37 protein-coding genes and 1 pseudogene (1 of these 38 only partly in view) are annotated in these 57,671 nt (G+C 72.5%); 18 read left to right on the forward strand and 20 right to left on the reverse strand.

Features of this window, described 5'->3' with window-relative positions; translation table 11 throughout:
* Both ABH941_RS27830 and ABH941_RS27835 read right to left on the reverse strand, forming a co-directional pair.
* Positions 1-186, reverse strand: a pseudogene (locus ABH941_RS27830) (amino acid adenylation domain-containing protein) (its annotated part extends 8,640 nt beyond the left edge of the window); the annotation flags it as partial.
* 83 nt (positions 187-269) lie between these two features.
* Complete coding sequence (locus ABH941_RS27835; RefSeq protein WP_370132283.1) at positions 270-5,927, reverse strand: SDR family NAD(P)-dependent oxidoreductase; 5,658 nt, start codon at positions 5,925-5,927, stop codon at positions 270-272.
* 258 nt (positions 5,928-6,185) lie between these two features.
* Here ABH941_RS27835 and ABH941_RS27840 point away from each other — a divergent pair, with 258 nt between their 5' ends.
* The 6 genes from ABH941_RS27840 (at position 6,186) to ABH941_RS27865 (ending at position 14,892) form a co-directional block, all read left to right on the forward strand.
* Entirely contained in the window at positions 6,186-7,475 is a 1,290-nt protein-coding gene (locus ABH941_RS27840; RefSeq protein ID WP_370132284.1) for a cysteine desulfurase-like protein, read from the forward strand.
* Between the two features lie 33 nt (positions 7,476-7,508).
* Positions 7,509-8,270 (forward strand): thioesterase II family protein, encoded by a 762-nt coding sequence (locus ABH941_RS27845; RefSeq protein ID WP_370132285.1) that lies wholly within the window; start codon positions 7,509-7,511, stop codon positions 8,268-8,270.
* Between the two features lie 62 nt (positions 8,271-8,332).
* Positions 8,333-11,431, forward strand: coding sequence for an amino acid adenylation domain-containing protein (locus tag ABH941_RS27850; RefSeq protein ID WP_370132286.1), 3,099 nt, complete (start codon positions 8,333-8,335; stop codon positions 11,429-11,431).
* 129 nt (positions 11,432-11,560) lie between these two features.
* Complete coding sequence (gene ccrA, locus ABH941_RS27855; RefSeq protein WP_370132417.1) at positions 11,561-12,910, forward strand: crotonyl-CoA carboxylase/reductase; 1,350 nt, start codon at positions 11,561-11,563, stop codon at positions 12,908-12,910.
* The gene (locus tag ABH941_RS27860; protein WP_370132287.1) at positions 12,907-13,818 is read left to right on the forward strand and encodes a 3-hydroxybutyryl-CoA dehydrogenase; all 912 of its coding nucleotides are present in this window, start codon (positions 12,907-12,909) and stop codon (positions 13,816-13,818) included. The genes ccrA and ABH941_RS27860 overlap by 4 nt, the downstream gene beginning before the upstream one ends.
* Positions 13,819-13,890: 72 nt before the next feature.
* On the forward strand, positions 13,891-14,892 hold the full coding sequence (locus ABH941_RS27865; RefSeq protein WP_370132289.1) for a 3-oxoacyl-ACP synthase III family protein: 1,002 nt from the start codon (positions 13,891-13,893) through the stop codon (positions 14,890-14,892).
* Positions 14,893-14,958: 66 nt separating this feature from the next.
* On the opposite strand, the gene ABH941_RS27870 is transcribed toward ABH941_RS27865, so the two are convergent.
* From ABH941_RS27870 to ABH941_RS27890, 5 genes are all read right to left on the reverse strand, one after another.
* Positions 14,959-17,769: a glycoside hydrolase family 48 protein gene (locus ABH941_RS27870; RefSeq protein ID WP_370132290.1), complete on the reverse strand. Its 2,811-nt coding sequence runs from the start codon at positions 17,767-17,769 to the stop codon at positions 14,959-14,961.
* 362 nt (positions 17,770-18,131) lie between these two features.
* A complete protein-coding gene (gene mmuM / locus ABH941_RS27875; protein WP_370132291.1) occupies positions 18,132-19,052 on the reverse strand; it encodes a homocysteine S-methyltransferase in 921 nt (306 codons plus the stop codon).
* A 45-nt stretch (positions 19,053-19,097) separates the two neighbouring features.
* On the reverse strand, positions 19,098-20,057 hold the full coding sequence (locus ABH941_RS27880) for a D-2-hydroxyacid dehydrogenase family protein (protein ID WP_370132292.1): 960 nt from the start codon (positions 20,055-20,057) through the stop codon (positions 19,098-19,100).
* Positions 20,058-20,226: 169 nt separating this feature from the next.
* Entirely contained in the window at positions 20,227-21,231 is a 1,005-nt protein-coding gene (locus tag ABH941_RS27885) for a hypothetical protein (RefSeq protein WP_370132293.1), read from the reverse strand.
* A complete protein-coding gene (locus tag ABH941_RS27890; protein ID WP_370132294.1) occupies positions 21,228-24,929 on the reverse strand; it encodes a DNA polymerase III subunit alpha in 3,702 nt (1,233 codons plus the stop codon). Before ABH941_RS27890 ends, ABH941_RS27885 begins: the two co-directional genes overlap by 4 nt.
* Positions 24,930-25,145: 216 nt before the next feature.
* On the opposite strand from ABH941_RS27890, the gene ABH941_RS27895 reads away from it, so the two are divergent.
* From ABH941_RS27895 to ABH941_RS27905, 3 genes are all read left to right on the forward strand, one after another.
* Positions 25,146-25,502 carry a hypothetical protein gene (locus ABH941_RS27895; protein WP_370132295.1) on the forward strand — a complete coding sequence of 119 codons (357 nt, stop codon included), beginning with the start codon at positions 25,146-25,148 and terminating at the stop codon, positions 25,500-25,502.
* A gap of 130 nt (positions 25,503-25,632) precedes the next feature.
* Positions 25,633-25,854: a hypothetical protein gene (locus tag ABH941_RS27900; RefSeq protein WP_370132296.1), complete on the forward strand. Its 222-nt coding sequence runs from the start codon at positions 25,633-25,635 to the stop codon at positions 25,852-25,854.
* A gap of 388 nt (positions 25,855-26,242) precedes the next feature.
* On the forward strand, positions 26,243-27,985 hold the full coding sequence (locus tag ABH941_RS27905) for a hypothetical protein (RefSeq protein ID WP_370132297.1): 1,743 nt from the start codon (positions 26,243-26,245) through the stop codon (positions 27,983-27,985).
* Here the strand turns inward: ABH941_RS27905 and ABH941_RS27910 are convergent.
* From ABH941_RS27910 to ABH941_RS27920, 3 genes are all read right to left on the reverse strand, one after another.
* Entirely contained in the window at positions 27,969-30,137 is a 2,169-nt protein-coding gene (locus ABH941_RS27910) for a tetratricopeptide repeat protein (RefSeq protein WP_370132298.1), read from the reverse strand. The genes ABH941_RS27905 and ABH941_RS27910 overlap by 17 nt on opposite strands.
* A 91-nt stretch (positions 30,138-30,228) precedes the next feature.
* Positions 30,229-30,900: a response regulator gene (locus ABH941_RS27915; RefSeq protein ID WP_370132299.1), complete on the reverse strand. Its 672-nt coding sequence runs from the start codon at positions 30,898-30,900 to the stop codon at positions 30,229-30,231.
* Complete coding sequence (locus ABH941_RS27920; protein WP_370132418.1) at positions 30,897-33,404, reverse strand: DUF4118 domain-containing protein; 2,508 nt, start codon at positions 33,402-33,404, stop codon at positions 30,897-30,899. The genes ABH941_RS27915 and ABH941_RS27920 overlap by 4 nt, the downstream gene beginning before the upstream one ends.
* A 316-nt stretch (positions 33,405-33,720) precedes the next feature.
* Here ABH941_RS27920 and ABH941_RS27925 point away from each other — a divergent pair, with 316 nt between their 5' ends.
* On the forward strand, positions 33,721-34,962 hold the full coding sequence (locus tag ABH941_RS27925; protein WP_370132300.1) for a hypothetical protein: 1,242 nt from the start codon (positions 33,721-33,723) through the stop codon (positions 34,960-34,962).
* Positions 34,962-36,065: a phosphotransferase family protein gene (locus tag ABH941_RS27930; RefSeq protein WP_370132301.1), complete on the forward strand. Its 1,104-nt coding sequence runs from the start codon at positions 34,962-34,964 to the stop codon at positions 36,063-36,065. The genes ABH941_RS27925 and ABH941_RS27930 overlap by 1 nt, the downstream gene beginning before the upstream one ends.
* A gap of 9 nt (positions 36,066-36,074) precedes the next feature.
* On the opposite strand, the gene ABH941_RS27935 is transcribed toward ABH941_RS27930, so the two are convergent.
* From ABH941_RS27935 to ABH941_RS27950, 4 genes are all read right to left on the reverse strand, one after another.
* Positions 36,075-37,727 carry a DUF4139 domain-containing protein gene (locus ABH941_RS27935; RefSeq protein ID WP_370132302.1) on the reverse strand — a complete coding sequence of 551 codons (1,653 nt, stop codon included), beginning with the start codon at positions 37,725-37,727 and terminating at the stop codon, positions 36,075-36,077.
* Between the two features lie 26 nt (positions 37,728-37,753).
* On the reverse strand, positions 37,754-39,835 hold the full coding sequence (locus ABH941_RS27940; protein WP_370132303.1) for a DUF4139 domain-containing protein: 2,082 nt from the start codon (positions 39,833-39,835) through the stop codon (positions 37,754-37,756).
* Positions 39,836-39,926: 91 nt separating this feature from the next.
* Positions 39,927-41,630, reverse strand: a complete 1,704-nt coding sequence (locus tag ABH941_RS27945) for a DUF885 domain-containing protein (RefSeq protein WP_370132304.1) — start codon at positions 41,628-41,630, stop codon at positions 39,927-39,929.
* Between the two features lie 4 nt (positions 41,631-41,634).
* Positions 41,635-42,357, reverse strand: coding sequence for a rhomboid-like protein (locus ABH941_RS27950; protein ID WP_370132305.1), 723 nt, complete (start codon positions 42,355-42,357; stop codon positions 41,635-41,637).
* Between the two features lie 122 nt (positions 42,358-42,479).
* Here ABH941_RS27950 and ABH941_RS27955 point away from each other — a divergent pair, with 122 nt between their 5' ends.
* Positions 42,480-43,391 carry a diiron oxygenase gene (locus ABH941_RS27955; RefSeq protein ID WP_370132306.1) on the forward strand — a complete coding sequence of 304 codons (912 nt, stop codon included), beginning with the start codon at positions 42,480-42,482 and terminating at the stop codon, positions 43,389-43,391.
* 41 nt (positions 43,392-43,432) lie between these two features.
* Positions 43,433-44,170, forward strand: a complete 738-nt coding sequence (locus ABH941_RS27960) for a TetR/AcrR family transcriptional regulator (protein ID WP_370132307.1) — start codon at positions 43,433-43,435, stop codon at positions 44,168-44,170.
* 155 nt (positions 44,171-44,325) lie between these two features.
* Here the strand turns inward: ABH941_RS27960 and ABH941_RS27965 are convergent, their stop codons facing one another.
* From ABH941_RS27965 to ABH941_RS27975, 3 genes are all read right to left on the reverse strand, one after another.
* The gene (locus tag ABH941_RS27965) at positions 44,326-45,189 is read right to left on the reverse strand and encodes a fumarylacetoacetate hydrolase family protein (protein ID WP_370132419.1); all 864 of its coding nucleotides are present in this window, start codon (positions 45,187-45,189) and stop codon (positions 44,326-44,328) included.
* Positions 45,190-45,255: 66 nt separating this feature from the next.
* Entirely contained in the window at positions 45,256-45,870 is a 615-nt protein-coding gene (locus ABH941_RS27970; protein ID WP_370132308.1) for a GNAT family N-acetyltransferase, read from the reverse strand.
* 29 nt (positions 45,871-45,899) lie between these two features.
* Positions 45,900-46,691 carry a DUF1684 domain-containing protein gene (locus ABH941_RS27975; RefSeq protein WP_370132309.1) on the reverse strand — a complete coding sequence of 264 codons (792 nt, stop codon included), beginning with the start codon at positions 46,689-46,691 and terminating at the stop codon, positions 45,900-45,902.
* A gap of 258 nt (positions 46,692-46,949) precedes the next feature.
* On the opposite strand from ABH941_RS27975, the gene ABH941_RS27980 reads away from it, so the two are divergent.
* Together ABH941_RS27980 and ABH941_RS27985 are read left to right on the forward strand one after the other, a co-directional pair.
* The gene (locus ABH941_RS27980) at positions 46,950-47,324 is read left to right on the forward strand and encodes a PASTA domain-containing protein (RefSeq protein WP_370132311.1); all 375 of its coding nucleotides are present in this window, start codon (positions 46,950-46,952) and stop codon (positions 47,322-47,324) included.
* Between the two features lie 120 nt (positions 47,325-47,444).
* A complete protein-coding gene (locus ABH941_RS27985) occupies positions 47,445-49,757 on the forward strand; it encodes an FdhF/YdeP family oxidoreductase (RefSeq protein WP_370132312.1) in 2,313 nt (770 codons plus the stop codon).
* 35 nt (positions 49,758-49,792) lie between these two features.
* Here the strand turns inward: ABH941_RS27985 and ABH941_RS27990 are convergent, their stop codons facing one another.
* Positions 49,793-51,382: an NlpC/P60 family protein gene (locus tag ABH941_RS27990; RefSeq protein WP_370132313.1), complete on the reverse strand. Its 1,590-nt coding sequence runs from the start codon at positions 51,380-51,382 to the stop codon at positions 49,793-49,795.
* Positions 51,383-51,726: 344 nt separating this feature from the next.
* Between ABH941_RS27990 and ABH941_RS27995 the strand changes: the two genes are divergently transcribed.
* Positions 51,727-52,896 (forward strand): anion permease, encoded by a 1,170-nt coding sequence (locus tag ABH941_RS27995; RefSeq protein WP_370132314.1) that lies wholly within the window; start codon positions 51,727-51,729, stop codon positions 52,894-52,896.
* Positions 52,897-52,908: 12 nt separating this feature from the next.
* On the forward strand, positions 52,909-53,148 hold the full coding sequence (locus tag ABH941_RS28000) for a hypothetical protein (RefSeq protein WP_370132315.1): 240 nt from the start codon (positions 52,909-52,911) through the stop codon (positions 53,146-53,148).
* A 143-nt stretch (positions 53,149-53,291) separates the two neighbouring features.
* Here the strand turns inward: ABH941_RS28000 and ABH941_RS28005 are convergent, their stop codons facing one another.
* Both ABH941_RS28005 and xylB read right to left on the reverse strand, forming a co-directional pair.
* Complete coding sequence (locus ABH941_RS28005; protein ID WP_370132316.1) at positions 53,292-54,524, reverse strand: ROK family protein; 1,233 nt, start codon at positions 54,522-54,524, stop codon at positions 53,292-53,294.
* Between the two features lie 38 nt (positions 54,525-54,562).
* Positions 54,563-56,005: a xylulokinase gene (xylB, locus tag ABH941_RS28010; RefSeq protein ID WP_370132317.1), complete on the reverse strand. Its 1,443-nt coding sequence runs from the start codon at positions 56,003-56,005 to the stop codon at positions 54,563-54,565.
* A 110-nt stretch (positions 56,006-56,115) separates the two neighbouring features.
* On the opposite strand from xylB, the gene xylA reads away from it, so the two are divergent.
* Positions 56,116-57,300, forward strand: coding sequence for a xylose isomerase (gene xylA, locus ABH941_RS28015; protein ID WP_370132318.1), 1,185 nt, complete (start codon positions 56,116-56,118; stop codon positions 57,298-57,300).
* The last annotated feature ends 371 nt before the right edge of the window (positions 57,301-57,671 follow it).

Below are 57,671 nucleotides of genomic sequence, written 5' to 3' on the forward strand. Positions count from 1 at the left end.
GGGGAACGGTCCGATGCCGTCGCGCTGGTCCGCGACGAGCCGCCACAGATCGTCCGGGGTGGCGACACCACCCGGAAGCCGGCAGGCCATACCGACCACGGCCAGCGGTTCGTTGCCGGCCGCCGCCTGTTCCTGGTTCTGCCGCCGGAGGCGCTCGTTCTCAATCAGAGATGCCCGAAGCGCCTCGACCAGCGAGTCGGAAGAGGTATCCACTGCGTTGTCACTCCCACCTGAATCGTCGTGCGGCGTGCGGACATGGGGCGGGCGGTTCACCGGCCGCCCAACTGCTGGTCGAGAAGGCTGAAGAGTTCGTCGGCATCCGCGGTCTCCAGCGCGACTGCCGGGTGGATCCGCGGTCCGTTCCCCTCCCTGGTCAGTTCCCGGAGCTCGGCGGCCAACTGGTCATGGGCGGCGGCGTCGAGGGGGTGGGCGGCGAGCACCGCGCGCAGCTGCTCCAGCGCGGTCCGGAGGGCGGGCCCGCCCTCCCCGGCCGGGGAGGGCGCCACCAGCAGGGTGCGCAGGTGGTCGCCGAGGTCCAGAGGTGTAGGACAGTCGAAGACCAGAGTCGCGGGCAGCCGCAGACCGGTGGCAGCGCCCAGCTGGTTGCGCAGTTCGACGGCGGTGAGCGAGTCGAAACCCAGCTCCTTGAAAGCCCGGTCCTGCGCGATGGTGTCGGCGGCGGGTCCGGAGTGTCCCAGCACCAGGGCGGCCCGTTCCTGCACCAGAGCGGTCAGCCTGGCCCTCTGCTCGCTCTCGGGAAGCCCTTCGAGCCGATGCCGCCACGACTCCCCGTCAGCGCTCTGCCCGCTGTGCCCGGCTCCTGGTCCGGACGGCCGGCCCTGTGTCGGCAGCAGTACCCGGAGGACGGCTGGTACGGGACCGTCGCCCTGCGAGGCACGCAGCGCAGGCAGATCCAGGCGCGCGGCGACCAGCGCGGGGCTGCCAACCGCGGGGGCGGCGTCGAGCAGCGCCAGTGCCTCCTCCGCGGCCATGGGGAGGACACCGGGCCCGCCCGCACGGGGATCGACGGCTCCGCCGGGGCCGCCCGCCATACCGCTCGCCTCGGCCCACAGACCCCAGGCCAGGGACAGCCCGGGCAGTCCTCGGGCACGACGGGCCTGGGCAAAGGCGTCGAGGAAGGAGTTGGCTGCGGCGTAGTTCGCCTGGCCGGCCTTGCCGAGCACTCCCGAGAGGGAGGAGAACAGCACAAAATCGGTGAGCTCCAGATCCCGGGTCAGTTCGTGCAGGTTCACCGCAGCGTCCACCTTGGGGCGCAGTACCCGCTCGAGCCGCTCCGGTGTCATCGCGGTGACCACCCCGTCGTCCACGACTCCGGCGGTGTGGACGACCGAGCTGAGCGGCTGGTCCGCGGGCAGTGCGGCCAGCAGGTCCGCCAGCGCCGCACGGTCCGAGACGTCGCACCGGGCCACAGTGACGGTCGCACCGAGTCCGCTGAGCTCCGCGACCAGCTCGGCCGCCCCCGGGGTGTCCGCGCCCCTGCGGCCGACCAGCAGCAGCCGTCCGACTCCGTGCCGGGTGACCAGGTGCCGTGCCACCAGTGCCCCCAGGGCGCCGAGGCCGCCGGTGACCAGCACGGTTCCCGAGCCGGGGCACAGGCCAGGAGCCGGCTCCGCGGGCCTGGGCACCCGGATCAGCCGCCCCACCCTGGTCACGCCCGCGCGCAGCACCAGTTGGGGCTCGTCCCCGGCCGCCACGCGAAGCAGTTGCGCGTCCGAACGGGGCGCGCCGTCCGTGTCGACGAGGACGAACCGGCCCGGGTGCTCGGTCTGCGCCGAGCGGACCAGTCCCCAGACGGCCGCGGCGACGGGGTCCGGGCCCTCCTCCCCGTCCAGAGCCACAGCCCCCCAGGTGAGCAGGACCAGCCGTGCAGCCGCGAGGCGGTCGTCGGCGAGCCAGCGCTGCACCAGCGTCAGTACCCCCGTGGTGGCCTCGCGCACGGCGGCGGCCAGGTGGGCGGCCTCCCGCCCCGGGGCCGGAGCGGAGGCAGAGGCGATCACGTAGTCGGGCACCGCGGCGCCGCTGTCCAGTGCTTCGGCCAGGGCAACCGGGTCGCGGTACACGGCGGGGGCCGGACCACCGCAGGCGGGTATGGGGCCGTCGCCGAGCACTGCCCATCCTGCCCATCCGACCGGCCGCCACGGATCGGCGGAGGGGGCCGGAGCAGGCAGCCAGTCCAGCCGGAAAAGCGGGTCGCGCTGCGGACCCGCCGCGGCGCGCAGTTGCCCGGCCGTCACCGGGCGGGTCACCAGGGACTCGACGGCCAGCACCGGTGCCCCCGAGTCGTCGGCGGCAAGGATCGCGATCTCGCCCTCGGCCCGCGGCGACAGCCGGACCCGCAGTGCGGTGGCGCCGGTGGCCGAGACGGTCACCCCGCGCCAGCTGAACGGCAGCACCATCGGGGCAGAGGCCGAGGCGTCGGACTGCCGTGCTGCGAAGACGGCGTGCAGCGCGGAGTCCAGCAGGGCGGGGTGGACCACGAATCCACCAGGACCGGCGGTCCCCGCCTCGGGAAGTACCACCTCGGCAAACAGGTCGCCGTCGCGTTCCCACAGCCGACGCAGCCCGCGGAAGGCCGGTCCGTACCCGAAGCCGAGCCCCTCCAGGCGGTCGTAGGCACCGTCGAGCTCCAGCTGCCGTGCCTCCGCGGGGGGCCACGCACCGCAGAGGTCCGACCAGTCGGCGGCGGTGTCCTTCAGTGACAGGGACTGCAGCATGCCGTCGGCGTTCCGGGTCCACGGCTCCGCCGGGTCCGCGGCGGGCCGGGAGTGGAGGGCCAGCACCCGTCGCCCGGCGGCGTCCGGTTCGCCGAGGGACAGCTGGACAGCCAGTCCGCCCTCCTCCGGGACGACCAGCGGCGCCTGCAGGGTCAGTTCCTCGATGCCGCCCGAGCCGGACCAGGCTGCCGCCTGCGCCGCGAGCTCGACACAGGCGGTTCCGGGCAGCAGCACCGTGCCGGCGGTCGCGTGGTCCGCGATCCAGGGATGCCGGGCGACATCCACCCGGCCGGTCAGCAGCGCCGCGCCGCCCTCGGCGAGATCCAGTGAGGCGCCGAGGAACGGGTGCGCCACCGGCTCGAGCCCCGCCTGGCTGACGTCCCCGAGCGCGACGGGCGGCCGTTCGAGCCAGAAACGCCGGCGCTGGAAGGCGTACGTCGGCAGCGCCACGCGGCGCGCCCCGCTGCCCGCGAGGAGGGCGGACCAGTCCACCCGGCCGCCCCTGACCTGGAACTCGGCCAGGTTGGTGAGAAAGCGGACCAGGCCACCGTCACCGCGTCGGAGCGATCCGACGACGGTCACTTCGACATCTTGCTCTCTCGCGGTCTCCTCCAGGCCGAGCGCCAGCACCGGATGGGCGCCGACCTCCACGAAGAACCGGTGCCCGTCGGCCAGCAGGGACCTGACCGCCCCGGCGAAGTCCACCCGGTGGCGCAGATTGCCGAACCAGTAGTCGGCGGTCAGCCGCTCGCCGTCGATCGGGCCGGCGGTGACCGTGGAGTGGAACGGCGTGTCGAGCGGCCCCGCGACGATGTCTCCCAGGGTGTCCAGCAGTTCGCTCTCGATGCTGTCGACCTGTGCGGAGTGCGAGGCGTAGTCGATGGGAATCCGATATGCCGGCCTTCCCTCCGCTGCGCACAGTGCTTCCAACTCCCCCAGCGCGTCCGGTTCACCGGAGACTGCCGTCGACGCCGGACCGTTCACCGCCGCCACGGTGAGCCGCCCGCTCCAGCGGTCCTCGATCAGGATCGCGACCTCGTCCGCGGGCCGGGCGACCGAAACCATCCCGCCGCGTCCGGTGAGAGCGGCCCGGATGGGCCCGCCCCGCAGGGCCACGATCCGCGCGGCCTCCGACAGCGGCAGCGCCCCAGCGACGCAGGCTGCGGCGATCTCGCCCTGGCTGTGGCCCACCACCGCAGCAGGGCGGACGCCGCAGGACTGCCAGAGAGCGGCCAGCGAGACCATCATGGTGAACAGTGCGGGCTGGATCACCTCGTCCTGGTCCAGGTCCCGTGCTCCTGGACGGCCCTGGAGCACATCGAGCAGGGACCAGTCCAGATAGGGCTCGAAGGCGGCCGCGCATTCCTGGACCCTGGCCGAGAAGACCTGCGAGGACTCCATCAGTTCCGCGGCCATACCGACCCACTGGGGTCCCTGGCCCGGGAAGACGAAAACGGCCTCAGCCGGGGTCGCGGCCGCGGTTCCCCGCACCAACTGGGCGGCCGGCTCGTCGGCCGCGAGCGCGCGCAGCCCGGCGGCCAGTGACGTCCGGTCCGCGCCGAGGACGACCGCGCGGTGCCGGAGCGTCGCGCGGCCGGATGCGAGGGAACGGGCGACATCCGCGAGCCCGGAGGACGGCTCGGCCTCCAGGTGCCCGAGCAGGCGGGACGCCTGGGCACGCAGCGCCTCCGGGGTCTTGGCCGAGAGCGGCCACGCCACCGCGCCGACCCACGGCGCCGACCCGGCGGCGTCAGCCGTCTCCGCGACGGCCTCCTCGACCAGCACATGGGCATTGGTCCCGCTGAGGCTGAAGGACGAGACACCCGCCCGACGCGGCGCACCGGTGGACGGCCAGGGAGTGGCCCGGGTCAGCAGCCGGACCCCACCTGCGGACCAGTCGACATGCGGTGTCGGCCGGTCGATGCCCAGGCTCTCGGGCAGCACACCGTGGCGCATCGCCAGCACCATCTTGATCACGCCGGCCAGGCCGGCCGCGGCCTGAGTGTGCCCGATGTTGGACTTGACCGAGCCCACCCACAGCGGCCGGTCCGTGGACCGCCCACTGCCGTAGACGGCCAGCAGCGCGCCGGCCTCGACCGGGTCGCCGAGCGTGGTGCCGGTGCCGTGGGCCTCCACGGCGTCGATCTGATCGGGCGTCAGCCGTGCGTCGGCCAGCGCCTGTCGGATCACCTGCTCCTGAGCGGTGCCGTTGGGCGCGGTCAGACCGTTGGACGCGCCGTCCTGGTTCACCGCCGTACCCCGGACCACAGCGAGAACCTGGTGTCCCAGGCGCCGCGCGTCCGAAAGCCGTTCGAGCACCAGCACTCCGACGCCCTCGGAGAAGGCGGTGCCGTCGGCGGCAGCGCCGAACGCCTTGCATCTGCCGTCGGAGGCCAGGCCGCCCTGACGGCTGAACTCGATCAGCGTGGTCGGCGTCGACATCACCGTCGCCGCGCCGACGAGCGCGGTGGTGCAGTCACCCCGGCGCAGGCCGTTGCAGGCGTCATGGAGGGCGACCAGTCCGGAGGAGCAGGCCGTGTCGAAGGTGACCGCGGGGCCGTGCAGGCCGAGGGTGTAGGCGATGCGCCCGGAGGCGAAGGCAGCGCCGGCGCCGTTGATGAAGAAGCCGCCGAAGGAGGAGACGCCGGCCGGTGACGCCGCGACCTGGGACCCGTAGTCACCGCTGATCAGGCCGATGTACGTTCCGGTGAGGCTGCCCCGCAACGAGTCCGGTGCGACACCCGCGTGCTCCAGCGCCTCCCAGGAGGTCTCCAGCAGCAGCCGCTGCTGCGGGTCCATCGCCACCGCCTCGCGCGGTGATATCTCGAAGAAGTCCGCGTCGAACTCCGCCGCGTCGTGGAGGAATCCACCGAGCCGCCGGACTCCGCCAGCCGGCCCCGTCCCGCGTGCCGCCAGGTCTCCGGTGTCCCAGCCGCGGTTCTCCGGGCCGCTCTCGGCCACCGCCCCGCCACGCTCCAACAGCTCCCACAACTCGTCAGGGCTGCTGACCCCACCGGGGAACCGGCAAGCCATGCCGACGATCGCGATGGGCTCGGTACTCTCCGCGGCCGCCAGCAGCCCACGGGTCTCCATCAGTTCGGCCGTCACCCGCTTCAGATAACTGCGGAGCTTCTCCTCAGCGCCCGCCCCAGTGCTCTCTCGTGCCCCATTCGCCTCTGGAGTTCTCGTCACAAACGCAATGTTCGATTCATTGGCCGATCAGGTCCAGGCAGAACCGGTGGCAGAACTGTCATCTGACGATCAGTCACGCAAGTCCTGCCGGTACTTCCGCCTGTTCCCAGCCGTGGACAGCGGCGATTCTCTTACCGGAACTGTCTGCCGTCCGGGGACCAGCAGGAGATCGGCCGTGATGCGGTGAACACGGGAGAGGCGACGGCGAACTCCCGGACTGGGATCCCGCCGCTGGTCCGCACCGATTACGGAGTACTCGTGACTCGTCCACCTGGCTATGACATCAACGCCCTCAGGGCCCGGATACCCGCCCTCAAGGCCGGATCGGCCCACTTCGACGGCCCCGGCGGCACCCAGGTGCCGCAGCCGGTCATCGACGCGATCGCGCAGGCGCTCGCGGGTCCGCTGTGCAACCGCGGCGGCAGCACCGCCGGCGAGCGGAACGCGGAGGCCATCGTCCTCGAAGCCCGCCGCGCCATGGGCGACTTCCTCGGCGCCGACCCGGGAGGTGTGGTCTTCGGGCGCAGCTCGACGCAGCTGGTGTACGACTTCTCCCGGGCGCTGGCCAAGACCTGGCGGCCCGGCGACGAGGTGGTGGTGACCCGGCTCGACCACGAGTGCAATGTGCGGCCCTGGGTGCAGGCTGCGGCGGAGGCCGGGGCGGTCGTCCGCTGGGCCGACTTCGATCCTGCCACTGGGGAGTTGCTCCCGGAGCACATCCGTGAGGTGCTGTCCGAGCGGACCCGCCTGGTCGCCGTCACCGCCGCCTCCAACCTGATCGGGACCCGCCCCGACACTCTGGAGATCTCCCGGGCGGCACACCGGGTCGGCGCCGTGGTCCACGTGGACGCGGCCCAGTTGAGCGCGCACGCGAGTGTGGACCTGGACCGGTTGGGCGCCGACTCCGTCTCCTGCTCCGCGTACAAGTTCCTCGGTCCGCACCTGGGCGTCCTCGCCGCACGCCCGGAACTGCTGTACGACCTCTCACCCGACAAGCTGCAGGCCTCGACCGACAGCGTGCCCGAGCGCTTCGAGCTCGGTATCCTGCCCTACGCGGTCCTTGCCGGGGTCACCGCCACGGTCGAATTCCTGGCCGGCCTGGCCGAACCGACCGGTTCAGCAGTGGCCGCCACCGACCGCCGCAGCCGGCTGGTGTCGTCGATGCGACTGGTCGAAGCCCATGAGGACGCCCTGCGCTCCCGTATCGAGGTGGAACTCCGCGGGTTGAGCGACGTCACCCTGCACGCCCGGGCCCGGCGGCGCACCCCGACCATGCTCATGACGGTGGAGGGCCGGGAACCCCTCGACCTGTTCCAGTACCTTGCCGAACGCGGGGTCGACACCGGAGCCGGCACCTTCTACTCGGTCGCGGCCTCCCACCGACTGGGCCTCGGCGACCACGGCGGCGTCCGCGTGGGACTGGCGCCGTACACCTCCGACGAGGACGCCGACCGGCTCCTCGAAGGCGTCTCCGACTACCTCCGCCTGCGGGTGCGGCCCGCCCGGCGTCTCGCCGCGGCCACGGGGACATCCCGGCCCGGAAACTGACCGCGCACCCCGACCGACCGGAGACACTGCCTCATGACCGATCCCGTACTCGACGACGTCTGGATACGCCGTTTCCACTCGGCCGCCGACCAGGCTCCGACCCTGGTCTGCTTCCCGCACGCCGGCGGGTCCGCGAGCTACTTCCGTCCGTGGTCCGAGGCGCTCGCGCCACGGGTCCAGGCACTCGCGGTGCAGTACCCGGGCAGGCAGGACCGGCTCCACCATCCCCGGCTCACCTCGGTCGCGGACTTCGCCGACGAGGCCTTCATCGCGTTGGAGCCGCTCATGGACCGGCCGCTGGCCCTGTTCGGGCACAGCATGGGCGCGATGATCGCGTTCGAGCTGGGCCTGCGCATGCGGAGCAGGCTCGGCATGGAGCCGTCCGCACTGTTCGTCTCGGCCCGGCGTGCGCCCTCGGCCGGGAAGCCGGACGGCGCCGTGCACCTGCTGCCCGATGACCAACTGGTCACCCATCTCCACCACTTGAGCGGGACCGACAGCCGCATCCTGGATGACGAGTCCGTGCTGCGCATGATCCTTCCACCGATGCGCAGCGACTACCAGGCGATCGAGACCTACCTGTACCGACCTGGACCACCGCTCGGCTGCCCCGTCGTCGTCCTGGTGGGCGACGACGACGGCACCATCACCCCGTCGGAGGCACGGTCCTGGGAGGCCCACACCACCGGCCCGTTCGCGCTGCACGTCTTCTCCGGCGGCCACTTCTACCTGGCGGAGCACCAGCAGGCACTCGCCGACCTGGTCACCCGCGAACTGCTGCCCCAGAGCGTCTGACCAGGCGCTCCTGCTCGGACAGCCATCTGCCCCGACGCACCTCCACGAAAGGGAGCACCCCTATGACGGGCGAGTCCACAGCCGGCTTCGTGAGCGACTGGGCGGTCAGGTTCGGCCCCCTGGACGCTCCCTCCGGTCCCGCACCCCGGCAGACCGGAAACACGGCCGCCGAGCCGGACTACGAGCGGCGGGTGTCCGCGCTGGAATGGGTGTTCCTGGGCCTGGAGCCGAACTGCTCCGTCATCAATTTCGTTGTCGAAGGCCACGGCGGACTGGACCCGGAGGTACTGCGGGAGGCCGTGGCGGTCGCCTCCGCCGCCAATCCCGGCTCCCGGCTGATCCGCCAGGACATGCGGTGGGTGGACAGCGGCGTCACTCCCGAGGTGCGAGCCGTCGAAGGCGGGCCGTTCCTCCGCGCGGACCTCGACTCGCCGGAGCTCAGGCGCCCGCTTCCGGACTCCGGGCCGACCTGCGAGGTACTTCTCGTACCGGACGATCCGGCCACGGTCGTGTTCCGGGCTGCCCATGCCGTCATGGACGGGCGTGGACTGCTGCACTGGGTGCTGGACGTGTTCCGGGTGATGCGTGGCATACCGCCGCTGGGCTCGGACAACACGGTCAACAGCGATGAACTGCTGCGGCAGATCTGCGCGCCGCAGGAGCCCCCCGCCGCGGCGGACCCGCCGACCGGTGACTGTCCGTCACCGGTCGGCCCCCGCGCGGCCGAAGCCTCCGGCCTGCTATGGCGGCGCCGCACCGTCGACGGTGTGCATCCGGCAGCGACCGCGAAGGTGGCCGCCGCGCTGGCAGCTCGCTACGGCTCCGGGCGCTTCGCCGTCCCGGTGGACCTCCGGCGCCATGCGCCCGGTCTCCGGTCCACCGCGCTGCTTTCGCAGCCGCTGCAGTTGGACGTCACCGCCGGAGCGGGCTGGGAGGAGATCCACGGCAGGATGCTCACCGCTCTGGCCGACCGGGAGGAGCTCACCGGCGGAGTCGACCCCGCTGTCCTCTCCCTGCCGCTGACCCTCCTACGTGCCGGCATCGCCGACCTGGACCGGAAGGCCGGACTCGACGACCGTTACAGCGGCCGGGCCATTGTGTCCCACCTGGGCGCAGTGGACCTGGCAGACCTCTCCGCCGACAGCTTCCAGGCCTCCGCCTTCTACCCGCTGGGCGGCGCCAATCCGGGCAGCCCGCCCGAGATCAACCTGGCCGAGACCTCGGGCCTCACCGAGATCACCCTCACCTGGTTCCAGGGACCCGGCGTCGCCGAGCTCGCGGACGAGGTCCTGGATGTGATCGAAGAGGCGCTCTCGCCGCGCTCTCGCCGCGAGTGGGCAGGCAACCGTACCGAGCGCGCACTCCCCAGTGAGCTCTCCGTGGTGGAACTGTTCCGGCACCAGGTCGAGCGCACTCCCGACCGCGTCGCGCTGAGCGGTCCGGAGGGCGACGTCAGCTATGCCGAGCTCAGCCGGCGTGCCGACGCGGTCGCCGCCCGACTCCGTAGCCGGGGCATCGGGCCCGGCAGCGTGGTAGGTCTGCTCGCGGGCAGGACGGTCGCCGCCTTCGCCGGTCTGTGGGGTGTGCTGCGCACCGGCGCCTGCTACCTGCCGCTGGACGTCCGCCACCCCGACCATCGGCTCGCGACACTGCTGGCGACTTCGGGAAGCAGCCACTGCCTGGTCGAACGCCCGCATGAGCAGCGGGACTTCGCTCCGGATGGCTGCACCCCGGTGCTCCTGGACGACCTCGCCGCGGCCGACGCCCCGGCCGACATCGCGGACGCCGTGATCAGCCCGGCCGACCTGGCCTACATCATCTTCACCTCCGGATCCACTGGGCAGCCCAAGGGCGTTCAGATCGAGCACCACAGCATCGCCAACTACGCGCACTGGGGCATCCGCGCCTTCGAGTTCGACCAGAACACCCGTCTGCCGCTGCTGGCCGCCCTCTCCTTCGACCTGTCAAAGACCTCTGTCTTCCTTCCGCTGCTGGTCGGGGGCCGCGTGGTGCTGATGCGGGACGAGCCCGACCATGTCTCGTTGCGGTGGCTGCTGCGGGAATCCGGCGCCAACACCCTGACGCTGACGCCTTCCCATCTCGACCTCATCAGCCGGCTCGATCTGCGGCCCGCCGAGGACTTCCGCAGCGTGGTCGTGGTCGGAGAGCAGCTCAGGACGGACGTGGCGCTGCGGGCCCAGGAGAAGTTCGGCCCCGAGTGCCGGGTCGTCAACCTCTACGGGCCGACGGAGGTCACCGTGGGCTGCACCTCCCACCTCTTCGACGCCGAGCGGGACAGTGCCGCGGCAGCCGTCCCCATCGGCCTCCCTGGCGACAACACCAAGGTGTTCCTGCTGGACGCCGAGCGGCGGTTCGTCACTCCCGGCGAGGTCGGCGAGATGTATCTGGGCGGTGACCAAGTAGCCCGGGGCTATCTGGGCCGGCCGGAGTTCGACCGGGACCGCTTCCCCGTCCTAGCGGACGGTACCCGGGTCTACCGCACGGGCGACCTGGCCCGGCTGCTCCCCTCCGGAGAGCTGGAGTTCATCGGCCGGGCCGATGACCAGGTCAAGGTGCGCGGATTCCGGGTGGAGCCGGCAGAGGTCGCACAGGCCCTGGAGAGCCACGACCGGGTCGACCGAGCCGTCGTCGTGGCCGCATCCCGCCGGAGGCAGACCGGCAAGGCGCTCTACGCCTATGTCGTGACCCCGCATCCTGTCGCCGCCGAGGAGTTGGAGCAGTACCTGGCCGGACTGCTGCCGGTCTACATGCTTCCATCAGCCATCGTGGCGGTACCCGAGCTGCCCTACACCGTCAACGGCAAGGTGGACGCTGCCGCTCTGCCGGACCCTTTCGCCGGCGACGCCCCTGCCCGCCCCGCAGCCAGGGCGGAGACCGCGGTGGACGCGGTGGAGGACGCCATAGCGCAGATCTGGGCGCGTTCCCTCGGTGTGGAACGGTCCCGGCTGGACGGCCAGGCGAACTTCCACCGTCTCGGCGGCGACTCCCTGGCGCTGCTGGCGATGCTGGCCGGCATCAGTCGCGAGGTACTCGTCGAGACGGCCGAAGGGGCTCTCATGGCCCAGCTGCCGAGCATCCTCCGGGAACCCACGCTGGAGCACGTCGCCGCGGTGGCCCGCGAGGCGGGCACCCTGCTGTAGGACCGGCCGGGCCACCGTGGCAGGCGTGCTTCTGCCGTCGGTTCTGCCTGTTCCCGGCCTTCGACGACCAGGATCATTGATGTGAGCGTGGGTACCGGCAGCAGCACCGGGACAAGGAAAGAGGTCACCGTGGATTCGCTGGCTGAGGCCCTCCTCCGAGGAGCGGGCCCGGAGGAGATCGAACGGGAGCCTCTCCCGGAGGAGTACCTCGGCGCATATCTCAGCGCTGCGGACCAGGGGATGTTCCAGGGTGTGGCCGACAAGGACGTCCGGAAGTCACTCCATGTCGGCCGGGTCCCGATGCCTGAACTGGCCCCGGACGAGGTCCTGGTCGCCGTGATGGCCAGTTCCATCAACTACAACACCGTCTGGTCGGCGACGTTCGAGCCGATTCCGACCTTCCGTTTCCTGGAGCGGTACGGACGCCTCGGCGGCCTGGCCGCCCGGCATGACCGGCCGTACCAGGTCGTGGGTTCCGACGCCGCCGGCGTCGTGGTCCGGACCGGGGCCGGGGTCAGCCGCTGGCACCCGGGCGACCACGTCGTCGTCTCCTGCATCCAGACGGACGACCACGAGCCCGCCACCCATGCCGACAGCATGCTCAGCGAGGGACAAAGGGCATGGGGCTACGAGACCAACTTCGGCGGCCTGGCCCACTACGCGGTCGCCAAGGCCAGTCAACTCGTCCGCAAGCCGGCCCACCTCACGTGGGAGGAGGCGGGCAGCAGCATGCTCACCGCCTCCACTTCCTATCGGATGCTCATCAGCGACAAGGGAGCCCGGATCAAGCTCGGCGACATCGTCCTGGTCTGGGGCGCCACCGGCGGCCTCGGCGCCTTCGCCGTGCAGCTGGTGCGCAGTGCGGGCGGTATCCCCGTCGGTGTGGTCGGCTCGGAGGCCAAGGTGGCAGCAGCCCGGGACCTGGGCTGCGAGGTGGTGGTCAACCGGAACGAGATCGGCCTGACCGGCGTGTCGACTCCGGAGCAAGCCGTCCAGCAGGGCAAGCGGCTCGGGAAGCTGATTCGGCAGCACGTGGGCGAGGATCCCCATGTCGCCTTCGACTACGTCGGGCAGGCGACCTTCGGGATCTCCACCTTCGTCGTGCGTCGTGGCGGGACCGTTGTCACCTGCGGCTCCAGTACCGGTTATCAGCACCAGTACGACAACCGCTACCTGTGGATGAACTCGAAGCGCATCCTGGGCTGCCATGCCGCGAACCTGCTCGAACAGGCCGAATGCGCGCGGCTGTTCAGCCTCGGCCGGATCTCCCCGGTCCTCTCCACCAGCTATCCGCTGACCCAGGTCGGCGAGGCCGCCCGGTTGGTCCAGCAGAATCAGCACGTCGGCAAGGTCGGTGTGCTGTGCCTGGCCCCCAAGGAAGGACTGGGCGTCACCGACCCGGAACTGCGCGAGCAGATCGGGGCCGATCGGCTCAACCCGCTCCGGCCGTCCTGCCACGGAGAGCGGGCCCGCTCATGAACACCCCCATCGGGACTCCCGCGATGCCCGAGGCGCCCGTGGTGGCGGCACGCCGCCTGCACAGGATAGGCATCGTCGGCTGCGGCGTGATGGGCGCGGGTCTTGCGGAGATCTGCGCCAGGGCGGGAACCGGGGTTCTCGTCAATGTGTCGAGCGACGAGTCCGAGGCTCGCGGCCGAACACGGATCGAACGCTCTCTGGCCGCGGCGACCCGTCGGGGAAAGCTGACTGCGACCGACGCCGAGGCCGTACGGAGCCGGATCTCCTTCACCACCGACATCGGCGAACTGGCCGACCGGCAACTGGTGTTCGAGGCCGTCCCGGAGAACGAAGCCGCGAAGCTCCAGGTCTTCCGCGCGCTTGACAAGATCGTCTCCGACCCCGGGGCCGTGTTCGCCAGCAACACCTCGTCGCTCCCGGTGATCAAGCTGGCCCGGGCCACCGAGCGCCCCGGCCGGGTTCTTGGCGTGCACTTCTTCAACCCTGCGCCGGTGCTCCCGTTGGTCGAGGTCATCAGTTCGCTGCTGACCGACGCGTCCGCGTCCGCGGTGACCGAGGCCTTCGTCACCGACGTCCTGGGCAAGACGGTCATTCGTTCCGGGGACCGTGCGGGGTTCGTGGTGAACGCCCTGCTGGTCCCCTACCTGCTCGCGGCGATCCGCATGCTGGAGTCCGGGTTCGCCACGGCCGAGGACATCGACACAGGGATGAAGCTCGGCTGCTCCCATCCCATGGGCCCACTCGCGCTGGTGGACCTCATCGGACTCGACACCATCGCTGCAGTGGGGCGCGCCCTCTACGACGAATTCCGCGAGCCCGCTTACGCCGTGCCGCCGCTGCTGGCCCGGATGGTGGAGGGCGGCCTGCTGGGGACCAAGACCGGGCGTGGTTTCTACACCTACGCCTGACCCCGGCTCAGCGCACCCCTGGAACTCCTCGTACCTCCGGAACGCCGAAGTCCACGGAAGGCGGAAGCAAACATGTCGCAGCAGGCCATCGGGATCCTGGCGACAGGATCCTATGTACCGGAACGGCACGTAGGGAACGAGGAGGTCGCCGCGCGGGTCGGGGTTCCCTCGGAGTGGATCGAGCGCAAGACGCAGATCGTCGGCCGCCGCTACGCGGCCGACGACGAAGCCACCTCCGACCTGGCGCTGCGCGCGGCGATCCCCGCTCTGAAGAGCGCCGGACTGCAGGCGGAGCAACTTGACTACCTCATCGTCTCGACCTCCACCCCGGACTCCCCGCAGCCGCCCACCGCGTACCACGTCCAGCGCGAGCTGGGCGCGGTCCATGCCGCCTGCTTCGACATCAACGTGGTGTGCAGCGGTTTCGTGTACGGACTGGCCCTGGCCCGCAGCCTGGTGTCCGACCGTCCCGGGAGCCATGCCCTGGTGGTCGCCGCCGACGTCTACTCACGCATCCTGGACTTCTCCGACCGCCGCACCGCCGTCCTGCTCGGCGACGGTGCGGGGGCCGCCGTCGTCGGCGCGGTCCGCGAGGGCTACGGGTTCCTCGGCTTCGAACTGGGCAGCCGCGGCGATGCCAGCGGCTTGATCAGAGTGGAGGCAGGCGGCAGCCGGCTGCCCGCCTCTCCCGAGACGCTGGCGCAGGGTCAGCACTTCTTCCGGATGGAGGGAAGGGACGTCAGGGACTTCGTGATGGCCAATTTCCCACCCGCGGTCGAGCGGCTGTGCGCCTCCACCGGCATCGCCCGCGAGCGCATCCAGCATGTCGTCCCGCACCAGCCGAACGGCGTACTGCTCACCGAGCTCATCGAGCGGTCCGGGCTGTCCCAGGCCCGTACGCACCGCACCCTGGAGCGCTACGGCAATGTCGGGAGTGCTTCCTGCGCGGTCACCCTCGATGCCGCGAACGAGGCGGACTCGCTCACAACCGGGGACCTGGTACTGATCGGCAGTTTCGGCGGCGGGATGTCCCTCGGCGCGGGGCTGCTTCGCTGGGGCGGCAGCCCGGACTGAACACCTCACGGGGTGGACTCCCCCGGCAGAACGCTGAGGGAATCCACCCGTTGCCGCTCACCGGCCTCAGGACGGTTCGGTGCCGTAGGCGAGGGTGCCGTTGATGTAGACGGTGACCTTGGGGGCGTCGGCGTAGGAGGTGTTGGTGGCGTAGCTGTAGTCGTTGGTCTCGGTGAAGTTGGACCAGTCGGTCTTGTTGAAGCGGTTCTGGATCTCACCGGTGGAGGCGCCTGCGGCGAGGCTGCCGGCGCCGGCGGTGAAGCCGACCAGGAGGTAGTGGTCGGCGCCGGTCTTGGCGGCGGGCACGGCGACCACCGAGTGGGTGACGTTGCCGGAGCCGATGACCGCGTAGTCGACGTTGGTGCTGAAGGTGTTCGCGCCGCCGTCGCTGGTGAACCAGTAGCGCATGGTCACCGTCGACAGGGCCAGCGGGGTGGTCCCGGTGTTGACCACCTGCAGGCCCGGCTTGATCTGGTTGTCGCCCGGAGAGGAGTCCAGGTTCTTGTACTGCGCCTTGACGGTGCCGGTGGTCACGGTACCGGCGCTGGTGGTGGCGCTCACCGTGCTGGACGCGGCCGAGAGGTTCCCGGCGGCGTCCGTCGCCACGACCGAGTAGTTGTACGCCGTGGAGGCGCTCAGCCCGGTGTCGGTGAACGTCGTCGCCGTGGTGGTGGTACCGGCCAACGCGCTGTTCCGGTAGACGTCGTAGCCGGTCACGCCGACGTTGTCGGTCGAGGCCGTCCACGACAGCGAGACGGTGCTGCTGGTCACTCCGGTGACGGCCAGGTTGGTCGGCGCCGACGGCGGGGTGGTGTCCCCGCCGGTGCTGCCGCCGCCCGCGACCAGCTCCCCGTACACCGCGTAGGCCATCGCGATGTCCGCCTGTGCCCAGAAGCGGTGGTACGTGAAGGAGGGCGCCGCACCGCCGTTGAGGTACGCCTGGACCTTCGGGAAGGACGGGTCGTTCTTGTACCAGGAACGGATGGACAGGAAGGTGGCCCCGGGGGCGATCGGGTCTCCGTTGGGCATCTTGCCCGACCAGCCGCTGGGCACGAACACCGGGTCGTTGAAGCGGCTGTAGTCGGTGCGGGTCTCCGGTACCGCGATGCCCTTGGCGTCGGCGAAGGTCGCCATCACGTCCAGCAGGCTCTTCGCGAGAGCCGTGTACGTGGTGTTGCCGGACTTGACGCCATAGTAGGTCAGCGCCTTGACGTAGGCCGCGCAGACGCCGACGTCGTTGCCGAAGGCCGCGACGGTGACGTGCAGCGAGGCGTTGGCCCCCGGGCTGCTCGCGTTCCAGGTGTCCGGCTGGCCGCTCCAGCTGAGCGTGGACGGGATCGAGAAGGTGCTCGACGTGACCGTGGTCTTGGAGGCGGCCCAGGCCATCCACTTGTCCAGGATCGTCTTGGCGGCGGCGTTCCCGGTCACGTAGTAGTACTCCGCGAGCCGTTCCATCGCCCAGGCCTGCATGCCGAACCAGTTGTTGCTGGGCGGGTCGTGGTAGACCGGCTCCCAGTCGTAGGCCATGCCGTAGAAGGTCGGGTCGCCCGCGGGCGGCGTGGCGTACGCGCCGTTCCAGCTGTTGGTGCAGCCGCCGGCGATGGCGCCCTCGGCGGACTGGAGCCAGCGGAAGAACTCCAGCTGCCGGGCCAGACTGCTGGTCCAGTCGCCCTTGGCGGTCGGCGACATCGGGGTCAGCGCGGCCACGTTGGACATCGCCCAGGCCGCGATCGGGTTCTGGTAGCCCTGGTGGGAGGCGCCGTCCCCGATCCGCCAGGCCCAGCCGCCGCCCGGCTCCGCCCCGCCCCAGGCGTAGTACCAGGCCATCAGGTAGTGCTCGGAGCTGCGCCCGGACCCGGCGGTGCAGCCGGTGGGGCTGGTGCAGCTGCCGATCTGCTTGAAGTACTTGTCGAACAGCGAGTAGCGCAGGTAGTCGCCCATCCTGGCGGCCTTCGCCGCCGAGGCGGCGACCTGGCTCGACGCGCCCTGGGCCGAGGCCCAGCGGTAGGCCCAGTACGCGGCCTGGACCGAACGGGCGTCGGCGTCAGGGGCGTTGGTGTACTTCCACTGGGTGGCGTAGGCGCCGCTCTGCTTCACGAACAGGTCGAGGTAGCCGTTGGTCCCGCCGTACTTCATCAGGTCGGTGCAGGGCTGCGGGATCGTCTCCCAGACCGACTCCTGGGAGCCGCGCTGGTAGCTGTTGATGTACGAGGGCCCGGTCGCGGTGGGGCCGGTCTCCGCGCCGGTGCCGGGGGTGTTGCCGTAGCCGTAGGTGTTGTCGACGTCCATCAGCCAGTGCATCCCGTAGATGTCCGAGGTGCCGTAGGTGGATGTCAGCTCGTTGGCCAGCGGGTCCTGACCGACCGACACCGAGGTGTCGAGCGGGCTGGGGTAGCTGCTGGGGTCCGGCCACTCGGGTGCGTAGGTGGCCGGCGAGGAGGGGTTGTAGGAGCTGTTGGTCGGCTGGTCGATGTGCTGCGGGATGATGTAGTGCTCGGCCGTCGTCCAGGCGCTGTTGAAGGCGGTCCAGTCACCGGTCACCCGGCCGTAGGTGGCCTCCAGCCAGAACCAGAAGCTGAACGCCTCCGACGTGGTCTGGTGTCCGTGGTCCGGCGCCTCGACGATCAGCGTCTCCACGGAGTGGAAGGGGATCCCCTCGGGGCTGAAGTAGCCGTTCGCCGCGTTCTTGATCTTGGCGTACTGGGTCAGGAACGCCTGGGTGTACGCGTCCGTCGAGGGGGTCACCCCGGGCAGGACGGATACGGATTGCGGGCGGTCCGCCCAGGCCTTGGCGATGACCGGCGCTCCGCTCACCGCCGCCATCGCGGTGCCGACCGCGGCGATGGCGAAACGCCTTCGGGACAGGGATTCGGACATGGCAGTCGTACTCCTTCGACGGCCGACGGGTCCGAGTCCGGGACCCGGCGGGCCGGGGTGGGGGAATGCTGAAGGGACGCGCTGTTCCGTGTGCTCACGGTGAGTGGTGGTCACCGGTGAGTGGTGGGCGCGACTGGGCGCGCTCCCATCCACAACAGGTACTGACCTCCTGTCAGGCAGGTGCGGACAGGGTGAATGTGGTGTCCCACAGGCATCGATTTCCATGCGGCTCGGTGGGAGCGCTCCCAATAGTTGGGGCTTTCCGGTGACACGTCAAGAGTTGTGACGCACGTCGGTGGCGAAGTCCCGAGTCCGCGAAGGGATGCCCAGATCTGCTCCCTGTCCCGAAAATTGACGAAGGGTCAGCGGTTCTGCAACGACCGGGCGACGGCGGAGATCGCGTCGGGACCGACCCGGCAGCAGCCGCCGACCAGGCGCGCGCCGGCCTTGACCCAGCCGTCGACCTGGTGGCCGTCGAAATGGGCGGCGCCCTCCCAGGCCCGGCTCTGCGCGTTCCAGGTCTCGCCGCTGTTCGGGTAGACGACCACCGGCTTGCCGGTCGTCTCGGCCGCCACTGCCACCGCCCGCTCCACGTCCTGCGGGTCGCAGCAGTTCACGCCCACCGCGATCACCGCGTCGACGCCCGCGGCGAGCGCGAAGGCCTCGGCCAGCGGCTGCCCGGCCCGGGTGCGCTCCCCGTCGACGCTGTAGCTGAGCCAGGCCGGGACGCCGAGCCCGTCGAGCGCGCGCAGCAGCGCCTCCGCCTCGCGCGCGTCCGGAACCGTCTCCAGGGCCAGCGCGTCGGCGCCCGCCTCCGCGAGCACCTCCATCCGCGGCCGGTGGAAGCGTTCCAGCTCGGCGACGCTCAGCCCGTAGTCACCGCGGTACTCCGAGCCGTCCGCGAGCATCGCCCCGTACGGGCCGACCGAGGCGGCCACCCACCTCGGTCCCTCGCCTGCGGCTTCACTGCGAGCCCGGTCGGCCAGTTCCACGCTGCGCCGCAGCAGCGCCGCCGCCTCGGCGCGCCCGAGGCCGCGCCGGGCGAAGCCCTCGAAGGTGGCCTGGTAGCTGCTGGTGATCGCAACCTGCGCGCCCGCCGCGTAGTAGGCGGCATGCGCCGCGACGATCGCCTCCGGACGGTCCGCCAGCAGCCGGGCCGACCAGAGCTCGTCGGAGAGGTCGTGGCCGGCGGCGGCCAGCTGGTTGGACATCCCCCCGTCCAGCACCAGCGGCCCCTCGGCCAGCGCGGCGGCGAGGGAGGAGGACAGCGGGAGGAGGGTCATGGTGCACCTTTTCTGTTTCTGCTTTGCTTTTTGTGTGACGACTGCTCAGTTGAGGCGGCGGAGCGGGGTTCCGGCCAGGTAGGCCTGGATGTCCTCGACGGCGTGGGTGAAGTAGGTGCGGTAGTTGCCCTCGGAGACATAGCCCAGGTGGGGAGTGGCCAGCAGCCGGGGCGCGGAGCGCATCGGATGGTCGGCCGGGAGCGGCTCCTGGTCGAAGACGTCCAGTCCTGCGCCGGCGATCCGGCCTTCGCGGAGCGCGGCCAGCAGCGCGTCCTGGTCGACGATGGCGGCGCGGGAGGTGTTGACCAGGTAGGCCGTCGGCTTCATCAGGGCGAGCTCCGCCGTCCCCAGCAGGCCGCGACTGCGGTCGCCGAGGGCGAGGTGGACCGAGACGAAGTCGCTGGTGGCCAGCAGTTCGTCAAGGCCGGCCGCGAGCTCGACGCCGACCTCGTCGGCCCGCTCCTTGGTGAGGTTGCTGCTCCAGGCCGTCACCTCCATGCCGAAGGCCAGCCCGACCCTGGCCACCAGGCTGCCGATCTTCCCCAGCCCCAGCAGCCCGAGTCGACGTCCGGCCAGGTCCGCACCGACCGTGCTCTGCCAGGGACCGCCACCGCGCAACGCGGTGCTCTCGGTGACCAGGCCGCGGGCGAGGCCCAGCAGCAACGCCCAGGTCAGTTCGACCGGCGGGGTGGAGCTGCTGGCGGTGCCGCAGACGGTCACCCCGTGCTCGCGGGCAGCGTCCATATCGATCGACGCATTGCGCATCCCGGAGGCGACCAGCAGCCGGAGCCGCGGCAGCCGCTCGAACAGCGCGGCCGGGAACCGGACGCGCTCGCGCAGCGTGACGACGACGTCGAACGACTCGATCGCGCGGACGAGCTCGTCCTCTGTGGCGAAGTGCCCGGTGAAGCTGACGACGTCCAGTTCGCCGGCGAGCGGGGTCCAGTTGGCCATGGAGGTGGCGACGTTCTGGTAGTCGTCGAGGACGGCACAGCGCAGCTTCATGTCTTCAGCCTAAGAGACGAGCGACCCCAGTGGGGGTGCGGCCTGGCTGGTCAGCAGAGCGTTGGTGCTGGTTGGCGGCAGCTGTGGGTGGCTTACATGGCGCCACCGTTGCCGCCCTGAGCCGCGGCGGCGCCCCGCCTCCCCCGGGCGCCCGTAGCGCAGGCGCCGGTCAGGCGGCGCGGTGTAGGGAGGCTCTGGTGAGGCCGGTGGTGCCGAAGAGGGTGGTGGTGCGGTCGATGACGGCTTCGATGCGGTGGGCTCGGTCGTCGGCCGGGTCCAGGCTGAGCTGGTGCGGGGCCAGCTCGGCGGGGCGGATGCCCTCGGCGCGGAGGGTGATGCCGCGGACCCTGGCCCGCTGCAGGCCCAGGGCCTCGTGGAGCCGGTAGGCGGTGGCGGTCAGGGCCGGGGTGTGTGCGGTGGGTTCGGCGAGGGTGCGGCTGCGGGTGCTGGTGGAGCGGTCGGCGTAGCGGACGGTGAGGGTGAGCGCGCCGGTGGCCTGGCCGCCGGTACGGAGCCGGGCGCCCAGGTGGTGGGTGAGGTCGAGCAGCGCCCGCCGGTGTTCGACCGGGTCGAGTTCGTCGCGGTCGAAGCCGTGCTCGGCGGCCAGGGAGCGGGTGGGGGTGCCGGTGGCGACCGGGGTGGGGTCGATTCCCCGGGCGCGCTGGTGGAGTTGGCGGCCCGCGGAGGCGCCGAGGATGCGCTGGAGGGTGGGCAGCGGGACTGCGGCGAGTCGGCCGACGGTGTCCAGGCCGTAGCCGCCGAGGGTACGGGCGGTGGCCTGGCCGACCCCGGGGAGGGCGAGGACCGGCAGCGGGTCGAGGAAGGCCCGCGCGGCTTCGGGGTCGGCCAGGACGTGGATCCCGCCGGTGGTGGAGGAGTTGGCGGCGAGCCGGGCCAGCAGGGGGTTGGCGGCGAGGCCGATGGTGCAGTCGACGTCCTGCTGGACGAGGGCCTGGACCCTGATCCGCTTGGCGAGTTGGACCGCGTCGACGCCGAAGTAGCGCTGTGCGCCCCGGACATCGAGCAGGGCGGCGTCCGGGGGCAGCGGTTCGACCACGGGTGTGACGCCGCGCAGCAGGTCCAGGACCCGGTCGTAGACCTCGGCCGTGAGCGGGGCGGTGACGCCGGGCCGGTGCAGGACGACGTGCAGGATGGCGATCTGACGGTTGGTCATCCCGCGCTCCCGGGGCTGGAATGCCAGAGGCGGCGGGTGTCGGCGACCGGGCTGCCGGGGGTCTTGAGGTCGGCCCAGGGGTGGAGTTCGTAGCCGGTGGACATCCGGATGCTGCGGCTGGGCTGCGCGGGGGCGCCCTGCTCGTGGCCAGGTCGCCCGGGGCCGGACTGCTCGGGGCCGGGCTGCGCGGGATCGGCCCCGGCGGCCCCGGGCTCGGCGGCCCCGGGCTCGGCGGCCCCGGGCTCGGCGGCCCCGGGCTCAGGGGCGGCATCGGCCGCGAGGCGGGCGGCGACGGCCTCCAGGCCGCCGGTGCGGCGCAGTTCGGCCAGCTCGGTCAGGCTCCAGGCGGCATTGCCGACCACGCTGAGGCTCTGCCGTCCGCGCCGCTGGACGATGCCCCTGACCAGCAGCAGGCCGTGGTGGAAGACCACGGCGGCGCAGCGGGGGTGGCTGTCCTCGAAGAAGGCGAGGTCGACCAGGCCCGCGGTGCTGCCGTCGTCCAGGGTGGTGAAGATGACCCGGCGGCCGGAGCGGATCGGGGGCGTCTGGGTGGCCGCCCTGATGCCCGCGACCAGCACGGACGCGCCGTGGCGGGTCTGCCGCAGCCGAGCCGCCGAGGTGACTCCGAGCTCCTCCAGGAAGGCGTGATGGGTCGTCATGAGGTGTCGGGAGGCGTCGAGTCCGAGAATGTCCAGCTCGGCGCCGAGCCGTTCGTCGGCGTCGGGCTCGGGCAGGCCGGAGCGGTCGGCGGGCGCGTCCGGGTCGGCCGCGAGCAGTGGGAGCTGGCCGTCGCCGGGTCGGCCGCGGTCCTCCCGGTGCAGCTCGGCGAGCTGGAGCAGCAGGTCGCGCCGGCCCGCGCCGCGGGCGAGCTGGTCCAGCGCGCCGACCTGGACCAGCCGTTCGGCGAGCGGACGGGAGGGACGGGCCCGGCGCCAGAGGTCGGGCAGCGAGCCGTAGGGCTGTCCGACCCTGGCCGAGACGATCCGAGCGGCCTCGGCCTCGGTGATGCCCTGGACCTCGGACAGGGCCATCCGGACGCCCCAGCGTCCGTTCCGGGAGTTCTCATCAGACACCAGTTCGATTCTAAAATCCTGTTCGGACCGGTTCACATCCAGCGGCAGCACCGGCACCCCGCGCCGCCGGGCGTCCGCGAGCAGCAGCCGCTTCGGGTACATCCCCGGGTCATGGGTGAGGATCCCGGCGTAGAAGGCGGCGGCGCGGTGGGTCTTGAGCCAGGCCGACTGGTACGTCGGCACGGCGAAGGCCGTGGCGTGCGCCTTGCAGAAGCCGTAGGCGCCGAACGCCTCCAGGATCTCCCAGGCGCGGCGGATCACCTCCGCCGAGTATCCCCGCCTGCGCGCGCCCTCGCCGAACCAGGCCCTGACCCGGCCCTGGCTCTCCGGCTTGGACAGCCCGCGCCTGGCCTCGTCGGCCATGCTCCGGTCGCAGCCGGTCATGATGTGCATGATCTCGATCACCTGCTCATGGAAGATGACCACGCCGTAAGTCTCCTTCAGCGCGTCTTCCAGATGCTCATGCGGATAGCCGGGGGCACGGCGGCCGTGCCGGGACTCGATGAAGGGCTTGACCATGTCGGCCGCCACCGGCCCCGGCCGGAACAGCGAGATGTCCACCACCAGGTGCTCGAAGGTCTCCGGCTGCAGCCGTCCGACCAGGTCGCGCTGGCCCGGCGACTCGACCTGGAAGCAGCCCAGGGTCTCGGCGGAGCGGATCAGCGCCATCGCGGCCGGGTCCTCGGGCGGGACCTGCGCCGGGTCGTCCAGGTCGATCCGCTCGCCGGTGGCGCGGGCGATCTCGGCGACGGCATGCGCCATCGCCGACTGCATCCGGACGCCCAGGACGTCCAGTTTCAGCAGGCCGAGGTCCTCCACGTCCTCCTTGTCGAACTGCGACATGGCGAAGCCCTCGCCGGGGGTGGGCACCACCGGGGTGCGGGTGAGCAGCGAGGCGTCCGAGATGATCACGCCACAGGGGTGCATGGCGGTGCCGCGCGACAGCCCGTCCAGGCCCTCGACCAGTTCCCAGAGCGGGCCGTGGTCCTCGGCCGCGACGGCGCGCAGCTCGGGCAGTTCGGCGAGGGCGGCGCGGGCGTCCTTGGCCCGGATGTGCGGGAATGCCTTGGCGAGGCGGTCGATGGTCTGCGGGTCCAGGCCGAGGGCGGCACCGGTGTCGCGGATGGCGTGGCGGACCCGGTAGGTCTCCGGCATGGCCAGGGTCGCGGTACGTTCGGCGCCGAAGCGTTCGAAGATCGCCCGGTAGACGTCCAGCCGCCGGGCCGACTCCACGTCGATGTCGATGTCGGGCATGGCCCGGCGGCGGACCGAGAGGAAGCGCTCCATCAGCAGCCCGTGTTCGACCGGGTCGGCGGTGGCGATGCCGAGCAGGTGGACCACCAGGGACCCGGCCGCCGAGCCGCGTGCGGCGACCCGGATGCCCAGCGCCCTGGTGTCGTCCACGACCTGCGCGACGGTGAGGAAGTAGCCGGCGAAGCCCAGTCGGGCGATGGTGTCCAGTTCGTCGTCCAGGCGCTTCCAGTACTCGCGCTGGTCGGGACGGCGGTGGTAGCCGCGGCGGACCATCGCGGTGGCGCAGCGCGAGCGCAGCACCCGGTCGGGACCGCGACGGTCGGCGCCGACCAGCCCGGGCTCGGGGAGGTGCACCGTGCCCAGGCCCAGGTCGTCCTGCGGATCCACCAGACAGGCCGCGGCGACCTCGCGGGTCTCCGCGAGCAGCCGACGGGCCCCGTCGCGGCCCTGGCCTGCGGCGTCGGCGATCTGCTCGGCGAGCCGGGCCATGTCCCCGGAGTCCTTGAGCCAGCCCTCGCCGCTGTCCCGCTGCTGCGGTTTGCGGGCGTCGACGGGCACCAGCAGCCGGGCCGAGTCCAGGACGTCGGCGAGCCGCCGGCCGCCGGGGTCGGCGTAGCGGACCTGGTTGGTGAGCACGGCGGGCAGGCCCTGCTCCTCGGCGAAGGCCAGGGTGCGGGCGGCCAGCCGCAGGCTGCCGGGGCCGGTGCCCGCGGTGGCCGCGACCGGGTGGTGGACGGCCTCCAGGCGCAGGGCGCCGGGGAACAGCCGCCGCCAGGGCGCGACCAGCCGGGCGGCACGGTCCGGACGCCCGGCCGCGAGCGCGGCACCGACCTCGGAGCCGGGGCCGAGCAGCACGAAGAGGTGGCCGGCCGCTGCGTCGGCGATCTGTTCGAGATCGGGCCAGCCGAGGGCGGGCGTGCCGCTGCCGTCCGCGTGCGCGGCCGTGACCAGGGCGCACAGCGCGGCCCAGCCCGCCCGGTCGCGCGCCAGGAACACCCCGCGCGGGGCGCTCTCGTCGACGAACGCGCCCCCGCGCACGGGGGTACGGCGGCGCACGGCGGACTGGGGCTGCCCTTGGCCATGCGCTTGGGCCTGCGCCTGGCCGGGTGTCGCGTCCGCATGGCTGGGCAGTGCCAGGTCCACCCCGAACAGCGGCCGGACCCCGGCCTCCCGGCAGGCCTTGGCGAAGCGGACGGTGCCGGCGAGGGTGTCCCGGTCGGTCAGCGCGAGCGCGTCCAGATCGCGTTCGGCGGCGCACTCGGCCAGCCGCTCCGGATGGCTGGCCCCGAAGCGGGCGGAGAACCCGGAGACGGCACGCAGATGCGTAAACACCACAGCCGCCTCCTGCCAGTCACCCGCTCCCCTCCCCATCCGACCCTCGGACCACAGCCTTCCCATCCATCATAGGGGCATCTCTCGAACATGCATTCGATGGAATGTGTCGGATGAGCCGGGAGGAAGGGAGGTGAGTGCGACTGTTCAGCGCAACGAGTGGAGTCTATATAATGAGACGATCAGTCTTTTATAGTGGGATGCCCTTATGGTCTTGCCGTTCCATGACGCGAGCGACGAGCGGAGATGCCCCCGATGCCCAAGACGGTTATCCACGTGTTCCATGACGACGACGACTCCATCGCCACCGGGAGCCGCATCGCCCAACGGATCCAGGAGATCGCCCCCGACCAAGGCAGCAGCGTCGAGGTCCTCTGCTTCGGGCCGGCACAGCGCCGCCTCACGGACAGGGGCGACTCGGCAGCCGTCGCCACCTTCAACCGCCAGATCGACGAGCTCATCGCAGGCGGTGTCGTCGTCGGGGCCTGCATCAACGCAGCCCGCGCCGAGGGAACCGAAGCCGAGCTCACGGAACGTGGTTTCACCCTCCGAGTGGCCCGCGACGAATTCCTGCGTTTCACCCTGGAGGGCGCAACGGTCATCACCTTCTGACTCCGGCCAACGAACCCGCAGGTTCCGCTGATCTGGGTGATGGGCACTCAACCGGACGTGAGCCGTCGTGGTGGGCGCCGAGTGTCGGTGGCATGGACTACCGTCCGAGCTCGTCGTCGAAAGGGGGGCCATGAACACGCAGGCAGCCTGGTCGGGAGTGCGGGATCGCGTCACCGCGGTGGTGGAGGCCGAGCGTCGGGCACGCGGCCAGGGGCCGTCTCAGCTCCCGGTCTTCGAGCCGGTGCTGAGCGCGGCCGAGATCGCCGAGGTCGAGGCGCAGTTGCTGCGCGACCTGGCGGCGGTCTCCGGGCGCAGCCCGGACCGTGTTCGAGGGAGCCGAGGACCTGGCTGAGCGCAGCGATGACCTGCTGCGGCAGGGCTTGGGCCAATGACCGGCGATGCGCCGCGTATCGCGGTTGCCGACCCCCGTGGTCGACCGGCTGGTCTATGCCGAGGCCGAGCAGACGCTGCGGCGGTACCAGGGAATGCGGCTGGGGCTGGCCGACGCGGTTAAATTGGTCTTGCCCAACGCCTGCCGGCACCCGCGATCCTCAGCTTTGACAGGCACTACCTGCAGATCGCCCCACGCACCAAGCGCGACTCCGGGACCTGGGTCGCCCCGGGACCGCACCGTGCTTGAACGCTCACCGCCCAATCGGGGCATAGAGCCGAGGTGACACCGCTGCGCGATGCGAAGCTGCCCTTCGCCACGATAGGCGGCACGGGGATAGGTTCTGCGCATGGTGGGGAGTGCGGGGTGGCTGAGGGTGCCGGTGGGGGTGGGGGCCGGGCGGTGGGCGACGCGGGGGCGGTGTCGGCGGGTGTTGCTGGTCGCGCACAATGTGACCTCGGCGACCCGGCTGCTGGATGTGCTTCCGCTGTTCCGCGACGACCTGCGGGTGCAGTTGCTGGCGACCTGCACCGGATCGTCGGCGTTCCAGGGCGGGATGGCCGAGCTGCTGGCGGAGGTCGGGCTGCCGGTGCTGCCCTGGGAGCAGGCGCTGGAGACGCCGGTGGACCTGGCCGTCTCGGCCAGCCTCGGGGGTCAACTTGGCTTGATACAAGGGAAGTTGGCCGTTCTCTCGCACGGGGTCGGCTACAATAAGACGCTGTCCACACCGGACACCGGACACCGGACACCGGACACCGGAGCGCCGGTCTTCGGGCTCTCGCGCGAATGGCTCCTCGGCGAGGACGGCCGCCCCGTCGCGGACGCGCTCGTCCTCTCCCATCCCGAGCAGCTCGAACGGCTGCGCGCCGACTGCCCCGAGGCGGTTCCCGCGGCGGTGCTCGGCGGAGATCCGTGCTTCGACCGGATCCTCGCTGCCCTCCCCTACCGGGACCGCTTCCGCCGCGCGCTGGACCTGCGCGACGGCCAGCGGCTGGTCCTGCTGAACTCGACCTGGAACCCGGAGTCGCTGTTCGGGGACGGCGGCCGTGACGACGTCCTCCCCCTGCTGCTGCGGAGGCTGGCCGCCGACCTCCCGGCGGACGAGTACCGCTGCGCGGCCGTGCTGCACCCCAACATCTGGCACGGGCACGGCCCCGGCCAGATCGCGATCTGGCTGGACCGGGCCCGCCGGGCCGGGCTGACCCTGATCGACCCGCTGGAGGGCTGGCGGCAGGCGCTGATCGCGGCGGACGTGCTGATCGGGGACTTCGGCTCGGTCAGCTACTACGCGGCGGCGATCGGCACCCCCGTCCTGCTCGGCGCGGCGTCGCTGACGGCGCTGGGCGCCGGCACGCCGGTCGCGGAGTTCATCAGCACCGCGCCCCGGCTCGACCCCTACGCGCCGCTGGCCGGACAGCTGGAGGGGTTGCTGAGCCGGCATCAGCCGCTGCCGGGGCCGGCCGGGTTGACCACCTCCGAGCCGGGCCGGGCGGCGGCGCTGCTGCGGCGCACCTTCTACCGGCTGATCGGCATACCCGAGCCGGACGGCGGCCCCGCGCTGCTGGACCGGCTGCCGCTGCCGCCGTACCAGCCGCCCCGGCTGACGGCCCCGCTACGGGTGCTGACCCGCATCCGCGAGGCGGTCCCCGGGGAGGTGGCCGTGGTACGCCGCGCGGACGGAGGGCCGGCGACCGCCGGAGGAGCGGGCTGGGAGGCCCACACGGCCGTCCATGAGGACACCCTCGACCCCGGCCTGCTGGAGCTCGCCGATGTGATCGTCCGGGACGGACCCGCCGACGACCCCCGGCTGGGATCGCCGGAGGAGTGGACGGCCTGGGTCCTGGCCCGGCATCCGCAGTGCGCGCTGGCGGCGTACGCCACCGGTCCTGGCAGCTGCACCGTGCGCACCAGGGACGGGTCCGTGCTGCGGATCGACGCCGGCCCGCGGACGGCGGACCCGCTCGTCTTCGCTTCGGCGCTGCACGCCTGGCTGGCCGGGGGCGGTGAGGCCAAGGAGCTGACCACGGTACGGACCGGAGCACAACCGCACCTGGTGACGGTGACGGTCGATGGGTTCAGCTGTCCGGACTGAGGCAGCGCTCGCGCAGCCGCTGCAGATGCGCCAGGTGGTAGCGGGCCTGCTCGGCGGCGAGTGCGGTGATCGCCTCCTCCACCAGCGGCAGCGCGGCCGCGCGGGCGGCGGCGTCCGGGCTGCCGTCCAGCCAGGTCTCGGCCAGGTCGGTGAGAGTGCGGGCGGCGTTGTAGGGCTCGGCGGTGGCGGTGGCGCGGAAGAAGCGCAGCGCGAATCCCAGTGCCTCGCGCGCCTCCTGCAGGCGCCCGAGCCCGCGCAGGGCGCGTCCGCGGTGGCGCTGCAGCAGGGCCCGGGCGCGCGGCAGGTCGGACGCGCCCTCGCCGGCGGAATCCGGGCCGATGCCGTCGAGCACCCTGCCTGCCTCGTCGAAGAGGTCGGCCGCCTCCTGGAAGCGCCACTGGCGCAGCCTGAGCAGCCCCAGCGACTCGACGGCGGTGGCCCGGCCGCGCAGATGACCAGCCTGCTGCTCGTCCTCCGCCGCGGCCAGCAGCTCCTGCTCAGCCTCCTCGTACTGCTGCAACTCGACGAGAGCCAAGGCCAGTTGGGTGTGCGCTCGACCGGCCGTTCGAGTGCCGGGGAAGGCGGCTGCGGCGGCGCGTGCGCTCGCGCGCAGGGCGGGCAGCAGCTCGGTGTGATGCCCGGCCTTCAACTGGAGCGCCCACAGTGTCTCGGTGAGCTGGCACACGGTGGACGGGTCTCCGAACTCGTCCGCAGCACGGACGGCTTCCAGGAGGTTCCCGAGCTCGGCTTCCAGGGCGGCCATCGCGGCGCCGGGGTCCGCGAAGGAATCGGGGTCGGGAACGGCCTCCGCCGCCAACTCGGCGTAGAGCGGTCCGAGGTGCCAGCGCTCCGGCAGCAGCGTTCGATCGGCCCGGACGGCGAATCGCAGCAGCCCCTCGACGGTCCTGGCCACGGTCCGGGAGCAGGCCGCTATCCCGTCCTCGCGCACCGCACACTCCTCGGCATGCCTGCGCAGCACCGGGCGGTAGCGGTAGCGGGCGGCGCCCGCCTCCGTCCCGGTGTACTCCAGCAGCTGGCGGTCGGCCAGCGCTTCCAGCAGCGCGGCGGCCTCCGGAAGGCCGGTGCCGAGCGCGGCCGCCACCGTCCTCGGACCCAGCGAGGGCCACGGGCGCAGCGACAACCGGCGGTAGCCGGAGGAAACTTCGGGTGTCAGCTCGCGGTAGGCCTGTTCGGCCGCGGCGCGGACCGGATCGTTCGCGACACCGAGGAGCGGGGTAGCGGACAGCCGCGGCGCTGCGGCCCGCAGCGCGAGCGGGGAACCGCCGCAGCGTTCGAGCACGGCCGGGAGCGTGGCCCTGGCCGCGGCGACCGCCTGCTTTCCGGCGAGGTCGGTGAGCAGCCGGACCGCGTCCTCCCGGTCCAGCGGCCCCACCCCGATGCGCAGCGCGTCCAGGCCGGGCAGCGGGTGCCGAGCGACGACGACGGTGACCACCTCGGGTGCGGCGGTGAGCAGCGGACGGACCTGGGCCGCCGAGTGCGCGTGGTCCAGCACCACCAGCAGCTTCCGGTCCGCCAGCAGCACACGGAAGAGATCGACCCGGTCCCCGGTGCCGGGCGGCAGTTCCTCGGGGCCCACGCCGAGCAGCTGCCCGAGGAAGCGCTGGAGCACCACCGCCGGATCGAGCGCGGTCGCCGCCGAGTCGCCGAGCAGGTCGGCGTAGAGCCGGCCGTCGGGGAAGCGCTGCGCCTCCCTGGCTCCCCAGTGCACGGCGAGGGCGCTGGTGCCGATGCCTTCGGGGCCGTGCAGCAGGACCAGCCGGGGCCGGCCGTCCTGCCTGCGTGCGGCCTCACGGTCGAGCTGCCGCAACGCCTCGCGACGGTCGGTGAAGAACCGGGTGGAGGCGGGCAGGAGGTGCGGTGCGGCGGTGGCCGTCCCGGTCTGCGGGGCGCCGCGCATCCAGGCGGCGAGCGCCCGCGCATGCGCCGGGTCGCGCCGGGCGCCGTCCAGCAGCAGCCGCGCCACGGCCTCCCGTTCGGTCACCCCGGCCGGAGCCGGCACCTGCCGCCCGGCGACCCGCCGGGCCAGAGCGCCGACCGACTCCCAGGCCCGCTTGCCCGCCTCGTTCGCCATCCCGCCGCTGACCGCGCCGAGCACGGACGTCACCGCCGCAACTGACACCGGATCAACCATGCCGCCACCCCCGGTCTTCGGAGCCCGTCCGCCCCCTGGGCAACGGTAGCGTGAGGCCCCGCCGGGGCGGGGCCGATCATGACCGCTGCGCTCAGGGCTCGAAGCGGTAGCCCATCCCCGGTTCGGTCAGCAGGTGCCGGGGGTGGGCCGGGTCGCGTTCCAGCTTGCGGCGCAGCCCGGCCAGGTAGACACGGAGGTAGTTGGTCTTGCGCTCATGGCCCGGACCCCAGACGTCCAGCAGGAGTTGACGGCCGGTCACCAGTCGGCCGGGGTGCTGGACCAGCAGTGTGAGGATGCGCCACTCCGTCGGGGTGAGCCGGATCGGGACCGGGCGGACGGTGCAGCTCGCCAGGTCCACGGTGTGGTCGCCGATCACCGCGCTGCCGCCGATCGGCTCGTCCGAGGCCGGGCGGCGCAGCACCGCGCGGAGCCGGGCCAGGAGTTCGTTCATCGAGAAGGGCTTGGTCACATAGTCGTCGGCGCCGGCGTCCAGGGCGATGACCTTGTCGGCCGCACCGGAGCGTCCGGAGAGCACGATGACCGGGACCGCGCTCCAGACCCTGAGCGCGCGGATCACCTCGGTCCCGTCCAGGCCGGGCAGGCCGAGGTCGAGGATGACCGCGTCCGGCGGGCTGGCGGCGGCCTCGTCCAGGGCGCGCCTGCCGTCCGGGGCGGTGGCGACGGTGTACTGGCGGGCTTCGAGGTTGATCTGCAGCGCCCGCAGCATCTGCGGTTCGTCGTCCACGATGAGGACTCGGGTCACGGGTGCGCTTCTCCGTCCGGAGCCGTCGCGTAGGAGGACGCGGATGCGGGCGCGGATGCGGGCGCGGGCAGGGAGAGGACCATGGTCAGGCCGCCGCCGGGGGTGTCCTCGGGGACGAGGGTGCCGCCCATGGCCTCGGTGAGCCCGCGGGAGAGGGCGAGCCCGAGTCCGACGCCGCTGCCGTTGTCGGTGTCGCCCAAGCGCTGGAACGGCAGGAACACCCGCTCCCGGTCGTCCTCGGGCAGCCCGGGTCCGTGGTCGACGACCCGGAACTCGACCTGCCCGGCCAGCGCGCTCGCGGTGACCAGGACCGGGGCGTCGCCGCCGTGGCGCAGCGCGTTGGCGACCAGGTTGGCGACCACCCGCTCCAGCAGCGGGCCGTCGGCGAGCACAGCCGGGGCCTCCTCCAGGCCCTGCACCCTGAGGTTGGGCGGTCTGCCGTCCGCCAGCGAGTCCACCGCGGCGGACAGCACGTCCTCCAGCGCGGTGGGCTGCAGGTCCATCGGCAGCACGCCGGCCTGGAGCCGGCTCATGTCCAGCAGGTTGTCGACCAGGCGGTTGAGCTTGCCCAGCGACTCCTCGGCGCTGGCCAGCAGCTCCTGCTGGTCCTCGGACGAGAACTGGACGTCCTGGCTGCGCAGCGAGCTGACCGAGGCCATCGCCACCGCCAGCGGGGTGCGCAGGTCGTGGCTGACCGCGGCCAGCAGCGCGGTGCGCATCCGGTCGGCGGCCTTGACCGGCTCCACCTCTGCGGCCACCTCCGCCAGCCGCGCCCGGTCCAGCGCCGCCGCGACATGCGCGGCGAACGCCGCCAGCACCCGGCGGTCGGCGGCCGGCAGCGGCCGTCCGCGCAGCACCAGCACCGCGTCGTCCCCCACCGGGACCTGCTCCACTGCCTCGCCCTCCCGGGCGGGCTCCGGCCCGGAGCCGCCTTCACCCCCGGTGTCGCCTTCACCCTCGGTGTCGCCTTCACCCTCGGTGTCGCGCAGTTCGACGGACGCCATGCCGAAGGTCTCCCGCAGCCGGTCCAGCAGCGCTTCCACCGCGCTCGCCCCGCCCAGCACACTGCCCGCCAGCGCCGACAGCGTCTCCGCCTCGGCCGTGGCCCGCGCCGCCCGCCGCGCCAGCCGCGCGGCCCGGTCCACCACCACCGCCACCACGATCGCCACCACCGCGAAGACCACCAGCGCCAGCAGGTTGTTGGGATCGTTGATGGTGAACCTGTGGATCGGCGGTATGAAGTAGTAGTTCAGCAGCAAGGACGCGATCAGCGACGCCACCAGCGCCGAGATCACCCCGCCCAGCAGCGACACCCCCACCACCGCGACGAGGAACACCAGGATGTCGCTGGTCAGGTTGACTGTACCCCTGGTCTGGCTGAGCAGCGCGGTGAGCAGGAACGGGGTGACCAGCCCGGCCAGCGGCCCGGCGATCCGCCGCGACGGCGAGTGCAGCCGGCCCGGCACCGGCAGCCGCCGGCCGCGCCCGGACTGCTCATGGGTGACCATGTGGACGTCGATGTCGCCGGACAGCTCGACCGCCGTCTCCCCGATGCCGCGCCCGGTCAGCGAACGCATCAGGGCGCCGCGCCGGCTGGTGCCCAGCACCAGCTGGGTGGCGTTCTCGGCCCGGGCGAAGTCGATCAGCGCCCGCGGCACCGAGTCGCCCACCACCGAGTGGTAGCTCCCGCCCAGGCTCTCCGCCAGCCGCCGCTGCGCGGCCAGCGCCGCCGGGTTGGCGTCGGCCAGGCCGTCGCTGCGCGCCACGTGCACCGCGAGCAGGTCGCCGCCGGCCGCCCGCGCCGCGATCCGTGCCGCCCGGCGGATCAGGGTCTCCCCCTCCGGGCCGCCGGTCAGCGCCACCACCACCCGTTCCCGGGTCTCCCACACCGCCGCTATCCCGTGCTCGGCGCGGTAGTTCTGCAGCCCCTCGTCCACCCGCCCGGCCAGCCAGAACAGCGCCAGCTCCCGCAGCGCCGACAGATTGCCCACCCGGAAGTAGTGCGACAGCGCCGCGTCCACCTTCTCCGGGGCGTAGATGCTGCCGTGTGCCATCCTGCGCCGCAGCCCCTCCGGCGCCACGTCCACCAGCTCGATCTGGTCCGCCCGCCGCACCACCTCGTCCGGCACCGTCTCCCGCTGCGGCACCCCGGTGATCTTCTCGACCACGTCGTTCAGCGACTCCAGATGCTGGACGTTCACCGTGGTCAGTACGTCGATCCCGGCGTCCAGCAGCTCCTGGATGTCCTGCCACCGCTTGGCGTGCCGGCCACCGGGCACATTGGTGTGCGGCAACTCGTCCACCAGCGCCACCTCCGGACGCCGCGCCAGCACCGCGTCCAGGTCCATCTCGGTGAACGACACGCCCCGGTACTCCCGCGTCAGCCGCGGCAGAACCTCAAGACCGGCCAGTTTCTCCTCGGTGCTGCGACGGCCGTGGCACTCCACGAAGGCCACCACGACATCGGTACCGCGCTCGACCCGGCGCCGCGCCTCGTCCAGCATCCGGTAGGTCTTACCGACACCGGGCGCGGCACCGAGGAAGACCTTCAGCCGACCCTTGCCGCCGTACCGTGCCAACGGGCTTCCCTTTCCTGGCTTCCCCGAGCCGAGCCTTCACCGCGCCAACCGCACCATCCGCATCCAACGTCAGGAAACAGCACGTCAGGTGGGCTGCCGCGAAGGTTGACGGTTCCCTTGCGCGGGTCCGCCGAACCTTGACGGATTCTTGACGCCGGGCCGCCCGGACGGCTGCAGGGGTATGGCCCGGACGACCCCTTCTGACGTACCGTCAGCTAACGCTGCCCCGGGGAGGCCCGTCATGTCCCAGCACGCGAACGCCGACCGCCCGGTACCCCTCGACGAGTACCCGGTGCACCAGGTGCCGCTCTCGATGCGCCATGTCGCGACCGGGGACCGCAACGCCTACGACCGCTGCATCTTCCATGTGTTCGACCACGACGGCGGCGCGCTGCTGATCACCGGCCTGGGGGTCTACCCGAACACCGGGGTGATCGACGCCTACGCCACCCTGCGCACCGGCGACCGGCTGCACGCCGTCCGGGCGTCCGACGCGCTGGGCGAGGACCGGATGCAGCTGTCCGTCGGCCCGCTGCGGATCGAGGTGCGCAGGCCGCTGCGGACGTTGCGGCTGGTCTGCGAGCCGGACCCCAGTGATCAGGGCGCCGCTGCGGGGGGCGCCGGCGCCGAGGAGGGGCTCAGCTTCGACCTGACCTGGGAGGCGGAGTTCCCGGCCCTGTGGGAGCCGCACCATGTGGCCCGCACCGGCGACCGGCTCACCCTGGAGGGGCGGCGCTTCGTTCAGGCGGGCGCCCCCTCCGGCACCATCCGCGCCGCCGGCGTCGAGTACACCGTCACCCCGGACGGCTGGACCGGCACCCGGGACCGCAGCTGGGGCGTCCGCCCGATCCCCGGTGAGCAGCCGGGGCGCGCCGCCGAGGAGCAGCGCACCGAGGGCTTCCACTGGGTCTGGTGCCCGATCAGGTTCCAGGACCGGATGGTGATGGTGGTGCTCCAGGAGGACCCGGACGGCTACCGCACCCTCACCGACGCGGTGGCGGTCCACCGGGACGGCAGCGGGCGCAGGGACGAGCAGTTGGGCTGGCCGTACGTCGACATCGCCTACGCGCCGGGGAGCAGGGAGCCGCGCTCGGCGGTGATCCATCTCACCGACGCCGCCCGCAAACCGCTGGAGATCCGGGCCGAGGTGCTGCTCGGCAGCCCGCTGGCGGTCGGCGCCGGGTACCCGCCCGCGCAGGACTGGCAGCACGGGACCTGGCAGGGCCGGGGCTGGAGCGAACGCACGGTGTACCAGCTCGGCGACGGAAAGGGGCTGGGGCCGGCCGCCTACGGAGTCACCGACCATGCGGCGCGGTTCACCCTGGACGGCGAGGTCGGCTACGGGATCTTCGAGCACGGCAGCTTCGGCCGCCACGACCCGAGCGGTTTCACCGGCTTCGACAGCGTTGCACAAGACGCCGTTGCACAAGACGCCGTTGCCCAAGACGCCGTTGCGTCCGTGTCGGACGGGGGTCCGCGCTGATGCCGGCCGCGCCGCAGGCCCCGCGTCCCCGTACCACCACCCGTGACCCCGCCGAGCTGCGACGCCGCCTCGCGGCCTGGGTGGCCGACTGGCTGCCGGGGGCGACGGTGGGCGGGCTGACCGTGCCGCCGACGAACGGGATGTCCAGCGAGACGGTGCTGTTCGACCTGGATCGACCGGACCGGACCACCCAGCCCTGCGTGCTGCGGCTGGCCGCCGACACCAACGCCTACGCGGTGTTCCCGCACTACGACATGGAGCGCCAGTACCGGGCCATCCAGCTGGTGGCCGAGCGGACCAAGGTGCCGGTGCCGCGGCTGCTGCGGCTGGAGACCGACCCCAAGCCGCTGGGCGCGGCCGGATTCGTCATGGAACGGCTGGAGGGCCGGGTGCCTCCGGATGTGATGCCCTACACCTACGGCGGGAACTGGCTGTTCGACGCCTCCCCCGCCGAGCGCGCTCATCTGGAGCAGGCCACCCTGGAGGTCCTCGCCGGGCTGCACACCGTCCCGGCCGAGGAGGCCGCTTTCCTCGCGCCCACCGGTCCGCACGGGTCGTTCCGCAGCCCGCTGCGTCGGCATGTGGACGCGCAGCGCGACTACTACGCCTGGGTGGTGGACGGGCGGCCGCGCTCCCCGCTGATCGAGCGGGCCTTCGCCCGGCTGGAGCAGATCTGGCCCCAGGACGAAGGCCCGACCGTGCTGAGCTGGGGCGACGCCAGAGTCGGGAACATCGTCTACCAGGGCTTCGACCCGGTCGGGGTGCTCGACTGGGAGATGGCCTCGCTCGGCCCGCGCGAACTCGACCTGGCCTGGCTGATCTTCCTGCACCGCTTCTTCCAGGACCTGACCGAGAGTTCGGGCCTCCCCGGGATGCCGGACTTCCTGGAACCCGGCCGGATCTGCGCCCGCTACGCCGAGCTCACCGGCCACACCCCGCGCGACATGGAGTTCCATCTGCTCTACGCGGCGCTGCGACACGCCGTGGTGATGCTGCGGATCGGCTACCGGCAGCTGCACTTCGGCGAGGCGGAGGCGCCGGCCGACCCGGACCGGCTGATCATGCACCGGGCCCGGCTGGAGCAGATGGTGGAGGGCTCGTAGCGCACCGGCTCAGACGGCCACCGCCCGTGACGCCGTGATCTCGTAGCCCAGGGTCAGGGTGCGGCGGTCGTCGGCGGCCAGGGTGAGGTCGTAGCGGACGATGCCGTCGGCGTCCGCGCCGTCCGGCTGCGGCGAGCTGCGCTCCTTGTCGAGGCGGACCTCGACCGCGGTGATCTCGGAGACCGGGATGCGCTCGCGCACCACCACCGCCAGCGGCGGGGCGTCCGCCGGCGCGAAGCGGGAGAGCGCGAGCCGGACCGTACGGGTGATGACGGTGCGTCCGGTGACCGCCGTGGTGTCGCGGGACTCCTCGACCGAGCGGGTCACCCGGAAGGTGTCCTCGCTGCCGAAGGACAGCTCGGCGGGGGCTCCCTCGGCGGTGAACCGCAGCTCGCCGCGGCCGACGAAACCGCTGCCCCGGATCAGGTCGACGGGGCCGGAGAGCAGCACCTGGCCGGTGCTGTTCCGGAACCGGGCGACCTGGGTGACCAGGGCGGACAGTTCCGGGGCGCAGCTGTACTCGGCCGTGGCCGGCAGCGTCGCCGAGGCCAGCCCGATCCGGTGCGCCCGCCCGTCCGAGGGCAGGTCCACCGGAGCCGGCGCGACCAGCAGCCGCGCCTCGCCGCCGTCGTCCACCCCGGGGAGGGCGAGCGCACCGGCCGAGGAGGCGGCCGACCCGGCGGAGGACTCGGCCGAGCCGTCCTCCGCAGGGCCCACAGTCTGGATGTCGACCTCCCGCAGGTCCACCTCGATCGTCTTACGCTCCTCCGGGGTGCGGTCCACCAGCAGCAGGACGTCCTCGCCCAGCTGCGGCGGTTCGGCGGCGAGAGTGGTCCGGGCGGTGGAGAAGGACAGGTCCGCGCCGGTCCAGTCCTCGCCGGTGCGCTGCCAGGCGACCGCGTCGCACCGGAGCGCGAGCGACGTCCCGTCGGGCGACAGTTCGGCGCGGTAGGCGGGCCGCCAGAGCGCACAGGGGGTGAGGTGCACCAGTTGCAGCCTGGCTCCTTCCGGCAGCGGTTCGCCCACCTCGATCACCACGTCGACGAAGGCGGACAGCACCAGCGGCTGCTCCTCGGCCGCGTCCAACGCCTCCCGGGCGCTGCCGAGTTCGGTACGGGTCCGGTCGACGCGGCGCAGCAGCAGCCGTTGCGCGTCGGTGTGCCGGGTGTACTCGTCGTAGGCCCGGTCCAGCTCAGTCGTCCAGCGCTCGGGGTCGGCCGCACCGGCGCCGGCGCCCTCGGCGATGTCCCGGCGCAGCTCCTCCAGGAGCTGCGCCAGCACCGCGACCCGGGCCCCGGTGCGCTCCCGGTCGGCCTCCAACCGGCGCAGCTGCTCGCCGAGTTCGTGCACCCGGTGGCGCAGCGCCGAGGCGTCCGGGCCCGGGGCCCCCTCGGGCGGCGGGGTGTAGAGCCGGACCAGACGCACATCGCGGATCTCGGCCGCCGGACCCGCCGCTCCCGACGAAGCCCCCGACGCCGCCAACTCGGCACGCAGGGAGCGGTCCACCGCCAGCGGGCCGACCGGGCCGAGACGCAGCCGGTGGGTGCCGGCCGGCAGTCCGGCGTCGAGCACGGCGGTGCGCGAGAGCTCGGCCCGGTCCTCCAGCAGGGTCACCGCGGTGACCGGGCAGGGGATCGCGCCGTCCTTGGTCGTCTCGCCCATGCTCCTCAGCTCCTCCTGTTCGGCCATCAGAGCCTTCGGTTGCCGTCGACGACGGCCTTCGCCGCCGGGATCCTGACCGCGTAGCCACCATTCAACTGCCGCTTGGCGTGCGGCTCCAGGGTGACCCGCCAGACCCGCATCCCGCGCTGGTGCCGCTCGTCCTGCTCGGGCGGCACCACCGTCCACGGCGGCACCGCCTGCTGCTCCTCGACCTTGACGTCCTTGTCGCCGCCGACCGGGACCCGCTCGCGGACCTCCACGGTGACCGGGCGTCCGAGCCGGTTGGCGAGTTCGATCTCGACCGAGTGCTCCAGCACGATCGTGCCGCCGCGCAGCCCCGCCGTCGACTCCCGCATCCGGGTGTGCCGGGCCACCTGTACGCTCTCGACCACCCCGATGCCGACCCGGCGGTGCTGCCCGGGGGCGAGGGTCGGCAGTTGAACCGTCATCAGATAGGCGCCGTCCACGGTGACCTCGGCCGCCCCGGCCAGCAGGGCGTGCGGGCTGGTGTTTCCCAGCCGCACGGCCGCGTAGACCCGGGGGTCGATGGCCGGGACGCAGATGTGCTCGGCGGACAGCTCGACCGGGAACTCCAGCACCGGCACCGTGTGCCAGGCGCCGTCGGCGGGGACGTCCACGGTGGCCGCGGTGTCGTAGCGGTGGTCGAAGGACCCGGCGGAACTGCGGACCGGCACCGAGCGCGGCGGCAGCGCCAGCCGCGCGACGGACTCCGCCCGCCGCCGGTGCTCGGTCACGGACGCGCCGGGGGCCGCCGCCTCGGAGCGCAGCAGTCCGCGCTGGGCCGCCGGCTCGTCCGGACCGGCCAGGGCGAGCTGGGCGAGGTCGCGCAGGGCCTGGTCGGGGGCGGGTTGCTGGACGGCGGCCGCGAACTCCTTCTTGGCCTGGGGCGGCCCGCCGTAGCCGCCGGACGGACCGGCGGGCGCGCGCATGCTGCGCATCGGCTCCGCGTACATCGCTGCTCCCGGAGGCGGCGGACCTGCGGGCATCGGAGCCGCTTGCGGAGCGATGGCCTGCGGGAAGGGCACCTGCCCACCCAACGTGTCGGCCGATCGCGCCCGCACCGACCTCACGCTGCTCACGTCCAGGGACGGTTCCGAGTCCTCCTCGGCCCAGGCCGCGGCCGATCCCCCCGGCTTCGGAGCCGCGTCGTACCCCGTGAACAGCTCGCCCAGCCCGGCCGGGGGCTCCCGCCAGAGCACCGGGGCCACCTCGTTCTGCCTGCGGCCCAGCCGTAGCGAGCGGAGCTCGGGCAGTTCGGTCCGGCGGCGCAGGTCGGCGGTGGACAGGCCGAGCCGGACCCCGGTCCAGTCCTCGCCGGTGCGCTGGGCGACGACGGCGCGCATGGCCAGACTGCCGTCCGGGGTGTCGCTGTGGACGCCCTCCAGCCGCAGATGGTAGGTCGGCGTCCAGGTCGCGCCCGGGACGCCGTACTCCAGCTCCAGCTCGATCTCCGATGCCTCGCCGGCTCCAGCGGCTTCGGCCTGATCGAGCGTCAGCACCACCGTCGTACTCGGTCTGACCTGTTCGGTGGGCAGCGCGCCCGATGCGGCGCGCAGCCGGCGCCGGGCGATCTCCGCCTCGCGCCGGGCCTCCCGCTCGGCGTCCTCGGCCGCGAGCAGCCGCTGTTGCAGCTCCCCCAGCCGGGTGTCGACGAAGTCGGCCAGCGCCAGCAGCGCGTCCGCGGGCGCGCGCCGCGGCGGGTCGCCCCGGCGCGGGGGCGGCGGGACGGCGCGCAGCGCGGCGATGTGCTCCACCTGTGCGGCCAGCGCCGCCCGGGCCGCCCCGGCCGCGTCCGCCGCCTCCTCCGCCTCGTCGCAGGCGCGCCGGAGCGGCGACAGGTCCTCTACCGAGGGCAGCGCCGCCTCGACCTCGCGCCGCACATCGAGCACCCGCAGCCGCTCCGGCCCGGAGACGACGCAGGCCCGCAGGCTGTACGGGTCCAGCGCCAGCGGCAGCCCGCCGAGCGCGATCCGGAACGGACCCGGGCCGCTCCGGGCCCGGATCAGGGCACGGCGGCGGCAGACCGCACCCGAGGCGTACACCACCACGGAGACGAGTCGACTGTCCTCGGAAGAGATGTCGGACATCGTGCATGACCTCCTCGCCGGAACCTGCGTGCGAGCCACGTTAGACGCTGCCACCGACAATGTCCGTGCTGTCCCCGAATTGGCGGGCGGATCAGAGCGCGGCCAGCTGCTCCGTCAGGTCGTCCAGGCCGAACGCGCCCTGCGACAGCGCCTTCATGTGCCAGCTCTTCAGGTCGAAGCCGGCCCCCCGCCGGGCCCTGGCCCGCTCGCGGCCGGCCCGCCAGGCCCGCTCGCCGAGCTTGTAGCCGATGGCCTGGCCCGGCCAGCCGAGGTAGCGGACGATCTCGCTCTCCCGCATCTCGGCCGGGCTGCCGTTGTAGGCCGCGAAGAAGGCCGTGGCCAGCTCCGGGGTCCAGCGCTCGCCGGGGTGGAACGGGGAGTCGGCCGGGATCACCAGCTCCAGGTGCATGCCGATGTCGATGATCACCCGGATGGTGCGCAGCATCTGCTCGTCCAGGAAGCCGAGCCGGCGGCCGGGGTCGGTGAAGAAGCCGAGCTCGTCCATGAAGCGCTCGGCGTAGAGCGCCCAGCCCTCGGTCTCGGCGCTGACGCTGCCGAGGGTCATCTGGAACCGGGAGAGGCTGCCGGCGCAGCGCATCCGCTGGGCCAGCTGCAGGTGGTGGCCGGGAACGCCCTCGTGGTACCAGGTGCTGACGAGCTGCCAGGTCGGGAAGGTCTCCCGGTCCAGGGTGGGCAGCCAGGTCCGGCCCGGACGGGCGAAGTCCAGGCTGGGCCGGGTGTAGTAGGGCGCGGCCGCGCTGCCCGCGGGGGCGATCATCGCCTCGACCTGTCGCAGCGGCCCGTCCAGGTCGAAGTGGGTGCCGTCGAGCGCGGCGACGGCCTCGTCCATCAGCTGCTGGAGCCAGCTGCGGATGCCCTCGACGCCCTTGACCGCGTGCCCGTGCGCCTCCAGGTGCTCGACGGCCTCCAGCGGCGCGGCCCCGGGCCTGACCCGGTCGGCCTCGACCCGCATCTCGGCGTCCAGGCGGTGGAACTCGGTCCAGGCCCAGGCGTATGCCTCGTCCAGGTCGAGATCGGCGCCGGTGCAGTAGCGGGAGGAACGGAGGTAGTGCTCGCGCCCGGCGATGTCGGGCGCGTCCGCGGCGGCGGGGGCGTAGCTGTCGCGCAGCCAGTCGCGGAAGTCCGCGGTGGCGGCGGTGGCCAGGCCGGCGGCGCGGTCGAGCTCGGGGCGCAGCGCGTCGGGGCCCTTGGCCACGAAGTCGGCGAACCAGCTGCCGCCGGCGCCGCTGCCGATCCAGCCGTCGAACTGTCCGATCACCGTCTCCACCTGGCGCGGCCCGGAGTACAGCCCTCGCCGCAGGCCCTCTGTCAGTGTGGCCTGGTATCCCTGGAGTGCGGCCGGGGTGTTGCGCAGCTTCCCGGCCACGACCGACCAGTCCTGCTCGGTCGCGGTCGGGACGATGGTGAACACCTGCCGGATCTGGTGCACCGGCGAGGCGATGTTGCTCAGCGAACGGAAGTGGTCCCCGGCCGCGTGGACGGCCCGGCGGGCGCCGAGGCGTTCGGCGAGCAGCCGGGCGCAGGCGGCCTCGGCCGGGTCGGCGCGCACGGCGGCGGGGAGGGCCGCGAGCGCCTCCAGGGTGCGGCGGTCCAGCTCGTCGGCGGCCTCGAAGCCCGCCGGAGAGAGGTCGGGCTGGCGGTCGTCGTCCAGGTTGACGCCGAGGCTCGCGGCGACCCCGGGGTCGAGGGCGGCGCAGGCGTCGACATGGGCGTCGGCGATCTGACGGGGCGTACGGGGGGCGTGGGGTGCGCTGGGTGCGGATGAGTCGGCCATGCCGTCATCCTGTCGCACCACTGCGCAGTGGTGACAGTCCGTCGGCGTCCGAACGGCTGGGCGAACGCCGGTGCGGTCGCCAGTTCCCGCCGGGGACGCCCCGGGTGATCGGATAGCAGGCGACGCCGAGCAGGAAGGCGGTGAGGTGCCCGAGATCGGTGAAGTCCCATTCCACGGCGAACAGCAGCGCGAAGAAGACCGTCGCCGCGCCCAGGTACCACCAGCGCAGTGGGCGCGCGAAGAACCAGGTGAGCACACCGACCGAGCCCGAGAGCCCATAGCTGACCCCGATGTCGATGGTGTGCGTGGTGCTGTGCGGAAGCCTGCCCATGCTGATCAGGACGCTCACGGTGCCCTCGCTGACCAGGGTGGCGACGATGTGCGCGATGGCGACGACGGCGAGCCAGCGCAGGGTGCCGAGCCAGCGCTCGACCGGGACGTGGAAGAGCAGGAAGAGCGGCAGCCAGTAGGCGAAGCTCGGGGTCGCGGTCCAGAAGGCGCTGCTGATCAGCACCTTGATCGGGTGGTGCCGCAGTTCGACCAGATTGGTGCTGTGGCTGAACAGGAAGTACCTCCGGAACCTCGGAGACATCTGCACCAGGGCGAAGGTGTTGGCCCCGAGGATGAGGAGGTAGAGGCAGGTCCCGGGGGCGGCCCGGACGAAGCGCCAGGCCGCGCCGCTCCATCGACGCGCCCATGGCGCCTGCGTCGTCGCCTCCGAAGTCATGCAGTCATTGTCGTGGCCCGTTCGAACCCGGCAGCACGGACGCGCCCGGGAAGGGGGATTGACGCTCTTGCTGACATGCAGTCTCATAAGAGGGAGGAGCCGGACCGAGGGAGGGCGTCGTCATGGCGGAGAAGAGCGGGTCTGCACTGCTGACCGACCGTGAACGGGTGGCGGAACGCCTGCTGGAGGCGTCGGCGAAGCACTCCTACGACCCGGAGACCGAGCTCGACTGGGACGCGCCGCTCGAACCCGGCAAGTGGTTCCTGCCCGAGCGGATGGTCTCCCTGTACGGCACCCCGATCTGGAACCGGCTCTCCGAGGAGCGCCGGATCGAACTCTCCCGGCACGAGGCGGCCAGCCTCGCCTCCGCGGGCGTCTGGTTCGAGGTCATCCTGATGCAGCTGCTGGCCCGGCACATCTACGACATGGACCCGCGCACCCGCCATGTCACCTACGCGCTGACGGAGATGGCCGACGAGTGCCGTCACTCCACCATGTTCGCGCGCATGGTCACCAAGCTGGGCACCCCCTACTACGGCCCCGGCGGGACCACCCGTTTCCTCGGCCGGGTGCTGAAGACCACCGCGACCACCCCCGGCGCCTTCACCGCGACCCTCCTGGTGGAGGAGATCCTCGACCGGATCCAGCGGCAGACCTTCCCAGACGAGACCGTGCAGCCGCTGGTCCGCGGCATCACCCGGATCCATGTGGTGGAGGAGGCCCGGCACGTCCGCTACGCCCGCGAGGAGCTGCGCCGGCAGATGGCGACCTGCCCGGCCTGGGAGCGTCAGCTCACCCGCACCGTCTCCGGCGAGGCCTCGGTCGTGGTGGCGCGGGCCCTGGTCCATCCCAAGGTGTACGCGGCGGTCGGGCTCGATGTGGAGGAGGCGATGCGCCAGGCGCGGCAGAGCGAGCACCGCCGGGAGACCATGCGCTGGAGCGCGGAGAAACTGACCTCGTTCCTGGAGGAGACAGGCGTGATCCACAGCGCGCTGGACCGCGCCGCGTGGCGCCGTTCGGGGCTGCTGGGCTGACGGCCGCCGGACCGGTCCGCACCGGCGCATAGGGTGGGGCCATGGACGCCCCCGCCGCCGCCGAGCCCGCAGCCGTCGAGCCCGCGCAGCCCCGTCCGCCCCGGGCGAAGCGGGCTCCGTACCGGCGGATGCCGGTGGAGCAGCGGCGGGAGCAGCTGATCGCGGTGGCGCTGGAGCTGTTCAGCCGGCACGCACCGGAGGAGGTCTCGCTCGACGACGTGGCGGTCGCCGCCGGAGCCTCCCGTCCGCTGGTCTACCGCTACTTCCCGGGCGGCAAGCAGCAGTTGTACGAGGCCGCACTGCGCACCGCCGCCGACGAGCTCTCGGCCCGCTTCGCCGCGCACACCCACGGCGGACCGGCCGAGCGGCTCGGGCACGTGCTGGACCGGTACTTCGGCTTCGTCGGCGACCACGCCGCGGGCTACGGCGCGCTGCTGCGGGGCGGCTCCGCCACCGAGACCGAGCGCACCACCGCGATCGTGGACGAGGTGCGCCGGGCCGCCTACCGCAACATCGTCGAGCAGCTGCGGGTCGAGCACCCCGGCCCCCGGCTCGCCCTGCTGCTGCGCTCCTGGATCTCGGTGGTGGAGACGACGGCGCTGACCTGGCTGGACAGCGGCCGTCAGGAACCGGGAGAGCCCGGCGTGGGCTCCGCGGCGGAGCTGCGGGACTGGCTGGTGGACGAGTTCATGGCCATGTTCGCGGTGTCGGCCCTGCACGATCCGCAGTGCGCGGAGGTGCTGCGGGGGATGTCGGGCGGTGGCGCGGGGGGTTTCTGATGGACCTTGGCTGCGGCGTCTGCCTGGTTGGCCGCGCAGTTCCCCGCGCCCCTAAGGGTCTGCAACTGGCCCAGTTGCACTACCTCAGGGGCGCGGGGAACTGCGCGATCAACCAGGCAGACGCCGCAGCCGAAGATCCGTCAGGAACCCGCGCCTCAGGCCTTGCCCAGCGTTTGCCGCATCGTGCCGAGGCCGTCGATGGAGAGTTCCATGACGTCGCCCGGCCGCAGGTACGCCTTGTCGGGCCGGCCCATCGCCACCCCGGCCGGGGTACCGGTGTTGATCACGTCACCGGGCTCCAGCACCATGAACTGGCTGATGTACCAGACGATGTGACGCACCGTGAAAATCATGTCCGCGGTGCTGCCCTGCTGCCGCAGCTCCCCGTTCACGGTGGTGCGCAGCACCAGCCGCTGTACGTCGGGGATCTCGTCCGGGGTGACCAGCCAGGGGCCGAGCGGGTTGAAGGTCTCGCAGGACTTTCCCTTGTCCCAGGTGCCGCCGCGCTCGATCTGGAACTCACGCTCGGAGACGTCGTTGCTGAGCGCATAGCCCGCGATCACCGAGTCGGCGTCCGCGGGCGCGTCCAGGTACCGGGCGGTACGCCCGATCACGATCGCCAGCTCGACCTCGTAGTCGGTCTTCTCACTGCGCCGCGGCACCAGCACCTCGTCGTCGGGGCCGACGACGGTGCTGCTCGCCTTCATGAAGAGCACCGGTTCGGCCGGGATCTCCGCCCCGGCCTCGGCCGCGTGGTCCCGGTAGTTCAGGCCGACGCAGACCACCTTGGGCGGACGCGCCACCGGCGCGCCGATCCGCTGCCCGGCGAGCTCCAGCAGCGGCAGCCCGCCCTGCTCGGCCAACTCCGCCAGCGCCGCGGCCCCGCCGTCGAGCAGCCGTCCGAGGAAGCGGCCGTCGATGTCCGGCGTGACGCCGGACAGGTCGTACGCCGTCACGCCGTCGCTCCCCAGGAGGGCGGGTCGTTCCGCGCCCGAGGGTCCTACGCGCAGGAATCGCACCTGCACCACCACCTTTGCGATCAGGACGGTCCGGTCGTCCACCGTCGCCAGGAGGTCCGATCTATATCAACTTCGGGAACGATCCGTCCAGCCTGCGCCACCATCCGGACGGTCCTCCCCCGCCAGCATCGACATCACCACCGCGTCCACCCACTGCCCGTCCCACCGCAACGCGTCCCGCAGCACGCCCTCCGCGCGGAAGCCGGCCTTCTCGTAGGCCCGCCGGGCGCGCGGATTGAAGGCGTACACCTCCAGCGAGATCCGGTGCAGCCCCAGCTTCTCGAAGCCGTAGCCGCAGATCAGCCGGGTCGCCTCGGTACCCAGGCCGCGGCCGTGGGCGCCGGGGGCGAGCGCGATGCGGAAGTTGCAGCTCTCGTTGGGGCCGTCCCACTGGTTCAGCACCGCCTCGCCCACGCACTGCCCGGTGCCGCGCTCCACCACCGCGAGGTCCAGCCGGTCGTCCTGCCCGATCCGGGTCCGGTACCAGGCCTGGAGCCGCGCCTCCTCCGGCGCCCCGCTCTGGCTCCCGGTCAGCCGGGCGACCTCCGGGTCCGCCAGCATCGGCCGCAGCGCGGGCAGGTCCAGCTCGGTCACGGCCCGCAGCAGGACCAGGTCACCGCTGAGGACCGGCTTGGTGAGGAAGTCGGGGCGGGGGCGGGCTTCGTGCTGATCGTCGTCCATCCCCGCATCCTGCCCACCCCGGGCGCCACTCAGTGCTTCAGCACCCGCTTCTCCCCCGCAGGCACCGCGAAGGGCAGGGTGTTGCCCGGGGGCGGGAAGGGGCAGATGAAGTGGTCGGCGAAGGCGCAGGGCGGCAGATAGGCCCGGTTGAGGTCGAGCACGGTCGCGCCCGCCCCGGCCGAGGGGGCGGGCAGGGCGAGGAAGCGGAAGCGGAAGGCGCCGTCCCGGTCGCTCCCCGCGTCGGCGAAGACCGCGCTCAATGTGCCGTCCTCGCCCTGGCTGACCTGCAGCGTGGTCTCGACGGCCGCGCCGGGCGCGGTGAAGGCGACCGTCCCGGCCAGAGCGAGGCCCCGCTCGCGGCCGTCCGCGTTGCCCACGGCGACCCTACTGACCTCCTGGTACGGGGTGAAGCGGGCCGGCAGCGACCACTCCGGCGCGTACGGGTGGGCGTCGATGCCGGCGAAGGAGGCACGGGCCTCGGAGGCCGGGTCGAAGACCCGGACCGCGTACTCCCCCTCGCGCAGGATCAGCAGCAGCCGTCGGCCGCCGTGGCTGAGCAGGGACGGCTTGGGCGCGGTGTCCGGACAGAGCCGGACCGAGCCGTCCAGCCGGGTGTTGTCGACCTCCAGGCCGTCGTGCCGGGCCGCGGTGAGGATCACACAGCTGCCCTGGAGCTCCCAGCGCCCCGGCACCCCGGGCACGCCCTCGCGCAGGTCGGCCAGCCAGTACGTCCCGGTGAGGGCGAGCGGGCCGTGCGGGGCGCGGGCCTCCACCACGCGGTCGTCGCGCCAGCGCTTCCATGCGTCCAGGCTGCTGCTCACTGGTGTACCTCCGGTACAGGTCGGAATGGGCGAGGGGGACGAATGTACGAAGGCCCGGCGATCGTTCTGCATTCCCATGATCCCATCGACGGCCGGGACGGAACGGAACGGTTTCCCCGAGTGGTACCCACCGTCCCGCACGGCGCACACCTCCCGGCGGTCGACGGGACGGGGACAGCCCGGGCAGGAGCGGTCAGCTCGGCGCTGTGTCTGACGATCCGACTGACGACCGCCGACGGCGGTCATACCCTGGGACGCATGGCGTCCAGTCCCGGCCCGCAGCCCCACCTGGTGACCGTCCCCGACCTGATCGGTCTGTCCCCGCAGCAGGCCCGCGACTTCGCGCGGCGCGCCCAGCTGATCGCGGTGGGCCCCGATCCCGACGCGCCGCCGTCCATGGACGGCGTGGTCTCCGGGCAGTCTCCCGCCGCGGGATCGCTGGCGGCCCGCTGGTCGTCGGTGGTCATCTGGACGATCCGCCGCGGCGGCGGCCCGGGCGACGCGGGCGTCCGCGAGCCGCGCAACCCCAGCCCGCCGCCGCTCGAGGTCTCCGTCCACGATCCCGAGCCGCTGCCCGAGCCGCCGATGGGCCATGTCACCGTCGAGCAGTTGGAGGAGCCGGCCGGCGAGTAGCCGCCTGATACCTGTCGCGTGCTGGACCTCACCGTTCCGGATGCCCTCCGGCAGTGAAAGACTGGAGCGATTGAGCGGTCCCGGCAGTGGCAGGCTGCCCGCAACCCGAGGTAGGACGACATGGCCGGCAAGGCTCCCGCACAGGATCCGGCGCAGGACAGCCCCGAGGTCTCGGCGCCCAAGCACGCGGCAGCCGGCCTCCCCGCCCTGTTCCACACCACGAAGATCGCCAACGCCCAGATGGGCGCCACCCGCGCGGTCCGCACCCTGCTGAAGCTGAACCAGCCGGACGGCTTCGACTGCCCCGGCTGCGCCTGGCCCGAGCCCGACCACACCCATACGGCCGAGTTCTGCGAGAACGGCGCCAAGGCCGTCGCCGAGGAGGCGACGCTGCGCACGGTCGGCCCGGAGTTCTTCGCCGAGCACCCGGTCGCCGACCTCGCCGAACGCTCCGGCTACTGGCTCGGCCAGCAGGGCCGGCTGACCACGCCGATGCTGCTGGACGAGGGGGCGACGCACTACACCCCGATCGGCTGGGAGGCCGCTCTCGCGCTGGTCGCCGACGAGCTGAAAGCCCTCGACACCCCGGACGGCGCCGCCTTCTACACCTCCGGCCGCACCAGCAACGAGGCCGCCTTCACCTTCCAGCTGCTGGCCCGTCAGTTCGGCACCAACAACCTGCCGGACTGCTCCAACATGTGCCATGAGTCCTCGGGTTCCGCGCTCACCGAGACCATCGGCATCGGCAAGGGCAGCGTCCACCTCAAGGACCTCTACCAGGCCGACCTGATCATCGTCGCCGGGCAGAACCCGGGCACCAACCACCCGCGGATGCTCTCCGCGCTGGAGCGCGCCAAGCGCGCCGGGGCCAAGGTCGTCAGCGTCAACCCGCTGCCCGAGGCCGGCCTCGAACGCTTCAAGAACCCGCAGAACGCCCGCGGCCTGGTCGGCAACGGCACCAAGCTCACCGACCTCTTCCTGCAGATCCGCCTCGGCGGCGACCTGGCCCTGTTCCGCGCGCTCAACCTGCTGCTGCTGGAGGCCGAGGAGAAGGCCCCCGGCACCGTCCTGGACCACGCCTTCATCGAGGAGCACTGCCACGGCTTCGACGCGTGGGCCGAGGACGCCCGCAGCACCGACTGGGACCAGGTGCTGGCCGCCACCGGCCTGCCCGAGCAGCAGATCCGCGAGCTGGCCGAACTGACCCTGGCGTCGGAGAAGGTCATCGTCTGCTGGGCGATGGGGCTGACCCAGCACAAGCACTCGGTGCCGACCATCCGCGAGGTCGTCAACTACCTGCTGCTGCGCGGCAACATCGGCCGCCCCGGGGCCGGGGTCTGCCCGGTGCGCGGGCACAGCAACGTCCAGGGCGACCGCACCATGGGCATCTTCGAGCGCCCGAGCGCGGCCTTCCTCGACTCCCTCGGCAAGGAGTTCCACTTCGACCCGCCCCGCGAGCACGGCCTGGACGTGGTCGACACCATCCGCGGCATGCGCGACGGCACGGTGAAGGTCTTCTTCGCGATGGGCGGAAACTTCGTCGCGGCCACCCCGGACACCGAGGTCACCGAGGAGGCGATGCGGAGCTGCCGCCTCACCGTCCACGTGTCCACCAAGCTCAACCGCTCCCATGTGGTCACCGGCGCCCGGGCGCTGATCCTGCCGACCCTGGGACGCACCGACAAGGACATCCGCGAGAGCGGCCCGCAGCAGGTCACCGTGGAGGACTCGATGGGCATGGTGCACGCCTCCCGCGGCGCGCTGAAGCCCCCCGCCGCCGACCTGCTCTCCGAGACGGCGATCATCTGCCGGCTGGCCCGGCTCACCCTGGGCCCGGAGAACCCGGTCCCCTGGGAGGAGTTCGCCGCCGACTACGGCACCGTCCGGGAGCGGATCGCCCGGGTGATCCCCGGCTTCGAGGACTTCAACGAGCGGATCAAGCAGCCGGGCGGATTCGCCCTGCCGCACGCCCCCCGCGACCGGCGGGCCTTCCCCACCGCGACCGGCAAGGCCAACTTCACCGTCAACGCGCTGACCGCGCCCGAGGTCCCCGAGGGCCGGCTGCTGCTGCAGACGCTGCGCTCGCACGACCAGTACAACACCACGATCTACGGCCTGGACGACCGCTACCGCGGGATCAAGGACGGCCGCAGGGTGGTCCTGCTGCACCCCGACGACGCCGCCGAACACGGCCTCGCCGAGGGCGCGCTGGTCGACCTGGTGAGCGAATGGGCGGACGGCGTGGAGCGCAGGGCGCCGCACTTCCGGGTGGTGCTCTACCCGACCGTGCGCGGCTGCGCCGCCGCCTACTACCCCGAGACCAATGTGCTGGTGCCGCTCGACAGCACCGCCGACACCAGCAACACCCCGACCTCCAAGTCCGTGGTCATCCGCTTCGCGGAGGACTCGGGACCGAGGGCCGTTCGCGGCTGATTCAGTCCGCTGATTCAGTCCGCCCGGGGTCCGGCTCAGTTCGAGGCTGAGCCGGACGGCGTCACGACCGCGGCCGAGGCCGCGACCGACGAGGCGTTCGCCGACGGCGTGACCGAGGGCGAAGACGACGCCGAGGCACTGGCGCTCGCACTGGCCGAAGCCGAAGCCGAGGCACTGGCCGAAGCCGTCGCCGACGGGCTCGCCTTCGCGCTCGCCGTGGCCGAGGGCGAGCTCGACGACGACGGCGCGCTGCTCGCGGACGAGGTGCCGCCCGGCGCGGTCGTGGACGTGCCGCCGCTCGACGAACCGCCGCCCGTCGTGCCGGTGACCGGGCCGGGGCTGATCGGCTGGGCGCCGGTCGCGCCCGCCGGGATCGTCGGCGCGGTGTAGGAGCCGAGCGAGGGGCTGTTCGGGTCGGGCCGCACCGCGCCCAGGATCGGGTTCTCCGCCATCGGCGTCACATGCACCACCGCACCGGTGTGCGGCGCCTGGATCACCAGGCCGCCGCCGATGTAGATGGCGACATGGCTGGCGCCGCTGAAGTAGACGATGAGGTCGCCGGGGCGCAGCGCGCTCAGCGGCACGTGGGTCAGCTGCGCCCACTGCTCCTCGCTGGTGCGCGGGATGGCCACACCGGCGTGCAGCCAGGCCTGCGAGGTGAGCCCGGAGCAGTCGAACCCGGCCGCGTAGGGACCGGTGCCGCCCCAGACGTACTCGGCGCCGAGCTGCTGGAAGGCGTAGGCGACGGCCGCCGCCCCCGCGGCCGAGGGCTTCAGATTGCCCTTGCCGAGCACGCCCGAGGCCAGCAGCGCGGTCTGGGCCGCGTTGGCGTCCTTCTGCTCCAGCAGCGAGAGTTCCTGCTGCTGGGCGCCGGTGAGCGTGGCGACCTGGGTGCGGATCTGGTCGAGCTTCTTGTTGATGGTGTCGCGCTGGACGGCCTGGGCGGCGACCAGTTGCGCCGCGTGCGCCTTGGCCGCGACCGAGGCGGCCTTCGCCTGCACCAGTCCGGCCTGGTCGGTCCTGAGCTGCGCGAGGAAGGCGGCCTGGGACTTCCCGGCCATCGAGAGCAACTCTCCGGTGTGCAGCGCCTGCTCCGGATCCTTCGCCGTGAGCAGCTGACCCAGCTGGGAGAGCTCGCTGTTGCGGTACTGGGCCGCGGCCAGCTGTCCGGCGATGGTGGTGCCGTTGTCCACCGAGATCTGCGCGTTGTCGACCAGCACCTGGAGTTCGGCGTCGTCGGCGTTGGCCTGCTTGAGCTGCTCGGAGAGCTGGTCGTACTGCTGCGTCGCCGCCTCGGCCTGCTGGTAGGTGGCGTGCAGCTGGTCCAGGATCGGCTGCAGTGTCTTCTCGGCCTGGGTGAGCGCGTCCACCGAGCCGTTCGTCGCGGTCGCCGTCGCGGTGGCGGTCGCCGTCGAGCCTGCGGCGAAGGAAGCGCCGGCCGTCGGCAGGACCACCAGTGACGCCGCAACCAGCAGCAGTCCGCAGCGGACGACCCCGCTGAGCCAGGGCCTGGTGTCGGCGTTCAGCGAGCCCGCCCCTCCCGCCGTGCCCTGAATCCTGCTCTGAATCCTGACCCGCGTTGCGCCGCTGACCCTGCCCCTGCTGCCGCCACCTGTGCCCCGCACCGACATTCCCCTCGCTCCCCGTGCACTGCCCCGGAGATCCTTCCATGCCGTACCGACATACGGCAGTGGCCGTCCAGCTTTCTCACCTGGATCTCAGCCGCAACCGGCCTCCAGGGCCGAAGCCGTGCCCAGCGAAGCAGCGGCAGATGAATGTGACACAGCTCTCTCTGGAAGGCCGGTTGAACGAAACCGTCTCCCACTCCCCAGACGCCCCATGGCGGTGCGCCCCGATTCGCCCCGTTTCGGTGTCCCCATCAACTTCAGATCGGCCGTGAGTTCACCTTCCGTTCACCCGATGTCCCTACGGTCAGCCACGACAATTCCGCTGAGACGATTGTTTGGTAATGGAACACATCTCGTTCCTGGTGACCGTCGTGATCATCACGGCCCTCGCCTTCGACTTCACCAATGGCTTCCACGACACCGCCAACGCGATGGCCACCTCCATCGCCACCGGCGCGCTGAGGCCGAAGGTCGCGGTCGCGATCTCCGGCGTGCTCAACCTGGCCGGCGCGTTCCTCTCGGTGGCCGTCGCCAAAACGATCTCCGGCGGACTCGTCGACGAGAAGGCAGGCATCCGGCCCGCGGTCGTCTTCGCCGCACTGATCGGCGCCATCATCTGGAACCTGGTCACCTGGCTGCGGGGCATCCCGTCCAGTTCCTCGCACGCCCTGTACGGCGGGCTGATCGGCGCCACGCTGGTGTCGGTGGGGATGCACGGCGTGCACTTCGACGTCGTGGTCACCAAGATCCTGATCCCCGCGGCCGCCTCGCCCATCGTGGCCGGGGTCGCCGCCTGGGGGGCGACGAAGATCGCCTACCGGACCACCGCCAAGGGCAGCGAGAACGTCAACACCAAGGGCTTCAAGGCCGGGCAGATCGCCTCCGCCTCCTTGGTCTCCCTGGCCCACGGCACCAACGACGCCCAGAAGACCATGGGCGTGATCACCCTGACCCTGGTCGCCGCCGGTGCGGTCGCCCCCGGGTCCAACCCTCCCACCTGGGTCATCGTCAGCTCCGGGCTGGCCATCGCGCTCGGCACCTACATCGGCGGCTGGCGGATCATCAGGACCCTGGGCAAGGGCATCGCCGAGATCGAGGCCCCGCAGGGCTTCGCCGCGCAGACCGCCTCGGCCACCGTCATCCTCACCTCCTCCCACATGGGCTTCGGCCTGTCCACCACCCAGGTCTGCTCCGGCGGCATCATGGGCGCGGGCAAGGCCGGCCGCACCGGCCGGGTCAACTGGTCCACGGTCCGGAAGATGGCCTACGCCTGGGGCCTCACCCTTCCCGCCGCAGGGCTGCTGGGCGGCGGCGGCGCGCTGCTGGTCGACCGCGGCGCCGTCGGCGAGGTGCTGCTGGCGCTGATCGGCGTCGGGGCCAGCGTCTGGATCTACCTGCTCTCCCGGCGCCAGCGGATCGACGCCGGCAATGTGGTGGACGCCACCACCGTCGGCGACGGGCCCACCCCGCTCACCACCGTCCCGGCCGCCACCGGCCCCATCGCGGCCTAGGAGGTCCACACCATGAAGATCCACTGGGCCGCACTCGGCAACACGTTCGGCGTCAGCCTTCTCATCACCCTCGGCGTGGTCACTGCGTTCTGCTTCGGCGTCTCGGCCCTGTCGCGCCGCGAAACCGCTCTCGCGGGCGGCGGTTCCGGTTCCGCCGCGCGGGGCGGCGGCGCCCTGGCCGTGGCCGTGCTCTGCTTCGCCGTCTGCGCGGCAGCCGTGGGCTACGGGCTCTACCTCATCGCAGGGGCCTGAGGGTCTTTCGGCTGCGGGCTGTGCATGGTTGATCGCGCAGTTCCCCGCGCCCCTGGGGGTCTGCAACTGGGCCAGTTGCACTTGCTTAGGGGCGCGGGGAACTGCGCGACAAGCCAGCTACGGTCCGCAGCCGAAAGAATCCCTCAGCCCACCCCAAACGCACCCAACGGATCCTCAATAATCCGCCGCACAGTAACCAGCGCCGCCCCCAGCAGCGCCCCGCCCCGCCCGAGGCCGGAGGCCGAGAGTGCTGCGGCTTCCCACGGGCGGACCGTCACCCTCGCCGCCAGCTCCGCCCGCATCGCGGGCAGCAGCCATTCGCCCAGCTCGGCGTAGGCGCCACCGAGCACCACCGCCTCCGGGTCGACCAGGTTCACCGCGCCGGCCAGCGCCGTACCCAGGGCCGCCCCGGCCTGCTCCAGCGCCTGCCGTACCGGGACGGAGCCTTCCGCCGCCCGCTTGGCCAGCAGGGCGACCCAGTCGCCGGAGTCCTCGGGCAGCCCCGCGGCGGCCAGCACCGCCCGCTCGCCCGCGTACTGCTCCAGGCAGCCGTGCGCACCGCAGGGGCACAGCGGCCCGTCCGGGTGCACCGGGACATGGCCCAGCTCACCGGCGAACCCGCGCGCGCCCCGGAACAGCCGGCCACCGACGACCAGCGCCGCACCGATGCCGGCTTCGGCCGACACATGGACGAAGTCGACCGGGGTCGGCCCTTCCGCATCGCCGCCGGCCCGCCACAGCTCGGCCAGGGCGCCCAGATTGGCCTCGTTCTCCACCGAGAGCGGCAGCCCGAGCAGCATGGGCGGCAGCTGCAGGTCGCGCCAGCCCAGGTTGGCCGCGTGCACGACCGTCCGCGCCGCCGCGTCCACCAGGCCGGGGACGGCCAGCACCGCACCGGTCGGGCGCAGGTTCAGCGCCTCCGCCTCGCGCAGCAGCTCGGCCGCGAGCGCGCCGAGGTCGGCCAGCACCTCGTCGGCCGGACGCCCCCGGTTGGCCGAGACGACCCGGCGCTGCACCCGCACCTCCCCGCTGAGGTCGACGACGCAGGCGGCGAGGTGCTCCACCCCGACTTCCAGGCCGAGGCCGGCCGGGCCCTCGCTGCTGAGCACCAGGGCGTTGCCGGGCCGTCCGACCCGCCCGCTCGGCGCCGGGCCCAGCTCGCTGACCAGCCCCGCCTCGTGCAGCGTCACCACCAGGGTGGACACGGCGGCCCTGGTCAGCCCGGTGCGGGCGGCGACATCGGCGCGCGACAGCGGAGCGTGCGCGGCGACGGCGCCCAGCACCACGCCCAGGTTCTGCCGGCGCATGCCCTGCTGGGAGGCGGGACGGCGCTGCTCACCCCCGGTCGGGCTCGGGCTGTGGCTATGGCTCGGCATGGGACCCCTGTGCTCTCAGCAGTGCGGCGCCCTGTCGCTCATATGACGGGCTGGTCAAACAGACTTCCGGATCGGTGCAGCGTATCCGCGATCCGTTCCAGCGCCGCGTCGTCCCTCCGCAGCGGCTCCAGCAGCCGTCCTTCGGACGTGCCCCAGCGCCGCGCGACCTCGTCCGCGCGCTCGCCGGTGAGCAGCGCGGCCGCCTGCGCCGCCGCGCCCAGGGCGACCAACTCGCTCGCCACCGGGATCCGCACCGGACGACCGGACAGCCGGCGCACCGTGTCCTGCCAGGCCCTGCCCTGGGCGCCGCCGCCGATGAGCAGCAGCTCGGTCCCGGCGTCGATCTGCTCCCCGCCCGCGACGAGCACCTGCTCCAGCGCCGCCAGCAGCGAGTAGGCGGCGCCGTCGTACGCCGCCTGGAGCAGCTGGCCGCCGGTGGTGTCATGGCGGAGCCCGTGGATCAGCCCGGAGGCGTAGGGCAGGTCGGGCGTGCGCTCGCCGTCGAAGTACGGCAGCACGACGGCCGTGCCGCCGGGCTCCACGGCCTGGCGGTCCAGACCGAGCAGAGCGGCGGTGCGGTCCACCGCCAGGGTGCAGTTGAGGGTGCAGGCCAGCGGCAGCCAGTGGTCCAGCGCATCGGCGAAGCCGCAGACGGTGCCGGACGGGTCGGTCGGGCGGCCCCGGGTCACCGCGTAGACCGTCCCGGAGGTGCCCAGGCTGAGCACCGGCCGCCCGGGGGCGAGCCCGAGGCCCAGCGCCGCCGCCATGTTGTCGCCGGTGCCGGCCGCAACCAGGGTGCCGGGCCGCAGCCCGCTGCCGCTGCCCGTCCCGGCGAGCACCTCACCGGCCGCCTTCCCGGCCTCCACCACGGTCGGCAGCATCCCGGCGTCGAGCCCCAGCCGGGCCAGCAGGTCCAGGTCGTACCCGGCGGGCGTCCACCAGCCGGTGCCGGAGGCATCGCCCCGGTCGGTGGCGGCCGCCCCGGTCAGACGCTCCGTCAGGAAGTCGTGCGGCAGTCGCACCGCGGCGGTACGGGCGGCGGCCTCGGGCTCGTTCTCGCGCAGCCAGGCCCACTTCGCGGCGGTGAACGAGGCCCCGGGGACGCTCCCGGCCCGCTGCGCCCAGGTCTCCCGCCCGAGTTCCGCCACCAGCGCGGCGGCCTGCGGCGCCGAGCGGACGTCGTTCCACAGCAGGGCGGGGCGGACCGGTTCACCCGCCGTGTCCAGGGTCACCAGCCCGTGCTGCTGACCGCCCACCGACACCGCCGCCGCCCGCTCGGCGTAACCGGTCGCGGCCACGGCTTCGCCCAGCGCCCGCCACCACTCGCGCGGGTCGCTCTCCCGGCCCGCGCCACCGCTCACGGTGTGCCCGGCCCGGCCCTCGCCCAGCACCGCCCCCGTCGCCACATCCACCGCGACCGCCTTGGTCGACTGCGTCGAACTGTCGATCCCGATCACGATTTCGCTACTGCCGACCTGCACGGATCCTCCTTGGTGGGGGTCAGGGGGTTCCCCTCCCGACGAGCTGATACTAATTTGTTCACCGCGATGACGAATAGTCTCCCCGCCCTGCATCTTCTGGAGCCGTACACATGTCCGAGCAGCTGACCGACCTCACACCCACCCCCGCGGACCGCTTCACCTTCGGCCTCTGGACCGTCGGCTGGCAGGGCCGGGACCCCTTCGGCGACGCCACCCGCCCCGCCCTCGACCCGGTCGAGTCCGTCACCCGGCTCGCCGAGCTCGGCGCCTACGGCGTGACCTTCCACGACGACGACCTGATCCCCTTCGGCTCCTCCGACAGCGAGCGCGAGGGTCACATCAAGCGCTTCCGCCAGGCTCTGGACGCCACCGGCATGGCCGTCCCGATGGCCACCACCAACCTGTTCACCCACCCGGTGTTCAAGGACGGCGGCTTCACCACCAACGACCGGGACATCCGCCGCTACGCGCTGCGCAAGACCATGCGCAACATCGACCTCGCCGCCGAGCTGGGCGCCACCACCTACGTCGCCTGGGGCGGCCGCGAGGGCGCCGAGTCCGGCGCCGCCAAGGACGTCCGGGTCGCGCTTGACCGTCTCAAGGAGGCCTTCGACCTCCTCGGTGACTACGTTGTATCGCAGGGGTACGACATCCGCTTCGCGATCGAGCCCAAGCCCAACGAGCCCCGCGGCGACATCCTGCTCCCGACCATCGGCCACGCGCTGGCGTTCATCAACTCGCTGGAGCACGCCGACCGCGTCGGCCTCAACCCGGAGGTCGGCCACGAGCAGATGGCGGGCCTCAACTTCCCGCACGGCATCGCCCAGGCACTGTGGCACGGCAAGCTGTTCCACATCGACCTGAACGGCCAGTCCGGCATCAAGTACGACCAGGACCTGCGCTTCGGCGCGGGCGACCTGCGCCAGGCCTTCTGGCTGGTCGACCTGCTGGAGTCCTCCGACTACGCCGGCCCGCGCCACTTCGACTTCAAGCCCCCGCGCACCGAGGACATCGACGGCGTCTGGGCCTCCGCCGCCGGCAACATGCGCAACTACCTCGCCCTCAAGGCCAAGGCCGCCGCGTTCCGCGCCGACCCCGCCGTCCAGGAGGCGCTCCGCGCCGCCCGCCTGCACGAGCTGGCCCAGCCCACCCTGGCCGAGGGCGAGACCCTCGCCGACCTCCTCGCCGACGACTCCGCGTTCGAGACCTTCGACGTCGAGGCCGCCGCCGAACGCGGCATGGCCTTCGAGCAGCTCGACCAGCTGGCCCTGGACCACCTGCTGGGCATCGCCTGACGGTGGCGGCGGCGCCTCGCCTCCCCTGCGCCTTGGGTGGACGGGGGAGGCGAGGCGTTTCCGCAGGTCGGCGGCAGCTGTGGGTGGCTTACATGGCGGGTTCCTTGCCGCCCTCCGCCGTCCGTGGCTTGTTGCTGTTGCTCGCTCCGCTCGCGGGCCAACAGCAGCGGGGAGCGGGGCCCGGGCCGGGCGCCGTTCCCGGGCTGGGGGTCGCGGGAGTGAGGGCGGGGCGGCGTAGTCGGCTGTTTGCGGCAGCTGTGGGTGGCTTACATGGCGCCACCGTTGCCGCCCACCCCCGCCCGTGGCTTGTTGCTGTTGCTCGCTCCGCTCGCGGGCCAACTGCAGCGGGGGAGCCAGGCCCGGGCCGGGCG

The sequence above is a fragment of the Streptacidiphilus sp. EB103A genome, from assembly GCF_041261405.1.
In the GTDB taxonomy this organism is placed as follows: Bacteria; Actinomycetota; Actinomycetes; order Streptomycetales; family Streptomycetaceae; genus Streptacidiphilus.

Coding starts and splice junctions, on each gene's coding strand:
- ABH941_RS27845 (WP_370132285.1), top strand. CDS start 7,509: ATGACCGATCCCGTACTCGACGACGTCTGGATACGCCGTTTCCACTCG.
- ABH941_RS27850 (WP_370132286.1), top strand. CDS start 8,333: ATGACGGGCGAGTCCACAGCCGGCTTCGTGAGCGACTGGGCGGTCAGG.
- ABH941_RS27860 (WP_370132287.1), top strand. CDS start 12,907: ATGAACACCCCCATCGGGACTCCCGCGATGCCCGAGGCGCCCGTGGTG.
- ABH941_RS27865 (WP_370132289.1), top strand. CDS start 13,891: ATGTCGCAGCAGGCCATCGGGATCCTGGCGACAGGATCCTATGTACCG.
- ABH941_RS27870 (WP_370132290.1), bottom strand. CDS start 17,769: ATGTCCGAATCCCTGTCCCGAAGGCGTTTCGCCATCGCCGCGGTCGGC.
- mmuM (WP_370132291.1), bottom strand. CDS start 19,052: ATGACCCTCCTCCCGCTGTCCTCCTCCCTCGCCGCCGCGCTGGCCGAG.
- ABH941_RS27880 (WP_370132292.1), bottom strand. CDS start 20,057: ATGAAGCTGCGCTGTGCCGTCCTCGACGACTACCAGAACGTCGCCACC.
- ABH941_RS27885 (WP_370132293.1), bottom strand. CDS start 21,231: ATGACCAACCGTCAGATCGCCATCCTGCACGTCGTCCTGCACCGGCCC.
- ABH941_RS27890 (WP_370132294.1), bottom strand. CDS start 24,929: ATGGGGAGGGGAGCGGGTGACTGGCAGGAGGCGGCTGTGGTGTTTACG.
- ABH941_RS27895 (WP_370132295.1), top strand. CDS start 25,146: ATGCCCAAGACGGTTATCCACGTGTTCCATGACGACGACGACTCCATC.
- ABH941_RS27900 (WP_370132296.1), top strand. CDS start 25,633: ATGAACACGCAGGCAGCCTGGTCGGGAGTGCGGGATCGCGTCACCGCG.
- ABH941_RS27905 (WP_370132297.1), top strand. CDS start 26,243: ATGGTGGGGAGTGCGGGGTGGCTGAGGGTGCCGGTGGGGGTGGGGGCC.
- ABH941_RS27910 (WP_370132298.1), bottom strand. CDS start 30,137: ATGGTTGATCCGGTGTCAGTTGCGGCGGTGACGTCCGTGCTCGGCGCG.
- ABH941_RS27920 (WP_370132418.1), bottom strand. CDS start 33,404: ATGCTGGACGAGGCGCGGCGCCGGGTCGAGCGCGGTACCGATGTCGTG.
- ABH941_RS27925 (WP_370132300.1), top strand. CDS start 33,721: ATGTCCCAGCACGCGAACGCCGACCGCCCGGTACCCCTCGACGAGTAC.
- ABH941_RS27930 (WP_370132301.1), top strand. CDS start 34,962: ATGCCGGCCGCGCCGCAGGCCCCGCGTCCCCGTACCACCACCCGTGAC.
- ABH941_RS27935 (WP_370132302.1), bottom strand. CDS start 37,727: ATGGGCGAGACGACCAAGGACGGCGCGATCCCCTGCCCGGTCACCGCG.
- ABH941_RS27940 (WP_370132303.1), bottom strand. CDS start 39,835: ATGTCCGACATCTCTTCCGAGGACAGTCGACTCGTCTCCGTGGTGGTG.
- ABH941_RS27945 (WP_370132304.1), bottom strand. CDS start 41,630: ATGGCCGACTCATCCGCACCCAGCGCACCCCACGCCCCCCGTACGCCC.
- ABH941_RS27950 (WP_370132305.1), bottom strand. CDS start 42,357: ATGACTTCGGAGGCGACGACGCAGGCGCCATGGGCGCGTCGATGGAGC.
- ABH941_RS27955 (WP_370132306.1), top strand. CDS start 42,480: ATGGCGGAGAAGAGCGGGTCTGCACTGCTGACCGACCGTGAACGGGTG.
- ABH941_RS27960 (WP_370132307.1), top strand. CDS start 43,433: ATGGACGCCCCCGCCGCCGCCGAGCCCGCAGCCGTCGAGCCCGCGCAG.
- ABH941_RS27970 (WP_370132308.1), bottom strand. CDS start 45,870: ATGGACGACGATCAGCACGAAGCCCGCCCCCGCCCCGACTTCCTCACC.
- ABH941_RS27980 (WP_370132311.1), top strand. CDS start 46,950: ATGGCGTCCAGTCCCGGCCCGCAGCCCCACCTGGTGACCGTCCCCGAC.
- ABH941_RS27985 (WP_370132312.1), top strand. CDS start 47,445: ATGGCCGGCAAGGCTCCCGCACAGGATCCGGCGCAGGACAGCCCCGAG.
- ABH941_RS27995 (WP_370132314.1), top strand. CDS start 51,727: ATGGAACACATCTCGTTCCTGGTGACCGTCGTGATCATCACGGCCCTC.
- ABH941_RS28000 (WP_370132315.1), top strand. CDS start 52,909: ATGAAGATCCACTGGGCCGCACTCGGCAACACGTTCGGCGTCAGCCTT.
- ABH941_RS28005 (WP_370132316.1), bottom strand. CDS start 54,524: ATGCCGAGCCATAGCCACAGCCCGAGCCCGACCGGGGGTGAGCAGCGC.
- xylA (WP_370132318.1), top strand. CDS start 56,116: ATGTCCGAGCAGCTGACCGACCTCACACCCACCCCCGCGGACCGCTTC.